This is a genomic window from Sphingomonas sp. (genome assembly GCF_019749955.1).
Taxonomy (GTDB): Bacteria; Pseudomonadota; Alphaproteobacteria; order Sphingomonadales; family Sphingomonadaceae; genus Sphingomonas.
Window position 1 is genome coordinate 1 of the sequence record NZ_JAIEPC010000020.1, and the last position, 54,568, is coordinate 54,568.

The window sequence follows — 54,568 nt, forward strand, 5'->3', positions numbered from 1 at the left end:
CCCCGCCCGCGCGCGCGCCCACGATCCCGAGCGCTGCCAGAAACACGATCGAGCCCGCCGCTATCCCGATTTCGAGCATCGGACGCGGCAGCACGAATATCAGCAACAACGGCAAGATCGCCCCGACCGCGAAGCTGCCAGCCGAGGCGAGCGCCGCTTGCACCGGGCGCGCCTCCAGATGCACGCTCAAGCCGAGCTCGTCGCGCAGATGCGCTTTCAGGGCGTCCTTTGCGGTCAGGCGGTCAGCGACTTGCGCCGCCAGCGCGCGATCAAGGCCACGCGCCATATAGATGCGGGTCAGCTCCTCCAGCTCGGACGCCGGATCGTCGACCAGTTCCTGCGCTTCCTTGGCGCGATCGGCGGCTTCGGTATCGGCCTGCGAGCTGACCGAGACATATTCCCCTGCCGCCATCGACATGGCGCCCGCCACAAGGCCCGCGACGCCCGTTACCAGAATCGCCGACTGGCTCTGCGCGGCTGCGGCAACGCCGATCATCAGGCTGGCGGTCGAAACGATGCCGTCATTGGCGCCGAGCACCGCCGCGCGCAGCCAACCGATCCGTGCGACGAGGTGACGTTCACGATGCATTTGAATTCGTCCTCCAATTGGCCGTCAGTAACGCTTCCACTCTAGTCATCGCCACCCTCACCTTCGCCACCTTCGCCGCCCTCGGCATCTGGACGACGGTGGCAGCGCACGCAATTTTCGATGTTGCCGATGCCTTCCTCGGCGTGCCGCGCGCGCAAGCTCGCCGGTTGGTGCGCATGGCAGCCATAGCAGCTATAGGTCGAGTAGTCGGTACGCGGATGACAGGTCGCGCAGGCCACTGCGTGGTTGCGATCGAGCTGGAAATAGCGCGAATGATCGAAGCTGGCCGGCGCCCACGCGCGGTCACTATGGCAGGTCGAACAATTTGCGCGGTTCGATCGGTGAAGCGGCGTGTCAGGCGGCGTATGACAACTTGAACATTGCGCGCGGGTTTCAGCTTTCAGCAGGCTGTGGGCGAAGCGCTTGTCCGCGCGCCTCGTCAGTCGGGGTTCGGCGTGATCCGAATGGCAGGCCATGCAATTCGGCTCGACCAGCGATTGATGGAAAATCGGCGTCTTGGCGGCGTGCGCGATGCGGGCGCCGCGTGTCGTCAGCCTGCCGATGTCGGCAACCTTGTGGCACACGGTGCACCGCGTCGGCGATGCCCCCAGAAACGGTGTGTGGCACGCGAAGCAATCCTTGGCGATCGACGCATGCGCGGGCTTCACCGGGCCGGGCGCGATCATCGACTCAGGATGGATGATCGCAAAACCGGTGATGCCGACGACAAGGGCAGCGATGACGCGCAGCAGCCAGCGGTTCATCACCACCACCGCCAAAACAGGCAAATCGACACAACATGCGCCAGCGCGAGAACGGCAAAGGCCAGCGTGATCGGCAAGTGGATGACTCGCCACTGCTGAATAACGCCGAGCGTGATCGTGTCCCAATAGGTCCGCTCGTGCAGCTCGTCGGGCGACAGGCCCTGAGCAACCAGCGCCGCCTTGGTGGCCAGCAAGCTCTTGCGGGCGTGTTGCAACAGATACTTGCCCGTCAGACCGCTCCCGATGTTGATCGCCATTGCCCCAATCGCGAGCCAGCCCAGCCACGCATTGAAGTGGATACCAGCGTGGACAAGGATCAGCAGCGAACCGGCCCAGGCGAGCCGCTCATGCTGGCGCAACAGCTTGGCGGGCTTGCCCCAGCTGATGAGTTTGCGTTTGCGCGCCGAATAAATCAGCGACGTCAGGATCAGCAGCACGCCCGGAATGCCGAGATACCGACCGATCCAGACCAGATCAAAGGCGTGCAGCAGCGCGTCGATCGCCAGCGTCGCCGCCGCCAACGCCAACAGCATTGACGCAAAGGGTAAGACGCTATGCGTCAGGAGGCGTGCCTTCGCCGTTGTCAGGGATCCAATCCGACCGGAGCCGACGGCGCGAAAGACGCGGAGTCGGTGTGTTAATCCACGCCATCATCCAAAGTTCCGAGCGACGCGGCATTGATCGCCGTCAATGACCGTGCGGGCGCCGGAGCCTATGCGCATCTCGGGCGTTGACCCCCAAGGCTAGCTGGAAGGAACAGGATGCGATCGCTCATCGTTTATGCCGACGGCGGACCAGCCAATGCGGCGCGGCTGGAGGCCGCCCTCGATATCGCCCGGTTGACCCGGGGGCATATCACGCTCCACGTCAACACGCCGCTCCAGCGCTTCGTCTCGATGGATCCGTTCGGCGGCAGCTATTTGCTGGCGGGCGCCTTGGCCGATGCCCAGCAGCGCGAAAGCGACCTGCTTGCCCGGCTGACCGAAAAGCTGAGCAAGGAAGAAGTCCCATGGGACAGCCAGACCAGCAACGGGTTGGCCGCTGACGGCCTCGTCCGAGCCGCGATGCTTGGCGACTTGATCATCCTGTCATTCGATCCGCTTGACGCAGAACCGCAGAGTGATGCGACGCGGCTGGTCGGCGATGTCGTGCTGTCGGCGCCCTGCCCCGTGCTCGCGCTGCCGACCGAGCCCAAGCCGCTGTTTATTGGCGGCACCGCGCTGATTGCGTGGTCGGGCGAACCCGAGTCTGCTGGCGCGTTGCGCGCGGCGCTGCCGCTACTGCCGCTGGCGAAGGCGGTGAAGATCGTGACCGTCGTCGATCATCCTACTTTCTTCCCCGCGATCGATGCGGCGCAATATCTGTCACGGCACGACATTCATGCCGAGCTGGTCGAATGGCCCCGCGAGCCCGCTAACGTAGGGATGGCGCTGGCCGCAGCGGCGGACGCGCTTGCTGCCGACTGGATCGTCATGGGCGCCTATGGCAAGGGCCGGTTTCGCGAAGCAGTGTTTGGCGGGGTGACGCAGAAGCTGCTGGACCTGGGCCGCTTCCCGCTGTTGCTGAGCCACTAGGCATCACATTCGGTGACCTGATCGTTCCGCCGTCGACGCGCTTGCCATCGGTATCGGACATTGGGTACCGGATCTTCATGTTCGGGATCGAAGCCATATTCCTCGGCGATGAAGCCCGCACGCTCATAAATGCTACGGGCCCGGACATTGGCTTGATACGTCCAAAGCTGGAGATCGTTGTGGTCGCGTTGGGCGATGGCAATTAGCGCGCGACCAATCCCTTTGCCCTGTCGGCCGGGATCGAAGTAGAGATGCTCGATCCAGCCCGGCTCCAGCGCCATGTGCCCAGCGAGCGTCGCGCTGTCGAACGCGCCCCAAATCGGCCCCTTGGCGAAAACTTCTCGGTAGAAGGCCGAGGTTTCGTCGAGGCTGCGCAAATTCGGATCGAAGCCCGGAATCAATGCGCCAGCGAGTCGGTGCTGTCGTGCCGCAGCATCCGTCTCATCTGGGCGCAAGAGCCGGTAGACCAGCATCAATTGGTCAACCGCAATCCAGCGCGCGCCCAGGGCATCGCGATGAGCTGGCCGGTGCCTGACAGCGTGATGTAGGCCGTCGTCATATCATCCCCGCCCCAGCAGATGTTGGTGGTGAAGGGGTCAGGCGTGGGCACAAACTCGACCAATTCGCCGGCCGGTGAAATCACCGAAATGCCGCTTTCGCCGATCGTCGCGACGCAGATGTTGCCGCACGCCTCGACCCCGAGCGAATCGAAGAACTTATAGCCTGCGGGCCGGAAAAGCGGGATGCCTGCGCCACCGAGTCCGCCTGCCCGATCGACCTTGCCGGGCTCGGTCACGCGGAACGCCATCAACCGGCAGGTATAGGTCTCCGCCGCGTAGAGCGTGGTGCCGTCGGGCGACAGGCCGATGCCATTGGGGTTTTCGCTCGGAAAAATTACTTCCTCCAGATGCGATCCGTCGGCGTGCGCGTAGAAAATGCCGGTGATGTCGCGCTCGCGCGGGCGGTTCTTGCCATGGTCGGTGAACCAGAAGCCGCCGTGCTGATCGAACACAATGTCGTTTGGCCCGCGCAGCACGCAGCCGAAATCGCCGTCCTTGTACAGCACCTCGACCGCGCCGGTGTCGATATCGATCCGCTCGATCCGCCCGCCCGAATAGTCATCGGCCTGACCGCTCGGGATCAACAGGCCGCTCGGGTGCTCATGATAATTGAAGCCGCCGTTGTTGCAGCAGTAAAGCTTGCCATCGGGGCCGAGCGCCAGGCCGTTGGGGCCGCCGCCGGGAGTCGCGACGGTTTCCTTGGTCCCGTCGGGGCGCACACGCGTGATCCGCCCGGCGGCAATCTCGACGAGGATCACGCTGCCATCCGGCATCGCGACCGGCCCTTCGGGAAAGCGCAGGCCGGTTGTGACAGTGGTGAAGTCGGGCATTTGCCTCTCCTATGGTATTTTCTATGAAACCGTTCGGGCTGAGCTTGTCGAAGCCCTGTCCTTCCTGCAACCGTTGAGAAGAAGAACAGCCCTTCGACAAGCTCAGGGCGAACGGTAAGGAGCGATGGATGCGCACGGGCGGGCGAATTTTGGTCGACAATCTGCTCGCGCAAGGGTGCGACCGCATCTTCCAGGTGCCGGGCGAGAGTTTCCTCGCGGTGCTCGACGCGCTCCACGACACGCCGCAGATCGATGTCGTGACCTGTCGGCAGGAGGGCGGCGCCGCGTTCATGGCCTGCGCCGACGGCACGCTCACCCAGCGGCCGGGCGTTTGCTTCGTCACGCGCGGGCCGGGCGCGACCAATGCGAGCATCGGCGTGCACGTAGCGTTTCAGGACTCGCTGCCGATGATCCTGTTCATCGGCGACGTCGATCGCGGGATGCGCGACCGCGAGGGTTTTCAGGAAATCGATCTGGTGGCGATGTTCACCCCGCTCGCGAAGCTCGCGCTGCGGATCGACGACGCACGCCGCATCCCGGAATACGTCGCGCGGGCTTACAATGTCGCGACTAGCGGGCGGCCGGGGCCGGTGGTGATCGCGCTACCCGAGGACATGCTGCGCGATGTTGTGGAGGCCGTCGATCGGCCGCGGCTGGTGCCCTACCCCCTCACGCCCTGTGCACCGGAGCATGATTTCCTGTTCGACCGATTGCGCGCGGCGCAACGGCCAGTCGCGATTGTTGGCGGTGCGGGGTGGGATCAGTCGACAGCAGGACATTTCGCTTGGTTCGCCGAGCATTGGGGTATTCCGGTCGCTGGCGCCTTTCGTCGACAGGATGCCATCGCCAACAGTTCGACCGTTTGGGCCGGAAATCTGGGATACGGCCCAAGTCCGAAACTTGTCGAGCGCATCAGATCAGCCGACTTGGTATTGGTGGTCGGCGCCCGATTGGGAGAGGCGACAACGGATGGGTACACGCTGATCACCCCAGAACACCCCGATCAATACCTGATCCACGTTCACCCCGACCCGAACGAACTGGACAAGGTCTATCGCGCGGACATGGCGATATGTGGAGGCGTCGATCAGTTTTCTGAACTGCTGGCGGCAAACTTCCCACCAGAAGTGCCGATCCAACTCGGGGCCATCGCCCATGCCGAATGGCTCGAATGGTCCACGCCCCGCCCCCGCGAAGGCGTCGCCCTCGACCTCGGCATGTGCGTCGCCGCGATGCGTGAGCGTCTCACGCCCGAAGCCACCATAATCTGCAACGGTGCGGGCAATTTCTCGGGCTGGTGGCATCGTTACTGGCATTATGGACCTCCCGGAACCCAACTCGCGCCCACCGCAGGTGCAATGGGCTACGGCATCCCCGCCGCCGTCGCGGGCGCGCTACGCCACCCCGACAAGACCGTCGTCGCTGTCGCGGGCGATGGCGACTTCCTGATGAACGGGCAGGAACTCGCCACCGCGATCCAGCACGGCGCGAACATACTCGTCATCGTCGTCGACAATGGCGGCTATGGCACGATCCGCATGCACCAGGAGCGCGAATATCCCGAGCGCCTCAGCGGCACCGCACTGCACAACCCCGATTTCGCACTCCTCGCCAAGGCTTACGGCGCGTGGTCCGAAACCGTCGAGACGACCGAACAATTCGGCCCGGCGCTCGACCGCGCCCTCGCGCAAGGCGGCGTCAAGCTGCTCCACCTCAAGACCGATATGGAAATCATCACCAACGGCACGACGATCGACGCCATCCGCCGCGCGCACCAATAAAAAGGCCGCCCCGATCAAGTCGGGGCGGCCCATCACTCAGCCGGGTAAGGCAAAAGGCTTAGATGTCGTCGCCGAGCGCGCCCTTGACCTTGCCGATGGTCTGCTGCGCCTTGCCCTTGGCTTCCTGCGCGGCACCGTCTGCCTTGGTCTTGGGATCGTCGCTCATCTGCTTGACCTTGCCGATCGCTTCGTTGACATTACCCTTGATCTTGTCGCCGAGTTCACCCATCGTCGCTCTCCTCATATCAGTGACTTGAGAAGAACTGCGGATCGCGCGCCCGGTTCCCTAAAATTTTAGCTGGTGGGTGCGACCTGTCGCAAAAACGCCTCGACCGCGCGCCAGTTCGCGTCATAGCCCGCCGGATCCTTGTCCTTGATCAGCGTCGATGATCCGTGCGTTCCACCCGCGTCGGGCACATATTGCACTTTGCGCGGCCCCGGCACCGCCGCAAGGATCGCTTTGGCAGCCTCGATTTCCTTCGGGTCCTTGGCCGATGTGACAAAGACCGGCACGTGCAGCCGCGCGGCGGCCTTGGTAACCGGATTGCCGTCGCCCAGATATTCGCCGGGCGAGAAGGCCATCACAGCATCGACGCTCGCAGGATTGTCCGCCGCGACCTCAAACACGAGCGCCGCCGAATAGCTGCTGCCCCAGAGAATCACCGGCAGACCTTGCGTGCGCGCCCAACCGAGCGCGGCTTCCAAATCCTGTCGCGCGCTGAGAAAGTCGGTCGACTTGCCAGTGCGGTGGACGGTCGAATTGTCGCCGAACAGATCGCCGCCCGAGCGTTGGTCGATCGCATAAGCGGTATAACCCATCGCCGCGAGGCGCGGGGCGATCGTGCCATATTCGTCCTTGCTCGATCCCGCCTGATGGAACAGCAGCACGACCGCCTTGGGCTTGGCGGCCTTGTAGAGCCAGCCGGCGATGCTCGTCCCGTCATAGGTTTTGAGCATATTGGGTTCGCGCGGCAGCGCGGGGCCGGTGTCCGCCTGCGCACCGGAAGGTCGGTCGCACGCCGCCAGCAAAAGGCCCAAGGTTAGCCCCAACAAGATGCGCATCTCAATTGCTCCACGCCAACATCGTCACCGCCGCACGGTGGCCCGAATGGAAAAGTGCCGGGACGTTTCCGCCCCGGCACCCCTTACGCACGCAAAAGCGCGATCAGCAATTGGGCATGCCGCAATCGATGCCCAGCGCCATGCACACGCCCATACAGGCCGCGCTGCACACCGCCGCGACCGCAGCAGGCGCTGCCGCATAAGCAACCGTTGAGGTGCCGACGAGGCCAAGGACGAGGAACTTTGCAAAACGAATCATCATGAATCTCCGACTAAATGGGTTTGCGGCACGATTGTCCGCAGTGAGGGTCAACGAGCCATTATGCGCGCGGCGGGCGCTGCGGCGGCGCGGTTGACCAACCCGGAGGAGCCACGATCGGCACAATATTGGGCCGACAAGCCGTATATTCGGGAGCGGCAGCGGCGACACGCGGTGCGGGCGCGACCACACAACAATTGGTGCAGCAATCATCAGCCATTTGTGAGTCGCACGCACCATCTACCGCATCTGCACGATGCATCAGGGCATGGCCCGTTTTGGAAGAGTGATCCTGCGGCATTGCCGTATTGGCCATCGCCGGTTTCACAGCGCCCACCTCATGGCACGCGCTGTTTGCTACTGACGGCAGCATCACCACTGACAGCATCAGCAGGGCAAACGCCGTCAAAAGGGGCTTAAACCGGTGCATTATGCCAAATCCATAGCAGGTTAGATCAGCCCCGCCAACGGGCTCGACGGATCGGCATAGCGGCGCTGGCCCATCCGTCCCGCCAGATACGCCATCCGCCCTGCCTCAACGGCGGATTTCATGGCAGCGGCCATCAGGATCGGGTCACGCGCTTCGGCAATCGCGGTGTTCATCAGCACGCCGTCGCAACCAAGCTCCATCGCGACTGACGCGTCCGACGCGGTGCCGACCCCGGCATCGACCAGCACGGGAACGCTCGCGCCCTCGACGATCAGCCGAATCGTCACGCGATTCTGGATGCCGAGCCCTGAGCCGATCGGCGCGCCCAAGGGCATGATCGCCACCGCACCCGCATTCTCCAGCCGCTTCGCCGCGATCGGATCGTCGACGCAGTACACCATCGGCAGGAAACCCTCTTTGGCGAGGATTTCGGTCGCGCGCAGCGTTTCGACCATGTCGGGGTAGAGCGTCTTGGCCTCGCCGAGCACCTCAAGCTTCACCAGATCCCAGCCGCCCGCCTCGCGCGCCAGCCGCAGCGTGCGGATTGCCTCATCGCCGGTAAAGCAGCCTGCCGTGTTGGGCAGGTAGGTAACCTTCTTCGGGTCGATGAAATCGGTGAGCATCGGCGCCTTGGGGTCGCTGATGTTCACGCGGCGCACCGCGACGGTGACGATCTCGGCGCCCGATGCGGCGACGGCAGCGGCGTTCTGCGCAAAATCCTTATATTTGCCGGTGCCGACGATCAGCCGCGAGTTGAAGGTACGCCCCGCAACCGTCCAGCTATCGGCGGGCAACGCGGGCGCATGATCGCCACCACCAACGAAATGGACGATTTCGAGTTCGTCGCCGTCTTCGATCCGCACCTGCGCCAGCGTCGAGCGCGGGACGATTTCGAGATTGCGCTCGACCGCGACCTTTTCGGGCGCCAGCCCCAGCTCGTTCGCCAGATCGGCGATCGTCATGTCGCCCCGGACCCGTCGATGCTCGCCGTTGATGTGAATTCCAATCGTTCCGTCTGCCGACATGATGTGCCTTTGCCTTCGCGTTGCAGCGCATATAGGTAGGGCGAAGGCGCAGCGGCAACCGAAAGAACGCGGCATGGCACAGCGGGCAGAATGACAGGCGCAGCCTTGATCGTCGGCGCAGGCGACGCAACCGGCGGCGCGATTGCCAAAGCCTTTGCCCGCGAAGGGCTGGTCGCCTGCGTCAATCGCCGCGCCACCAATGCCGACAAGCTCGAACAGCTTGCCCAGTCGATCAGGGACGAAGGGCTCTTGGCGCAGGCCTATCCCGCCGACGCCCGGGAAGAGGACCAGATGGTCGCGATGGTCGATGCGATCGAACTTGATGTGGGCGCAATCGAAGTCGCTGTTTTCAACATCGGCGCCAACGTCAATTTTCCGATCACTGAGATGACTGCGCGCGTTTACCGCAAGGTTTGGGAAATGGCATGTTTCAGCGGCTTCCTGATGGGCCGCGAGGTCGCGCGCCACATGCTGACGCGCGAGCGGGGTACGATCATATTCACCGGCGCGACGGCGTCGCTGCGTGGCGGCAGCGGTTTTTCGGCATTCTCAGGGGCCAAGTCGGCATTGCGGATGCTGGCCCAGAGCATGGCGCGCGAACTCGGGCCAAAGAATATCCACGTCGCCCATTCGATCATCGATGGGCCGATCGATACCGACTTCATTGCCCAGCGGATCGGCGACATCGGTGCTGCGCGCGCCGCCGACGCGGTCCTGTCGCCCGATGAGATCGCCAAAAACTATGTCATGCTTCACCGTCAGGCGCGCAGCGCGTGGACGCACGAACTCGACCTGAGACCTTGGACGGAGCGATTCTGACATGCCCGGCAGTATTGAATTCATCTTCGATTTCGCCAGTCCGAACGCCTATCTGGCGCACCGCGCGTTGCCCGGGGTGCTGACGCGAACCGGGGCCAGCGTGCGCTACACGCCCTGCCTGCTCGGCGGCATTTTTCGCGCGACCAACAACAAGGCGCCAATGGTGCAGTTCGCCGAAATTCCCGCCAAAATGGCCTATGAACGGTTGGAGATGACGCGCTTCATCGCCGCGCATGACTTGACCGACTTTCGAATGAATCCGCACTTCCCGGTCAACACCTTGACGCTGATGCGCATGGCGATCGTCGCCGAGGCGGAAGGCACGCTCGAACGGTTGATAGCGATCGGGCTATCGGCGATGTGGGAAGCGGGCGAGAACATGGCCGATCCCGAGGTCATCGTCCGCGTGGTGACGGCGGGCGGCTTGGAAGGCGCGGCGATGCTCGCGCGCACCCAAGACCAGGCCATCAAGGACAAGCTGGTCGCCAATACCGAAGCCGCTGTCGCGCGCGGCGTGTTCGGTATCCCCAGCTTCTTCGTCGGCGACGAACTATTCTTCGGCAAGGACCGGCTCGGTCAGGTCGAGGCAGCGCTGCGCTGATCGCAGTCCTTGGCGCGGCGGCGCCGGTCGCCTATACCAGTCACCTGCCGAAACGATCGAAGGGGCCTCATGCCCAACACCATTTTCGTCCTCAATGGCCCCAATCTCAACTTGCTGGGCCTGCGCGAACCCGAGATTTATGGCGCCGACACGCTCGACGACATTGCCGGGATGCTTGAGGATCGCGCGCGTGACCTGAGCCTCGAAATCGACATGCGCCAGTCGAACCATGAGGGTCATTTGATCGACTGGTTGCACGAAGCGCAGGCGACGGGCGCCAAGGCAGTGCTGCTCAACGCCGGTGCCTATACCCACACGTCGTTCGCGCTGTACGATGCGATGCGCGCGATCAAGACGCCCGTTATCGAAGTCCATCTGTCAAACCCTGCCGCGCGCGAAGAATATCGCCGCCACAGCTTCGTCGGCATGGCGGCCAAGGGCGTGATTTCGGGGTTTGGCGCCCAATCCTATCTGCTCGCGCTTGAAGCCGCGGCGCGCATCTGACAGAGAATGCGATCAAACAGGGAATTTGATATGACCGACTCCACCACCGCCGATGTGCCCGGCGACGACGGGGCAATGCGAATTGACGTCGCGCTGGTGCGCCAGCTCGCAGAGCTGCTCGACGAAACGCAGCTGACCGAAATCGAAGTGCAGGATGGCGAGCGCAAGGTGCGCGTCGCGCGCAGCGTTACCGTTGCGGCCGCGCCTGCCCCCGTGCCCGTCGCCGCTGCCGCCGCCCCGGCAGCGCCCGCAGCGGCGCCCGTCGCTGCTGCCGCAACGCCGCCCGATCACGCCAATGCGGTCAAATCGCCGATGGTCGGCACGGCCTATCTGTCGCCTGAACCCGGCGCCGCGCCGTTCATCTCGGTCGGTGACAAAGTGGCTGCGGGCGCGACGATCCTGATCATCGAAGCAATGAAGGTGATGAACCCGATCACCGCGCTAACCGGCGGCACCGTCATCGCGGTGCTGATCGACAGCGGCCAGCCGGTCGAGTTCGACCAGCCACTGGTCATCATCGCCTGACATGCCCGAGATCAAAAAACTGCTGATCGCCAATCGCGGCGAAATCGCGCTTCGCATCCACCGCGCCTGCCATGAAATGGGCATTCAGACGGTCGCGGTGCATTCGACGGCGGACAGCGACGCGATGCACGTCCGCCTCGCCGATCAGGCGATCTGCATCGGGCCACCGCCGGCAGCCGAGAGCTATCTCAACATCCCCGCGATTATTTCGGCCGCCGAAATCTCGGGCGCGGACGCGATCCATCCTGGCTATGGCTTCCTGAGCGAAAATGCGCGCTTTGCCGAAATCGTCGAAGCGCATGACATCATCTTCGTCGGCCCCAAGCCCGAGCACATCCGCACAATGGGCGACAAGGTCGAGGCCAAGCGCTCGGCAGGCGCGCTCGGGCTGCCGCTCGTCCCCGGCTCGGACGGCGCGATCAGCGACATTGCCGAGGCCAAGGCGATTGCCGAGCGCGTCGGCTATCCGGTGATCATCAAGGCCGCATCGGGCGGCGGCGGGCGCGGCATGAAGGTCGTCACCAACGCCGACGATCTCGAAAGCCAGATGCAACAGGCCGGGACCGAAGCCAAAGCGGCGTTCGGCGACGCGACCGTCTATCTCGAAAAATATCTCGGCAATCCGCGCCATATCGAATTCCAGATCTTCGGCGACGGCGAAGGCAATGCGATCCACTTGGGCGAGCGCGATTGTTCGCTCCAGCGCCGCCACCAGAAAGTGCTCGAGGAAGCCCCCTCCCCCGTGCTTGGCCATGCCGATCGCGAGCGGATGGGCGGCGTCTGCGCGCGGGCGATGGCCGACATGGGCTATCGCGGCGCGGGGACGATCGAGTTCCTGTGGGAAAATGGCGAATTCTATTTCATCGAGATGAATACCCGGCTGCAGGTTGAACATCCCGTCACCGAAGCGATCACCGGACTCGATCTGGTGCGCGAGCAAATCCGCATTGCCGAAGGGCACGGGTTGACCCTGCGCCAGCAGGACGTCGAATTCCGCGGCCACGCGATTGAATGCCGCATCAATGCCGAAGACCCGCGCACCTTTGCGCCGTCGCCGGGGACGGTAAAGACTTATCACGCGCCCGGCGGCATGAGCGTGCGCGTCGATAGCGGGCTCTACGCGGGCTATCGGGTGCCGCCCTATTATGATTCGATGATCGCCAAGCTGATCGTCTGGGGGCACAGCCGCGAGGGCGCTTTGCGCCGCCTGCGCCGCGCGCTCAAAGAATATGTGATCGAGGGGATGAAGACCACCATCCCGCTGCATCAGGCGCTGCTGGACGACCCCGACTTCCAGAAGGGGGAGTATACGATCAAATGGCTCGAGGAATGGCTGGCGCGCAACAACGACGCCTGACGCGCTTCCCCCGACCGCGCGCGCATGCAACAACGCGAGCGTCGATTCTGTGAGGGGAGTTTGCCAATGCGCCGCCTGATCGCCACCCTGTTGCTGGCCGCCGCCGCTGCACCGCTCGGGGCCGAAATCCCGACGCCCGCGCGGCCGGTCACCGATCCCAAAAGCGTCACCTCGCCCGCCAATCCCAAGGCCCGCGCCGTGCCGGTCGAAGACATCGGCACGTCGCGCAGCCTTGGCGGCGCGGCATGGAGCGTGGATGGCAAGCAGATCTTCGTCGCCACCAACCTAACTGGGCGCGTCAACATCTGGCGCACTGACGCAGCGGGCAGCTGGCCTGTCCAGCTAACCCAGTCGGACGACGCCCAATATGGGCTGGCCCCATCGAGCGATGGCAAATATCTGTATTTTGAACAAGATGTCGGCGGCAACGAATATGCCGATATCTACCGCGTTCCCGTCGACGGCGGCGCGGTCGAGCAAGTGACGCGCACGGAGGACCGGCGCGAAAGCGCGCTGCTGGCCGGCGCCGACGGCATGTTCGCGTTGACGACCAAACTGAAAAGCGAAGGCCAATCGAACCTGGCGGTGATGGACGCGCGCGGTACGGTGCGCGTCCTGACGAAGGAAGCTGACCCGCGCTTTGGCTGGACTGCGGTCGCGTGGATCGAGGGCGGCAAAGCGATCATCGCCAATCGCGACGAGGTAGGTTCGGCAATCAGCGAGGTTTGGCGCGTCGACGTCGCGACTGGCGCGGCGACCAAACTCATCGCCAAAGCCGATACCGTTTTTCAAGCGGCCGACGCGACGCCCGATGGTCGGCTGATCGCCGTTTCGACCGACGACGGCACCGGGCAGCTCCATGCCGGGGTGTATAATGTCGCGACTAAATCCTGGACCTGGCCGAAGTCCACGCCGTGGGAACAGCAAGCGTCGGTGTTCACGCGCGACGGCGCCGCGATGATCTTTGCGGCCAACGCCGATACGCGCACCACGCTCTACAAGCTCGATTTGGCGACCGGCGCCGAAACGGCGCTGTCGCTGGCGCCGGGCGTCAACCGCCTGACCGGTGCCGAGCCGCGTTCCCCCGATGGCCGGACGGTGTTCGTCAATCATTCGGGCGCCGATTCGCCCGCCAATCTCTATCTTTACACGCTGGCGACCGGCCAGAGCCGACCGGCAACGCAACTTGCCATCGCCAGCCTGTCGCCCGACGTGCTGCCCAAATCGGACGTCGTGACCTATAAGAGTTTCGACGGCACGCTGATCAGCGCGGTGGTGACGATGCCCGCCAATCTGGCGCGCGACGGATCGCATCCCGCCATCGTCCTGCCGCATGGCGGACCGACCGGACAGGCGCTTGACGGCTATAGCCGCTATGCGACGGCGTTTGCGAGCCGCGGCTATGTGGTGATTCAGCCAAATTTTCGTGGCTCGACGGGCTATGGCAAGGTGTTTCAGGCGGCCAATTTCAAGGATCTGGGCGGCGGTGACCTAAAAGACACCGTCGCGGCCAAGGCCTTTCTGGTCGCGACCGGCTTCGTCGATCCGAAGCGCGTCGGCATTTTCGGCGGCTCCTATGGCGGGTTCATGACGCTGATGGCGATTGGGCGCACCCCAGATGAGTTCGCCGCCGCCGTCCAATGGTTCGGGATCATCAACTGGCGGACCATGTACCGCGATCAGGACGAGCTGCTGAAGGCCTATCAGCGCGGGCTGCTCGGCACGCCCGACAGCGACCCCAAGGTCTATGACGCCGCGTCGCCCCTCACCTACATCAAGGCCGCCAAGGCGCCGCTGCTGACCATCCAGGGCGAAAACGACATTCGCGTGCCGCGCGGGCAGGCGCAGGAGGTCAACGATATCCTGAAAGCCAAGGGCAATATCGTCGAGACGATCTTCTACCCCGCTGAGGGCCATGGTTTCCAGAAGCGCGAGAACCAGCTCGATTCGCTCAAACGCACGGTCGAGTGGTTCGACAAATATCTGAAAGGCGCTCCGGCGAAGTGATGCTGCGCGCCAGCCTGACGGGGGAAGAATGCTGAAATTGCTGGGTTGGGCGGTCCTGATCATCATTGTGATCGTGGCCGGAACGTTGATCATTTTCCGTACACCCGACACCGATCCGGCTGAGATGCGCGCCAAATATGGCGGGTCGCCGTCGCAATATGTTGATCTTGGCGGCGGGCTGACGGTGCATCTGCGCGACACCGGCCCGCGCGACGCGCCGGTGCTGGTGCTGATCCACGGATCGAATGCGTCGCTCCACACCTGGGAGCCGTGGGCAGAACGGCTCGGCAATCGCTACCGCGTGATCCGATTCGACCTGCCCGGGCACGGCCTGACCGGGGCGAACCCGACGCACCGCTATGCCACCACCGATTTCGTCGATGTGGTCGAGCGCTTGCGGGCGAAGCTTGGCCTTACGCGCTTCGCGCTTGTCGGCAATTCGATGGGCGGCGGTTTCGCGTGGCATTATGCGCTCGCGCATCCCGGACGTGTCGCTGCGCTGATACTGGTCGATTCGGTCGGTCAGCCTGAACCGGGGAGCCAAACACCGCCGCTCGCCTTTCGCATCGCGCGGATGCCGGTCATCCGTAATCTCGCCACGGTGGTCACGCCGCGCAGCCTGATCGCCGATGGCCTGCCGCAGGCCTATGCCAATCCCAAGCTCGCCGACGACAAAGCGATCGACCTGTACTGGGAGCTGCTGCGCTACCCGGGCAATCGCGAGGCGACGATCGAACGCTTTGCGACGCCGTCGGACCCGGCGACGCCGGCGTTGCTCAAGCGGCTGAGAATGCCCGTTCTGATCTTATGGGGCGCGCAGGATCACCTAATTCCGGTGTCATCGGCGCAATGGCTCCACGCCAACATCCCCGGCAGCAAACTGATCGTCTATCCCAACACCGGCCACATCCCGATGGAAGAACGCGCCGACCAGAGCGCCGCCGATGTCCGCGCGTTTCTGCAAGGCGCCAATCCGGCCAACTGACCAGCCGCTTGCCATTTCGATATTTCTATAGTAGTCGAAATATCGAAATGAACGACTCGGGCCAAATCATCGCCGCGCTCGGCGCGCTTGCCCAATCGCACCGGTTGGCAGCGTTTCGCGCGCTCGTCGAAGCCGGACCGGCTGGCCTGCCCGCTGGCGACATCGCCACGCGGCTCGGCATTGCCGCTTCGTCGCTGTCGTTCCACCTCGCCCAGCTTGAGCGCGCCGGGCTGGTCCGCGCGGTGCGCGCCGGACGCTCGATCATTTACTCGGCCGACTTCGCCGCGATGACCGCGCTCGTCGGCTACCTCACCGAAAATTGCTGCGGCGGGGGCGTTTGCACCCCTGCCGATGCCGCCCTCCCCACTGAAAGGAACGCTGCATGAAGCGCCTGCATGTCCATGTCGCGGTCGATGATCTCGACCGTTCGGTCGGCTTTTACTCGACCCTGTTCGCGACCGAGCCGACCGTGATCAAGCCCGATTACGCCAAATGGATGCTCGACGATCCGCGCGTGAATTTCGCGATCTCGGCGCGCGGCGTGAAGGCAGGTGTCGAACATCTCGGCATCCAGGTCGAGGATGCGGGCGAGCTGGCCGAAGTCTATGCTCGGCTCGACCGCGCCGATGCGCCGGTGGTCGAGGAAGGCGCGACCACCTGCTGCTACGCCAAGTCCGAAAAGAGCTGGATTACCGATCCGCAAGGCGTGGTTTGGGAGACGTTCCTGACGCAGGGCGAATCGACCACCTATGGCACGTCGGCAACGATCGACGCGCTAACCGCTAAATCGGCATGCGGCTGCGCGTGATGCGGGCGACGATCTGGCATAATCCCGCGTGCGGCACGTCGCGCAGCACGCTGGCGATCCTTGAGGGAACGGCGGGGATCGAACTGACGGTGATCGAGTATCTCAACGACCCGCCGACTCGTGAAAAGCTGGTTCAGCTCCACCGCGACGCAGGCCTTACTCACCGTCAGGGCATGCGGACGACCAATTCCCCGGCGGCTGAACTGGTCGCCGAACTCAACCTGAAGGACGCCGACGAGGCGACGATCCTCGACGCGATGATGGCGCATCCGATTCTGATCCAGCGTCCGCTTGTCGAGACCGACAAGGGGGTGCGCCTCTGCCGCCCGCCCGAGACGGTGCACGAGATTTTGTGAACATGGCGAGCGCCCGCGCACTTGCGGCGGAATTCATCGGCTCGCTGATCCTGTTCGCGACCGTCGTCGGATCGGGCGTGATGGCCGAGCGGCTCGCGGGCGGCAATGTGGCGGTCGCGCTGATCGGCAATACAGCGGCCACCGGGGCCGTTCTCTACGTGCTGATCACGCTGCTCGGCCCGATATCGGGCGCGCATTTCAATCCGGCGGTGACGCTGACGCTGGGCGCGCGCAGGCTGTGGTTGCCATTCGTTGCGATGCAGCTGGCGGGCGGTGTTATCGGCGTGGTGGCGGCACACGCAATGTTCGACATGCCATTGATCGAGACGAGCACCCATATCCGCACCGGCGCAGGCCAATGGATCGGCGAATTCGTCGCGACCTTCGGCCTGTTGTTCACGATCGTTATCGGCAGCCGCCAGCGGCCCGAGGCCGTGCCCGCCCTCGTCGCGCTGTGGATCGTCGCTGGCTATTGGTTCACCTCGTCGACCAGCTTCGCCAACCCTGCGATCACGCTCGCCCGCGCACTGACCGACAGCTTTGCGGGGATTCGCCTGATCGATGTTCCCGGCTTCATCATCGCGCAGTTCGCTGGCGGCTGGATTGGCGCGCAGTTCGCAAATTGGCTGGTTCCTGCCGCGCACGCTCGCTAAAGCCAAGCCATGAGCCAGATCACGCCCGAAATCGTCGCCCAGCACGGGCTGTCCGAAGACGAATATGCCCGCGTCCTGAACGCGCTGGGCCGTGAACCCAACCTCACCGAGCTCGGCATTTTCTCGGTCATGTGGTCGGAGCATTGCAGCTACAAATCGAGCCGCATCCATCTGAAGAAGCTGCCGACGACTGGCCCGCAAGTCATCTGCGGCCCCGGCGAGAATGCCGGCGTGATCGACATCGGCGACGGCCAGGCCGCGATCTTCAAGATGGAGAGCCACAACCACCCGAGCTACATCGAACCCTATCAGGGTGCGGCGACCGGCGTCGGCGGCATCCTGCGCGACGTATTCACGATGGGCGCGCGCCCGGTCGCCAACATGAACGCGCTGCGCTTCGGTCGGCCCGATCATCCCAAGATGCGCCACCTGATCGCGGGCGTGGTCCACGGCATTGGCGGCTATGGCAATTGCGTCGGTGTGCCGACGGTCGGCGGCGAAGTGAATTTCCACGCCGCCTATGACGGCAATATCCTCGTCAACGCGATGACGGTTGGCGTCGCGGAGCAAGACAAGATCTTCTATTCGGCCGCGAGCGGTATCGGCAATTCGATCGTCTATGTCGGCTCAAAGACCGGCCGCGACGGCATCCACGGCGCGACCATGGCCTCGGCCGATTTCGGCGCGGACAGCGAGGAGAAGCGCCCGACGGTGCAGGTTGGCGATCCCTTCACCGAAAAGCTGCTGATTGAGGCCTGCCTCGAACTGATGGCGAGCGACGCAATCGTTGCCATTCAGGACATGGGCGCGGCGGGCCTGACCTCATCGAGCGTCGAAATGGCGTCGAAAGGCGGCGTTGGCATCCGGCTCGACATGGACAAGGTGCCGCAGCGCGAAACCGGCATGACGGCGTACGAGATGATGCTGTCCGAATCGCAGGAACGCATGCTGATGGTGCTGAAGCCAGGCCGCGAAGACTTTGCCGAGGCGATCTTCCGCAAATGGGAGCTCGATTTCGCGGTGATCGGCGAAGTGACCGACACGGGCCGGATGGTGCTCGTCCACCACGGCGCGACAGTGGCCGACATCCCGCTAGCCCCCCTCGCTGACGGTGCGCCGCTCTACGATCGTCCTTGGGTGCCGACGCCGCCCGCCAAGGCGCTCGTCAACGTGCCGACATCGACCGACGTCGCCGCCGATCTGCTCAAGCTGATGGCGTCGCCCGACCTCGCCAGCCGCCGCTGGATTTGGGAGCAATATGACCAGAAAGTCGGCGGCGATACGCTCCAGCCACCGGGCGGCGACGCAGCGGTGGTGCGCGTTCATGGGACGAACAAGGCGCTGGCCATCACCACCGATTGCACCCCGCGCTATTGCTTTGCCGATCCGGTGGAGGGCGGAAAGCAAGCAATCGCCGAAGCGTTTCGTAATCTCTGCGCCGTCGGTGCGAAGCCGCTCGCGACCACCGATTGCATGAATTTCGGCAACCCACAGCGGCCCGAAATCATGGGCCAGTTTGTCGGCTGTATCGAGGGCATGGCCGAAGCCTGCCGCGCGCTCGACTTCCCGATCGTGAGCGGCAATGTGTCGCTCTACAACGAAACCAAGAACGATGACGGCTCGGGCAGCGCAATCCTGCCCACACCGGCCATCGGCGGCGTTGGCCTCATCGACGACTGGACCAAGGCGGCGACAATTGCCTTCAAGGGTACCGGCGACGTCATCGTGCTGATCGGTGAGCCGCGCCACGATCTCGGCCAGTCGCTCTGGCTGCGCGAGTTGCACGGCCGTGAAGAAGGCTCACCGCCCCGCGTCGACCTTGCTGCCGAGCGCCGCAACGGCGACTCCGTCCGCGAGTGGATCGCGAAGGGTGCTCTCAGCGCCGTCCACGACGTGTCCGACGGCGGACTGCTGGTCGCGGTCGCCGAAATGGCGCTCGCCGGCAATATCGGCGCGATGCTGTCCGCCCCCCTGCCCTATGGCCTGGCCGAGACCTATTTTGCCGAGGACCAGGGGCTTTATGTCGCCACGGTGCGCGATGAACAGCTCAACGACTTCCTCCACGCTTCGATCGACGCAGGCGTGACGGTCGAGCGGATCGGCCGGACGATCACCAAGCGGATCATCGTCGAATGCCCGCGCACCGATCATGTCGTAACACTCGACGATCTGCGTACAGCGCATCAGGGATTCTTCCCCGCGCTGATGGGGGCGTCGAACACCTGATCGGGCAAACGCGGCACGGCGGCGACTTGCCCGTTCCGCGAACGTCGGGCATCGTCGCGTCATGCTCGATCACCCTGCCCAACCTTGGCCCGGCTTGCCCGCGCTCCCCGACGAAACGCGCATCGCCCAAGCGCAGGCGTTTCGCGACGACCTGCGCCAGCGGCGCACCTGTCGCTACTTTGCCGACACACCGGTACCCCGCGCGGTGATCGAAGCCGCGATCGAGGCAGCCGGAACCGCGCCATCGGGCGCGAACCACCAGCCGTGGCATTTCGCGGTGATCGGATCGCCCGACCTCAAGGCGCAGGTCCGTGCCGCCGCCGAGGACGAGGAGCACGCCTTCTACGCGGGCAAGGCCAGCGCCGAGTGGCTCGATGCGCTGGCACCGCTCGGCACAGATGCCGACAAATCCTATCTGGAGATCGCACCGTGGCTGATCGTCGTCTTCGCCCAGCGGCGCGGCGGGATCGAGCCGGGCGACGACAAGCAGAATTACTATGTCAACGAAAGCGTCGGCATCGCGACGGGGTTCCTTCTGGCTGCGCTGAATGCCGCCAATATCGCCACGCTTACCCACACCCCCAATCCGATGCGCTTCCTCAACCGCGTCTGCGCGCGACCCGATAGCGAAAAGCCGATGATGATTGTCGTCGCAGGGCACGCCGCGCCCGACGCCACCGTGCCGCTGCACGCGCTGCGCAAGAAGCCCTTGGGGCAAATCAGCAGTTGGCTCTGACAGCGGGCTATTCGGGCACGCCGCTGGCGAAGAAGCTCGGATACAAGGCGGGCATGCGCTTATGGTTCGACAATGCCATGCCGCAGAGCGTGCGGCTGGAGATCGATCCAGCTGCAATCGGCGTCGAGGAACTGCCCGAACCCGCATCGGGGCTGGAAGCCGCGCACATGTTCGTCACCCTCGAGTGGGAACTCCGCAGCGCGATCGGCGTGCTTCGCCCGCTGCTTGCGCCGACGGGTTTCATCTGGGTGTCCTGGCCCAAAAAGGCCTCGAAAGTCCCGAGCGAAATCACCGAAGACCTGATCCGCGAGATCATCCTGCCGACGGGGCTGGTCGACACCAAGGTGTGCGCGGTGGATGCGATCTGGTCGGGGCTCAAGCTGATGATCCGCCGCAGCGCGCGTTGACCCTCGCGCTGTATTAGAATAATAATACGGCACATTCGGGGGAATTCAATGACCATCACAGCGCCCGTTGGCGACCGCATTGCTACGCTCGACGTCGTTCGCGGCGTCGCGGTAATGGGCATTCTCATCATGAACATCGTCGCGTTCGGCATGCCCGAGGCGGCCTATATGAACCCGCGCGCCTATGGCGGCGACACCGGCATTGACCTCGGCGTCTATCTTTTCAATTTCATATTGTTCGACGGCAAGATGCGCGGGCTATTTTCGTTCCTGTTCGGCGCATCAGCGTTGCTGGTGATCGAGCGGGCGCAGGCACGCGGGGCGAGCGCGGCGCGCGTCCATTATGCCCGGATGGTGTGGCTGTTCCTGTTTGGCGTGCTGCACCTCTATCTGATTTGGTGGGGCGACATCCTCAATCATTATGCTCTGATCGGGTTGATCCTGTTCTTCTTCCGCAACTGGCGGCCGCGGTCGCTGGTGATTGCGGCTGTGGTGCTACTGACCTTGGAGGCGGCGCTGATCTCGAGCTTGCCGCTCTCGGTCGCGGCGGCCAACGCAGCCGCCAGCAAGCCCAACGCTACCGCGAAAGAGCTCAAGCGCCGCCAGAGTCAGGAGAACACGTTCGGCAAGCCTTCACCCAAGAAGATTGCCGAAGAACTGCGCGCCTATCGGGGCAACTATGCCGATACGGTCGCCAAGCGCGCCGAAAGCGGCGTCGGCGCCGTGGTCGGCACCTTCTTTGCGGTCGGGATGGAAACGCTGGCGTATATGCTGCTCGGCATGGCGATGTTCCGGACCGGCATGTTGCGGGGCGAATGGCCGGTCGAACGTTACCGGCGCTGGGTCGTGATCGGCTTCGGGATCGGGATTCCAGCCTATGCGGCGATCGGCTGGTATATGGTCCACGCGGGCTTCACGGCGTTTTCGGTGGCGCTCGGCGTGCTGGCGCTGTCGGTGCCGTTCCGCCCGCTGATGATCATGGGCTGGGCAAGCCTGATTGCGCTGCTGGCCCGCGCCGGCGGGCCGCTGATTGAGCGGATCGGGGCCGCAGGGCGCATGGCGTTCACCAACTATCTGATGACGTCGATCCTCTGCTCGACGATCTTCTATGGCTATGGCTTCGGGCTGTTCGGCTATCTTGGGCGCGCCCAACTCTATCTGGTCGTGTTCGGCATGTGGGCGCTGATGCTGCTGTGGTCGAAGCCTTGGCTCGATCGCTATCGTTATGGCCCGTTCGAATGGGTCTGGCGGAGTCTCGCGCGCGGGGCGTTCCAGCCGATGGCGCGATGATTGCGATCCGCTCGCAATAAGACCCTTGCGAATCACTCGCATTAGCGTAAGCTGTGGTCAGAGAGCGAGGGTCGATGGTCGTCTGCATCTGCAACAATATCCGCGAGACGCAATTGCGCGAAGCCGCCCGGCGCGAGGCCGCGGTCAGCGCCTGCGCCACCTACCGCGCGCTCGGCTGCCGCGCCAAATGCGGCCAGTGCATCCGGACCGCGCGCGCAATTCTGGCCGAAGAACGCGCCGCCGCTTGACGGCCAGCGCGCCAGACGGTCAAAGGGTCAAGGCATTTCCGGCAAGGAGCGCGCGGTGAAAGGCGACCCCAAAGTTCTCGAATTTCTGAACCTCGTCCTCAAAAACGAGCTGACGGCGGTCAACCAATATTGGCTGCACTACCGGATGCTCGACAATTGGGGCGTGCGCAAACTCGCCGCGCACGAACGCCACGAATCGATCGAGGAAATGCAACACGCCGACAAGCTGGCGGAGCGCATCCTCTTCCTCAACGGCTTGCCGAACTTCCAGCTGCTTGGCCGCCTGCGGATCGGCGAAAGTGTCGAGGAAGTGTTGAAGGCCGATCTCGCGCTCGAGCATGAAGCAATCGCCGTTTTGCGTGACGCGATCGAGCATTGCGAAAGCGTGCGCGATTATGTCAGCCGCGATTTGTTCGCGTCGATCCTCGGCAATGAGGAAGAGCATGTCGACATGATCGAAACGCAGTTCGAAATGATCGAGCGGATGGGACTTGGCAATTACATCCAGCTCAACAGCCAGGCGGTCGAGGACTAGGCCCGACCAAAGCCGGAGACGGCACGCTTGCCGAAGCCCTGGCGGCGCTCGACGAGCGGATTGGCTTCGCGCAACAACTGGATCAGCGTGTCGTTGAACAACTGGCGCAGCCCGACAACCGTTTGCAGCGCTTCGTCTGGCGAATCATGTGTTTCGACGCATTGGCGCGCGATAACTTCGATCGTCTCAGCCGCTTCGGCGAGCGGCTTTGCGCCGAACTGTCGGGCTTCGCCCTTCAGCGTATGCGCCGGGATCACGAGCGCGGCGGCATTTTTCGCGCGCATCGCGGATTCGATCGCGTCGACCGATTTGGTGCCGTCTTCCTGAAAATAGCCGAGAATGCGGACGAATCCCGCGCCAAGTTCGGCGCGTGCGACCGCAAAGGCGTCCCAGTCGACCAATTTGCTCTGCGTTACCGACACGCGTTCCACCCTTTGCCCGAAGCCGCCCGCCCACTGACTTCACCTTCGTTCTACTCGACGGGAGTAAACGAGTTGTTGACGGGAGTGCACCTTTCGATGCGAAACTTCGGGGCGATATCTTTGTCGATCAACGTCATATCGGCGCCCGCAGCGGCAGCAACTGCCGCCAGCTCGCCCGGCGCAGCAGGGTCGTCGGCGATGATCTCGACCGAATCGGCGCCGTCACGCAGCGCGCGGGCCAAGCGGATCGCCGGCCACGGGCAGCGCAGGCCGCGCGCATCAATCTGCGTCGTCAATTGCCGAAGGGGTTTTTCGGCGCGCGCAAGGTTAGCCGCACGGGCACCGCGCCAAAGCCAAGGTCACGCCGGATGCCGTTGACGAGATAGCGCTGATAGCTCTCAGGCAACTGGTCGACCCGCGTGCCGAACAACACGAAGCCGGGTGGGCGCGTCTTGGCTTGCGTCACATAGCGCAGCTTGATGCGTTTGCCGCCGGGCGCGGGTGGCGGGTTGGCCTCCAGCGCGCGTTCGAACCAGCGGTTGAGCTCGCCGGTCGACACACGGCGCGACCATGCCTCGCGCACTTCGAACGCGGCCCCCAGCAACTGGTCGATGCCCTTGCCGGTCACTGCCGAGACGGTCATCAGCGGCACGCCTTTCACCTGCGCCAGCCCCTCGTCGAGGGCTGCCCGCACGCCGTTGAACAGCTTCGACGCATCCTCGGCGACGTCCCATTTGTTCATCGCGATCACCAGCGCGCGGCCTTCCTGCAGCACACGGTCGGCGATCTTCAAATCCTGCACTTCGAGCCCGCGCGTCGCATCGAGCAGCAGCACGACGACTTCGGCGAAATCGATCGCGTGGAGCGCGTCGGCGACCGACAATTTCTCCAGCTTGTCCTGCACGTTCGCGCGCTTGCGCATGCCGGCAGTGTCGATCAGCCGCACTTTGCGCGGGCCGGACGTGGGATCATTCCACTCCCAATCGATCGCGATCGAATCGCGCGTGATCCCCGCTTCCGGCCCGGTGATCATCCGGTCTTCGCCGAGAATGCGATTGACCAGCGTCGACTTGCCCGCGTTCGGACGCCCGACAATCGCGAGCTTCAACGGCGCCGCAGGATCGTCGAGATCGATTTCCTCCTCCGGCTCAGCCTTGCCTTCCAGATGCGGGAACAGCGCTTCGAACAGGTCGCCCATCCCCTCGCCGTGCTCGGCCGAGAGCTGTACCGGATCGCCGAAGCCCAGCGTCAGCGAATCAAGCACCCCCGCCTCGCCCGCGCGCCCTTCGGCCTTGTTGGCGACCAGCACCACCGGCGTGGTCGATCCACGCAGCCAGCGCGCGATTTCCTCGTCGAGCGGCACCAGCCCCACGCGCGCATCGATCATGAACAGCGCGACATCGGCCATTTTGAGCGCTGCCTCGGTCTGCTGGCGCATGCGACCGGGTAGCGATTGCGTGTCCTCATCCTCGTAACCGGCGGTGTCGACGACGCGGAAATCGAGGCCGATCAGGTTCGCCTCGCCCTCGCGCCGGTCGCGCGTCACGCCGGGGCGATCGTCGACCAGCGCGAGCTTTTTGCCGACCAGCCGGTTGAACAGCGTCGATTTGCCGACATTGGGGCGGCCGATGATTGCGACGACGGGGAGATGTGCCATCGCCGCTCCCTAAGCCGAATGCCGCGATTCCGCCAGCGCCCTCAACGATAGGCGGTAATCTTGCCCTTGCTGTCGAGCACATAAAGGATGTTGTTGGCGACAACCGGCGGCAGCGAGAAGGGAATGCCGCCCTTGATCTTGCTGCCCAGTTCGCCGTTGGTGGCCTTCACCGACAGGATTTCGCCGCGCGAATTGACGACGATCAGCCGCCCGCTCGCGAGCACCGGTCCCGACCAATAAATGGGGTTGGTGCGCTTCTTCTTGTTCTTGAAGCCGCCGATATCGGTGATCCAGCGGATCTTGCCGTTGGCGCGCGACATGCAAATCATCCGGCCGTCGTCGGTCGACACGAACAGCCACTCGCCCGCGATCCAAGGCGTCGAGATGCCAGCGATGTTGAGTTCCCACAGGCGTTTGCCCGTCGTCAGCTCAAGCGCGACCATGCGCCCGCCTTCACCGATAGCGTAGACGCGGTCCTGGTCGATTACCGGCGACGCATCGATATCGGCGATGCTCGACACCGATGTCGTCACGCTGGTGCGCGACAACGTGTCAGCCCACAAGGTCCGCCCATTTTCATAGCGATAGGCATTGAGCTCGCCCGAGGAGAAGCCCGCGACCACGGTACCGCGCCCCGTTGCCGGCGCTGCGACGCCGAACACGCCCTGCGATTCGAGCGTGCCGGTCTGCGTCCATTGCACCGCGCCGTCGGTCTGCGACAGCGCGAAGAGCTGATTGTCCTGGCTCAGCACATAGACCGATCCGTTCGACACTGTCGGCGATCCGCGCAGCGGGCCGCCCGGCTTGACGCGCCACAACATTTTGCCGTCGGCGGCCGACAGCGCGATGACATCGCCCAAACCGTCGGTCGCGAATATCTTGCCGTCGTCAAAGCTCGCGCCGCCGCCGAAGCGGGCTTCGCGATTCTTCTTGTCGCCGAATATCTCCGTGCTCCACAGCTTGCGACCGGTGTCGGCGGCAAAAGCGGTCACGGTCGCGTTGACATCGACCACGAACAATTTGCCATCGGCAATCACCGGCGCCGCGCCCAGCCGCAGCTTGGGCGTGCCGCCGCGGATACGCGCGGACCACAGCCGCGTCGGACTCGCGCCCAGCGTGATATGGCCCATCGACTTCGACGCATCACCGCCGGGCTGCGCCCAATTGGCGTTGGTCTCGGCCGGGGGCAGCAGCACCTCGACCTCGGCGATGGTTTTGTCGGCCTCGGCGCCATTTTCTGACACCAGGATCGGCACGCGATCGCCCAAGGTTGGCGTCTTCTTGGGGCCTTTGAACGTCCCGCAAGCGCCCAGCGCCAGCAGCGCAGTGAGCGTCACGGTCAGCGTCAGTGTCTTCTTCATTGCGGCTTTATGTCCTTGCTATCCTTGACGGCGTCGACGCCAAGCGTGCCCGCCATTTGCACCGCGCGCGTGCGCAGCGTTTCGGGCAGTGTTTCGTCCTCGGCCATCGCGGCATAGAGCTTGCCGGCCTGGTCACGGCGGTTGGTCTGGAGATAGGCAATCGCCACCAGCTCGCCCGCGCTGCCGAACCAGGGATTGCCCTTGACCGCCAGCGGCTTCAGCCGCGCGATCACCGTTTCGGGCTTCAGCGTGTCGAACTCGGCATTGGTCTGGCGGATCAGCGCGAGGTTGCGAAAGGCTGGCGACAAGCCGGTGTCATTGGCGATGGCGCCGAAAATCCTGGCGGCGCCCTTCAGATCATTCTTCTGCAGCGCGATGTCGCCCTGGACGAAGCGCGCGCTGGCGGCATAGCCATCGCTCGACGACGCGGCGAGTTCGGCGAGCGGCTTTTCCGCTGCCTTGACGTCACCCTTGCCCAGCGTTTCGAAGACGCCCGTCAGCTTGGCGCCCTGCGCGCCCGCTGCCTGATCATTATAGTTCTGCCAGATCAGATAGCCGCCGAACGCCAGCAGCCCGGCGACGACCGCGCCGATCATCACCCGCCCATAGCGCTGCCAGAGCTGCGCCGCCTGATCGCGCCGCAATTCTTCGTCGACTTCGCGCAGGAATGCTTTGTCGGTTGTCGGCGTAACGGCCAAGGTGGACTCCCTTTGGGTGTGGAAAGGCGCGGACCTTAGCGGCGCGGCGCACGAAGCGAAAGTGTATCAATCCTTGGGCGCGTAGGTCTGTTCCGGTCCGGGAAAAGCACGCGACCGCACCTCGTCCGCATAGGTTTGAACCGCGGCGGAAATACGGCCAGCCAGGTCGTCAAAGCGCTTCACGAAGCGCGGCGTGCGATCGAACATGCCGAGCATATCGTCGATCACCAGCACTTGGCCGTCGCATTGCGCCGATGCGCCAATGCCGATCGTCGGGCAATCGATCGTCCGCGTGGCCTCGACCGCGATCGGCTCGACCACGCCTTCGATCACGATGCCGAACGCGCCCGCCTGATCGATCGCGCGCGCATCATCGAGGATCTTGGTGGCTTCGGCCTGGGTGCGCCCGCGCGCGCCATAGCCGCCGAGGATATTCACCGCCTGCGGCGTCAACCCGATATGGCCCATCACCGGAATGCCGCGCTCTACGAGGAAGCGCACCGTCGGCGCCATCGCCGCACCGCCTTCGAGCTTGACCGCCGCCGCGCCGGTTTCCTTGAGCAGATAGGCCGCGCTTTCGAACGCAACCTCGGGCGATGTTTCGTAACTGCCGAACGGCATGTCGATCACCACCACCGCGTGATAGCTGCCGCGCACCACCGCCGCGCCATGCGCCGCCATCATCTCCAGCGTCACCGGAATCGTCGACGGCAGGCCGTAGATCACTTGCCCCAGACTGTCGCCGACGAGCAGCAAGTCGCAATGCGGATCGAGCAGTTGCGCCATCCGCACGGTGTAGGCGGTCAACATCACCAGCGGCTCACGGCCTTTGCGCGCGCGGATCGCCGGGATCGTCAGCCGCTTCATCGGCGCCGGGGTCGGGGTCGCGCGGCTGGTTGCGGTATCGATGGTGTAGGTCGTGGACATGGGGTGCATCGCTAGCGGCAGATAGCTGCCGCCGCCAGTACAGACATGGCTTGCGTTACTCTCACTTGACTTCATGTTAAAACTATATAACATTGAGTCTCAATTGATCGACATTGGAGTGAACCCCATGACCTTTCGTGAAAAAATCCACTGGGTTGCCTTTGCCAGCCTCGCGGCGGCATTCGGGTGGTATTTTCTGACGTACCCCTGGTCGATCATCGACCGGCCCGTCGGCGTCGTCGCCGTTGCCGGCATGTTGGTTCCAGTCACAATCGTGATCATCGGGTCCATGTCGATCGCTGCTGCGGCATTAGCCATTCGCACGCCGCGTGAAGCAAATCTCAAGGAAGATGAGCGTGAGCAGTTCATTCACCTCAAGGGCACCCATGCGGCCTATTACCCGCTGGTGCTGGGGGTTTGGGGCAATTTGTTCGCGATTTTCTATCACATCAGCGCGGCGGGGCGGCTCAACCTGTTAATCGCCACGGTCGTGATCGCCGAGCTGGTCCGCGTTGGCGCACAGCTTTATTACTACCGGCGCGGTTATTGAGCCATGACCTTGCCCTTCACCAACAAAATCCGCACGCTGCGCTTCCTCGCCGGGGAGATGACCCAAGCCGAGCTGGGCGAGGCGATCGGCGTGACGCGCCAAACGATCGCGGCGATCGAAGCGGGAAAATATTCGCCGTCGCTGGAGGCTGCTTTCCGGATTGCGGCGGTGTTCGGCAAGCCGCTCGACGAAGTTTTCCAGTGGGGGGTACCGGATGTTTAACCCAGGGGTGCGTTGGAGGGGATCACCTCTGATCCGTGCATGCTGAGCTTGTCGAAGCACTGCCCTTGTTCTTCGATCGGCTCGCAAAGAAGAACGGCCCTTCGACAAGCTCAGGGCGAACGGAGGCGAAGGGCACCTCGGCCCAAAATCGCTCTAGCGCAACCACCCGCGCCCGGTAGCGAGACGCGCGAACCAGAGTTGCACCACCCCCATCACGATAATGAAGATCGGAAAACCCGCCGCGACGACAAAGCCCTTCACGGCGATCAGATCGGTCGCGCCGAGCGTATAGCCGAACTGCACGATGATGCTGACGAGCGACACGAGATAAACAAGCCGGGCAAGCGCCGATCGCGCCAACAGCAGCACCCCGCCGAGCGCCGCCGCGACCGTCGCGGTGCCATAAACCGCCTTCAGCCAGACCGGCATCGACGTGAGCATGTGGCGATCATAGGGGTCCAACGCCGCGATCGCGGCGGCATCGAACACCTGGCTGTAGAAGGCGAACAGGCCCACGCATGCCCAGAGCAGAAAAACCACGCTGACGATCCAGAACCATGTCGGCGGCTTGCCAAATGGTGCACGCATCGCCCGTCTCCCCCTAACCCGCGTTGAACCTGCGCCGAACCTGGCAGCAGCGCAAGATCAGTCGCGCAGCGCCGCCCGCGCGCGGCTGCGCAGCCACACCGCAAGCCCGTCGGACTCCGCCATCAGCGCGAGTTCCGCTTCGGTCGCCTGACCGAAATTGACGATTTCCACCATCCGCTCGAACGCCAGCTCTGGATGCGGGCGCTCGACGAGCGAGACCTCATCGCCGGCCTCCAGCACGCCTTCCTCGATCGTGCGGTAATACCAGCCCGACCGGCCCGAACGCACCATGGCCTTGGGCATCGTCGCGTCTTCGAACCGCAGCGCGAATTTGAAGCAGGGCTGGCGCGGCTGGCATATTTGCAGCCGCGCAGTGCCGATCGCGTGGATGTCGCCGATGCACAGATCGGCTTCGTTGATCCCGGCAATCGTCAGATTTTCGCCGAACACGCCGGGCGTCAGCCGCGCGGCATGCGCGGGGCGCTCGGCCGCCCATACCGGATAGAGATCGGCCGAATAGCCATAGACCGCCTTGTCCGGCCCACCATGGACGGTAAGGTCGGCCGTCTCGTCACCAACGAGCCGATGCCCGCGCAATTCGACCGGCCCCGCCACGGGATGTTTGACGATCCCGCTCGGCACGCCTTCAGGACCGATGGGTGCGATCTTGCCGAGTTGCAGCGACTGGAGTGTGGCAATCACGGTCATCTCGGCCCCCGGAAATTCGTCAGGCGACCTTAACGCCCTTCCAGAAGGCGAAATAGCCCTTGATGTTGTCGGCAGCCGACTTTGGAGCAGGATAATACCAAACAGCATCGGCGTTGCGCGCATCGCCGACGACGATCGTCTTATAGCTGGCGACGCCCTTCCACGGGCAGGTCGACTGGGTGCCGCTGTCGACCAGCAGGTCCATCTTCACTGAGTCGGGCGGGAAATAGTGATTGCCCTCGACGACGACCGTCTTGTCCGATTCGGCGATGATCGTGTCGTTCCAGGTGGCGGTGACCATGTGCGATGCTCCGTGGTTGAGCGAGGGATATGGGGCGCGGGCGCCGCGCCGCCAGAGGCTCAGGCTAGTTTCGCACCATATTCATCGGGTTTGAAGCCAAGCAGCAGCGCCTCGCCCGCCTCAAGCACGGGGCGCTTGATCAGTGTCGGGTTCGCCAGCATCAGCGCGATTGCCTTGGCTTCGGTCAAATCGGCCTTGTCGGAGTCAGCGAGCGACCGAAAACTCGGCCCGCTTTTGTTGAGCAATTTCTCCCAGCCGAGCGCGCTTGCCCAGCCGCGCAGCCTGGCGTCGTCGATGCCCTCGACGCGGTAATCATGGAAGCGGTGGGCGATGCCGTGCGCATCGAGCCATGCGCGCGCCTTGCGCACGGTGTCGCAGCTTTTGATGCCGTAGATGGTGGTCATGGCTTGAGCGTAGAACAACGCCGAACTGAATGGAATCACCCTTGATCCGTTCGTGCTGGTGATCAGGTCGTCAAGCCCCCCGGGCTTGACTGAAACGTCCGGGGGACGTTTCACCTGATCACTGTCGAAGCACTGTCCTTCTTCTTCGAGGGGCTGGCAGAAGAAGAACGGCCCTTCGACAAGCTCAGGGCGAACGGGAAGGGGAAACCCTCCTAAGCTTCGAGAGGCCTAGCCCGACAAAACGCCCGTGGGAATGACGAAGCGGCGTCCGTCGGGCAGCGTGCCGACATGCGCGCCGACGCCGTACGCCTGCGCGATCAATGCTTCGGTCAGCACCTCGTCGGGCGTCCCTTGCGCGATCAAGGCGCCGCCGCGCATCAGGATCACCTGATCGGCAACGCGCGCCGCGTGGTTCAGGTCATGGAGCACGACCACCACCCCTGCCCCCGCTGCCGCGACCCGGCGCAGGCAATCGAGGGTAGCCAGCTGGTGCGCCGGATCGAGATTGGCGAGCGGCTCGTCGGCCAGCAACCATTCGGGTGTCCCCGCCAGCACCCGCGCCAGCAGCACGCGCGCCCGCTCGCCACCCGAGAGGGTGTTGACGGCGCGCTTGGCAAAGCGGGTGACATCGGTCGCGGCCATCGCCTGCGCCACGGCTGCGCGATCGGTGTCAGTCTCGCCCCAGCGCCCGCGATGCGGGAAGCGGCCGAGCCCGACCAGGGTCGCGACATCGACATCCCAATGGACATCGGCGGTTTGCGGCAGAAAGCCGATCCGCCGTGCGAGATCGCGGCGGTGGATTGCCGCGCGGGGGACGCCGTCGAGCATCACCGCCCCGGTATCAGGCATGCGTAACCCGGCGAGGCAGGCCATCAAGCTCGATTTGCCCGCGCCATTCGGCCCCAACACCACCGTCACTTGCCCGCGTGCAAACGACGCGCTCACCGCATCGAGCACTTTCGCCCCGCCGAGCGTCAACGTCACGCCCTCGACCGCCAGCGCGCTCACGCCAACCCCCGCCGCATGCGGAACAGCAACAACAGGAAAAACGGCGCGCCGAGCATCGACATCGCAATCCCCAGCCGCAGCTCGCTCACCGTCGGCGCCGCACGCACGGCGCTATCGGCGAGCAGCACCAGCAGCGCCCCCGCCAGCGCTGAGGGCAACAGCACCGCCGACGGCTTGTGCCCCGCGAACGGCCTCACAAGATGCGGCACGATCAGCCCGACGAAGCCGATAACCCCCGCCGCCGCGACCGACCCACCGACGCACAAGCCCACGCCCGCCACCACCAGCCATTGCAGCCGAACCGGATCAACGCCCATCGTCCGCGCGGCATCCTCGCCCAAGGTGAGCGCATCGAGCGCGGGCCCCGTGAACGCGAGCACCGCCATCCCGGCGCTCAGCAAGGGCAGCGCCAGCCACACATCGTTCCAGCTGCGATCGGTCAGCGCGCCCATCAGCCAGGTCACGATCTGCGTCGTCACGAACGGCGACGGCGCCAGGCTGATCGCGAGCGCGGTCAGCGATCCGGCAATCGTCGACAGAATCACACCCGCCAGCGTGAAGACGATGATGCTCCCCGACCGCCCGACCAGCAGCGCGAGCAGCGCCATCGCGCCCCCCGCACCCATCAAGGCGAAGCTCGGCAACAGCCAGAAGGGCGCGCTGATCCCGAAGAACAGCGACAGCACCGCGCCCAGCGCTGCCCCGGCCGATACGCCGAACAGTCCCGGATCAGCCAGCGGATTGCGCAGATAGCCCTGCATCGCCGCCCCCGACATGCCGAGCGCCGCGCCCACCGCTGCCGCCAGCAGCGTGCGCGGCAGGCGCAACTCAGCGATGATCAGCCAGCGCGGATCGTCGCTGGCCCAGGCGCCGAGCGGCACCCAAACCTTGCCCGCGAACAGCGATACCAGCATCGCCAGCATGATGCCGACGACGAGCAGCCGATTGAGCCGCTTCATAGCGACTGCCGCACGGCGCGCAGCCGGGCGAGCGCGTCGATGATCGTCGGCCCGCCGCAGAACAACAGCCGCTCCGGGAAATCGCGCACCGCGATCCGCGTTCGGAGCCGTCGGACCACCGGGTGGCCGAGCGTCCGGTCGTCGCGCGCAGCCCCCGGCGGGGTCAGCAGCAGGCGCGGCGGGCGCGCGACCAAGCGTTCGAGCGGCAATTGATCCCAATTGCGCAGGCCATAGCTTGCCGCCTGATTGGCAAAGCCTGCCGTGCGCAGCATCTCGTCGGGCAAGGTCTCGGCGGCAGGGACGAGGCCCCCGCCCTGCCAGATCAGCGCGGGCACCGGCGCACCCGGCGCACGCGCAGCCGCCACTGCTGCTGCCATTTCGCCCGCCAGCGCGTCGCCGCGCGCCGGATGACCGACCGCACGCGCGATGTCGCGTACCTGCGCTTCGCTCTCGGCGATGCTCTGCGGCAGGCCGAGCTCGACCTTGCGGATGCCGAGCCGCGCCAGCGCCGCCGATGTCGCCGGGGTCAGCGATCCGCTCGCGAGCACCAGATCAGGGCGGAGTGCCACGATCGCCTCGGCGCTGCCGTCGATCGCCGCGAACCGCTTCGCTTGGGCGAGCGGAATCGAGGTCGCGCGCGGATCATGCGAATAGCTGCTGATCGCCACAATCTGCCCCGGATCGGCAACACGCATCAGCACCGCATCGATGCACGGATTGACCGACACGATCCGCAGCGGCTTGCCCTCGTGGCTAACAGGCGGGGGCGCGCTTGCCCCGCACCCACCCAGCGCCAGCAGCGCCGCCAAGGCCGCCTCTCGGATCAATAGCGCACCCGCACACCGATATAGGCCGCCCGCCCAAGCTGGCCATAAAGCGGCACGGTCTCATAACGTTCGTCGAGCAGATTTTCGATCCGGCCATAGGCTTCGATGTGGCGCGTCACCGGATAGGCCGCGCGTAGATCAGCGAGCACATAACCCGCCAGCCGCTGACTATTGCTGGCATTGACGAAACTGCCGCCGACATGCGTCACCGTTGCCCCGGTCGACAGCCCGAAAGCCCAGCGATAATCGACGCTGGCATTGATGCTCTGCCCCGGCCGCCGCACCAGCTTGCGCCCGAAATTGGCGCTCCCCACCGATCGGTTCGATGCGTCGAGATAGGTGTAGTTCGCCTGCACCGACAAGGCCTCGACAGGCTTCAGTTTCAGCGTCAGTTCAACGCCTTGCGACACCGCTCGGTTGACATTGTCATACACCCCAAACGGCCGGTTCGTGCAAATGCCGGTCTGCACCGGGCAATTGATGAAGTCGATCAGATCGGTCGAAGTCCGGCGGAAATAGGTGGCACTCGCTTCCACCGCCCCGCCAAGCGCGGTCTGGGTGACACCCGCATCCCAGCCCTTGGCGCGTTCGGGCCGCAGCCGCGTATTCCCGAAGTCGCTCAACAATTGGAACAGCGACGGCGCCTTGAAGCCTTCGCTGTAGCTCGCGCGGAAGGTGGTCGCACCGCCATTGGGCGAGTAAACACCGCTCCCGGCAAAGCTCGTCGCGCCGCCAAAGCGGTCATGCTCGTCATGCCGCACGCCGCCGGTGAGCGTCAGCCCCGGCAGCGGCGTCGCGACGATCTGGCCATAGACGCTGTCGATCCGCGCGCGGCCGATCGATTGCGGCCCGCCAAAGCTTACCGTCGTGAATCGCGAGGTCTCGCGCTCAAGCCCAAAGGTCGCGCTCACCCCCTTGGTGATGTCGAGATTGCCCTGATATTCAAAGCGTTCGTTGCGGCCATTGCCGTTGAAGGTTTCCAGCAAGAAGCCGTCGGGGTCGATCGAGCGGCGGCGGATCTCGGTATAGGCAAAGCCGATCCGGTTGCGGAAGCGCCCGCCGAACAGCGCCGCCTTGCCGCCGACATAACCGACCAATTCGCGCGTCCGTGCTTCCTCGCGGGTGTCGCCAAAGGCAAAGGTCGGCGGCGCGAAACCGTCGAACCCCGCGCGGGTGTCGGCGTAGTAACCGCGCGCCTCGATCGACACATCCTTGGCGAGCGCGAGGCTGAGTTTCACGTTCGCGCCGTAATTGCGATAGCCATCCCGCTCGCGCCCGCCGCGCGCTTCGCTGAAGGCGGAAATGCCGTCAGTGGTGAACCAGCCACCGCCCGCGCTGATCGAGAGCGGCCCGGCCTTGCCCGAGAGGTTGCCGACGAGCTGCCCGCTGTTGCGATAGCCATATTCGCCGCGCGCGTTGACCTGCAACGCCTTGGTCGGCTCGACGGTTATGAGGTTGACGACACCGCCAATCGCCTGGCTGCCCCACAACACCGACGACGGCCCGCGCAGCACCTCGACCCGCTCGATATTGCCGACGAGCAGATTGCCGAAGTTGAATCCCCCGCCTGGCGACGACGGATCGTTGAGCTTCACCCCGTCGATCAGCGCGACGGTCTGGTCGCTTTCGGCGCCGCGAACGAACACCGACGATGTGCCGCCGATGCCGCCGTTGCGAATGATCGACACCCCCGGCACGGTGCGGAGCAGCTCGGCGACGGTGGTCGTCTGGCGCTGCGCGAGTTGTTCGGCGTCGATCACCGTGACCGACTGGCCGATCCGCGAAACGGGCTCGGGGCTGCGGTTGGCAGTGACGACGACGGTGTCGGCTTGCGCGCGATCCGCTTCGCTTCCGACTCCATCCCCCCCCTCTCCCGCTCGCCCTGAGCTTGTCGAAGGGCTGCTCTTCTCTTCCCCCGGCGTAAGGAGAAAGGACGGGGCTTCGACAAGCTCAGCCCGAACGGGGATAGGTTGGGGGATCACCGGCAGGTGCGCGGCGAAAGCTGGTGTCGCGGTGACCAAAAGCGGCGGGACAGAAATAATGTAACGCAAAAGCATGTGCTTCCCTTCCTCAACAACAAGGGGAACACGACGCTGAGACACGGATTCCGGCCCTCCGCGCGCGCACCCCGACTGATGTCGTCACGCGAGGAAAGACCCTCGATCACGCTGAACACCCCGTCCGCGCAAAGGACCGACTGCGTCAGGCAGGTCTCCTGGCTCCCGGGTCAACACGCTCGCCCCGCCTTCCCGGCCGCACGCGACCAGTGGCAAAATTGGGCGACCGCTCTCCGGTCACAGTTGCGGGGACAGCCGCAGAGTACCGGCCCAAAGGCTGGCTTCTGCGTTCCCTATTATTCCCATCCCTGGGAACCTGACGCGATGGCGCTCTTAAGTCAGGCTTTTGCCCGAGGCAAGCGCGCTTGGCCGGTTCTGAGCCGATTCTCGTTGTCCGGATGGCGCGCGGGCACCTTCCCTAGCCCGCCATAATACGGACAATCAGGCGGGGCTTAAATCGGCCCCACTGGTCACCGCACCGTGCGACGCCGAGCCGACACTGCGCGCATATTTGGCGTAGACGCCGATCACATCGCGCCGCCGCTTGGCTTCGGGCAGGGGTCGCGACGCCAGATCGGCGGAGGTTTCGAACACCCGCGCCTCGACATCGATCCGCACGCGGTCGCCGCTCGCGAGCCGCGCGATCGGACCGCCGAGCGCGGCTTCGGGGCTGATATGACCGACCATGAAGCCATAGGTCGCGCCCGAAAAGCGCCCGTCGGTGACCAGCGCGACCGAATCGCCCAGCCCCCGCCCCTGGATCGCCGCCGTCACCGCGAGCATCTCGCGCATGCCGGGTCCGCCCACCGGCCCCTCGCCGCGAATCACCACGACATCGCCCGCGACGATTTCGCCCGCTTCGAGTGCGGCGAAAGTCGCTTCCTCGCCGTCATAGACTTTGGCCGGTCCCTCAAAGCTCAGCCGGTCATGCCCTGCGAGCTTCACCACACAGCCATCAGGCGCGAGATTGCCGTAGAGGATGCCATAGCCGCCGCGCGCCTTGATCGGCGCGCCCGCCGTGACGATCACTTGCTGCCCCAGCGTCTCAGGCGCATCGGTGAAAGTCTCGAACAGGCTCGCGCCCGTCACCGTCGGTGCATCGGTGATCAGCCCCGCTTCCATCAGCCGCCGCCCAAGCAGCGGCGTGCCTCCCGCCGCGCTCATGTCAGGTGCCATGAAACGCCCGCCGGGCTTGAGATCGGCAATGACGGGCGTGGTGCGCGAGAGCGAATCGAACAGGTCGAGTCCGAACTCATCGGCACCGATCCCGGCTTCACGCGCAATCGCCAGCAGGTGCAGGATCAAATTGGTCGACCCCGCCGTCGCGGTCCCGGCGATGGCGGCATTGCGGAGCGACGTCGGCGTGATGAACTGCCGCGCATTGCGCCCCTCACGCACCGCCGCCACCAGCACGCGGCCCGCTTCCGCCGCCGTCTCGCCCTTGTCGGGATGCGTAGCGGGGACGTCATTGAGCCCCATCGGCGACAGCCCGAGGAAACTCATCGCCAGCGCCATTGTGTTGGCGGTGAACTGGCCCCCACAGGCGCCCGCCCCCGGACAGGCGGCGACTTCGATCGCTTTCAGTCCGGCGTCGTCGAGCGTACCAGCGCCATGCGCGCCGACGGCTTCGAACACATCCTGAATCGTGATGGCCTTGTCGCCGATGTGCCCCGGCATGATCGATCCGCCGTAAAGGATCACGCAGGGCAGATCGAGCCGCGCCGCCGCGATGGCGGCTGCCGGAATCGTCTTGTCGCAACCGACCAGGAACACCACCCCGTCGAGCATGTGCCCGCGCACCGCGAGCTCCGCCGAATCGGCAATCGTCTCGCGGCTCATCAGGCTGGCGCGCATCCCCGGCGTACCCATCGAAATGCCATCGGTGACGACGATCGTGTTGAAATCGACGGCGGTGCCGCCCGCCTCCTCGATCCCGCGCCGGACGTGATCGGCGAGGCCGCGCAAATGCATGTTGCACGGCGTGACGGTGGACCAGCTGTTGACGATCGCGAGCATCGGCTTGGCCATCGCGGCATCGTCGAAGCCGGCGGCGCGCAGCATCGCGCGAGCAGGCGCGCGGGCGGCACCGGTGACCAGATCGCGTGATGGCAGAGGATTTTGTGGCATTCGGTCAACTTTCCCATCGATATCGGTACTGGCATTGGCGTCTAGCGTCACAGATTGCTTGACGATATAAAAAATCGCGTACAGGCGATATTTGGTTGCAATGTTACGCGCAAAGAGCGCCCGTACCCCGCCGGGATCGGGGGTTTTCCTTTGCAGAATTCAGGAAGACACATGAAGATCGTCCTACTCCCCGGCGATGGCATCGGCCCCGAGGTGACGCAACAGGCACGGCTGTGCCTCGAGCTGCTGTCGGATCGCTGCGGGCTCAATTTCGTGTTCGAGGAACGCTCGATCGGCGGCATCGCGATCGACCGGCACGGCAAACCGCTGCCGCAAGCGACGATCGGTGCCTGTGTCGAGGCCGATGCGATTCTGCTCGGCGCGGTCGGCGGCCCTGCTTGGGACAGCGCCAAGCTGCGCCCCGAAATGGGCTTGCTCGAATTGCGCGCGGTGCTCGGACTCTACGCCAATCTTCGCCCCGCACGCGTGATCAAGGGGCTGGAGCATCTCTCGCCGCTACGCCCCGAAATCGCCGAGGGCGCCGATGTGCTGGTGGTGCGCGAGCTTACCGGCGGCAGCTATTTCGGTGAGAAGAAGCTGAGCGATTGCGTCGCGAGCGATTTGTGCACCTACACCCGCGCCGAGGTCGAGCGCGTCGCGCACGTCGCGTTCAAGGCTGCGCGCGGGCGGAGCAAGCGCGTCACCTCGGTCGACAAGGCCAATGTGCTGGCCACCTCGAAGCTGTGGCGGCGCACCGTCGAGGATGTTGCGCGCGGCTACCCCGATGTCGCGCTCGACCACATGTATGTCGATTCAGCCGCAATGGCGCTGGTGATGCACCCGCGCCGCTTCGACGTGCTGCTGACCGAAAACATGTTCGGCGACATCTTGTCGGATGAAATGTCGGTGATTGCCGGATCGATCGGCTTGCTGGCGTCGGCCAGCATCGGTGACGGCGGCCCCGGCGTGTTCGAGCCGATCCATGGCTCGGCCCCCGATATCGCGGGCAAGGACCTCGCCAACCCATGCGGCGCGATTGCGAGCGCGGCGATGCTGCTGGAGGATGGGCTGGGCCTCACCGGCGAGGCCGCTATCTTACGCGCCGCGCTCGACGATGCGTTGCGCGGAACGGTGCTGACGGCTGATCTGGGCGGTGATGCTTCCTGCTCGGCGATGGGCGCCGAAATTCGCCGCCTGCTTGACGCGCGGCTCGCCGCGCGCGACGCGCATGTTGATCTGATGTCGAGCAATCGAGGCTTTTGACCATGACGCCGCGCACGCTGTACGAGAAAATCTGGGACACGCATGTCGTCGCGCGGCAGGGCGATGGCACCTGCCTGATTTATATCGACCGCCATCTGGTGCACGAAGTCACCTCGCCACAAGCGTTCGAAGGCCTGCGGGCTGCGGGAAGGCGTGTGCGGCGGCCCGACCTGACGCTGGCAGTGCCCGACCATAATGTGCCGACGACACGGCGCACCGACGCGGCGGGCAATCGCCTGCCCATCACCGATCCGGCGAGCGCAGCACAGCTTGCCGCACTCGATGCCAATGCGCGCGATTTCGGCGTGCGCTACATCCCCGACGGCGCGGCAGCCCAAGGCATCGTCCATGTCGTCGGCCCCGAACAGGGCTTCACCCTCCCCGGCACCACGGTGGTGTGCGGCGACAGCCATACCGCAGCGCACGGGGCGCTCGGCGCGCTCGCGTTCGGTATCGGCACCAGCGAAGTCGAGCATGTGCTCGCGACGCAGACGTTACGGCTAACACCCGCCAAGACGATGGAAGTCCGGGTCGACGGCGCGCTGGGCTTCGGCGTTTCGGCCAAGGACCTGATCCTCGCGATCATCGGCACGATTGGTGCTGCGGGCGGCAATGGCCATGTCATCGAATATCGTGGCGAAGCGATCCGCGCGCTCAGCATGGAAGGGCGACTGACGGTCGCCAACATGTCGATCGAGGCAGGCGCACGCTCGGGCCTGATCGCGCCCGACGAGACGACGTTCGCCTATCTGAAAGGGCGCCCGATGGCACCCACCGGCGCCGATTGGGACAAGATGGTCGCGTGGTGGCAAACGCTCGCCACCGACGAAGGCGCGTGCTTCGACAAGAGTGTGATGATCGACGCGTCGACCATTGCCCCCACCGTCACCTGGGGCACCAGCCCCGAGGATACCGCGCCGATCGACGGCGTGATCCCCGATCCCGACAGCTTCGACGATCCCGCCAAGCGCGTCGCTGCCGCGCAATCGCTCGCGTATATGGGGCTGAGCGCGGGGACGCGGATGGCCGATGTCGCGATCGAGCATGTGTTTATCGGTAGCTGCACCAACAGCCGGATCGAGGATCTGCGCGCCGCCGCTGCCGTGGTCGGCACCCGCCACATCCACGCCGGGATCAAGCAGGCACTGGTTGTCCCCGGCTCCGGCCTCGTCAAGCGCCAGGCCGAGGCCGAGGGGCTCGACCGCATCTTCATCGACGCGGGCTTCGAATGGCGCGAGCCGGGCTGTTCGATGTGCCTGTCGATGAACCCTGATCGCGTGCCGCCGGGCGAGCGCTGCGCCTCCACCTCCAACCGCAATTTCCAGGGTCGCCAGGGGCCGGGGGCGCGCACGCATCTGGTGTCGCCCGCAATGGCCGCCGCTGCTGCGGTGAGCGGGCGGCTGACTGATGTGCGCGAGCTAATGGCGTGAGCGGCGTCACGCGCATCACAGGGCGCGCCTGCCCGCTCGGCCTTGCCAATGTCGACACCGACATGATCATCGCTGCCGATCACCTGAAGACGACCGTGCGCACGGGCCTTGGCCAATATGCGTTCGAAGGGCTGCGCGCGGCGGGATCGGTGCTCGACGACCCGGCCTATGCCGGTGCGCCGATCCTGATCGCGGGCGCCAATTTCGGCTGCGGATCGAGCCGCGAACATGCGGTGTGGGCGATGATGGATCGCGGCTTCAGCGCCGTCATCGCACCGGGCTATTCGGATATTTTTGCCGGGAACGCCTTCAAGAATGGCCTCGTCGCGGTCGAATTGCCGCAAGCCGCGATCGATCAGTTGATGGTCGGCGCGCCCGACTCCGAAATCATGGTCGACCTCGACTCGATGACGGTCAAACGCGGCAATCTGTCGTTCGACTTCACGCTCGATCCGTTCCGGCGGCAATGCCTGATCGAAGGGCTCGACGAAATCGCGATTACGCTCCGCGACGATCCCGCCATCGCAGCTTACGAAGCCAAGGCGCCCGCGCTCGGCTGGTCGATGGGGTCCGCCTTCGCCGTCTGAGCGAGTTGCGCCTCGATCAACGCGCGCACGTCGACCCGCGCCTTGAGCCGGGTCGCCAGCAGATAGACGCCCGCGATCTTGCGTTGCAGGAACAGCGCATCGACCGGCGGGATATGCCAATTGGCGCGATCGGCCGCGATGTCGAGGCCCTCGTCGCGCATCGCATTGGCGGCGGCGACATTGCCGAAGTCGAAAATGCCTTCGCGGCGGAACAGCTCAAGCCCATGTTCGATGATCGCGTCGATCGACTTGCGGTGCCGCTCGACTGCGCGCGGCGAGAATAGGCCCAGCCCGACCAATGCATCGCGCGCACCCGCCGCGTCGTCTGCCAGCGCGGCTTCGAACAGCTTGCGGTAACCGGCGACGACTTCGGCCGGGAACGCCCGCGTCGCACCGAAATCGAGCAGCACCAATTGCCCCTTGGCGCGATCATAGCGGTAATTGGCGAAATTGGGGTCGGTCTGCATCAGCCGGAATTCGAACAACTCGCGCAAAGTGAGCGTGCTGAGCAACAGCATCACGCGGTCGCGCTCCTCCTGACTGGCGCGCGCGAGCGATTCGACCGGCATCCCTTCGACATAGCCCATCGCGAGGATTTCCGGCCCGCTCAGGTCGGGGTGGAACTTCGGCACGCGGTATTCGGGCGCATCGGCGAGCAGCTCGGCGAACTTCACCAGACACGCTCCCTCGCGCGCATAATCGGCCTCCTCGTGCAACTGGCGCTTGGCCTCGACCAGCAACGGCGCGATGTCGAGCGACTTGGGCAACAGGTTCGACATCCGCAGCAAGGTCGCGACATTATCGACATCGCTGTCGATGCTGCGCGCGACGCCGGGGTACTGGATCTTCACCGCCAGATCGCGCCCGTCGCGGGTGCGCGCGCGGTGGACCTGGCCGATTGAGGCGGCGGCAAAAGGGCGCGGCGAGAAGGACTGGAACTTCACCCGCCAGTCGCGGCCCCAGCGCTGCGTCAGCACCGTCTGCAACTGGCGATCGGGCATGTGCTGCGCGTCGGAGCGCAGCCGCGCAAGGATTTCGGCGAGTTCGGGCGGCAGCATCTCGCCCGCGTCCATCGACACGAGCTGGCCAAGCTTCATCGCCGCGCCGCGCAGCTGGGCAAGCTGGTGCGTCACCTTCAGCGCATTCGCAGGAGTCAGCAGCAAGTCGCTGACCGAAGGACGCTTGCCCGCCGCGAGTTGCCGCGCGCCATCGAGCACCATGCCGCCCGCGATGTTGGTGGCGAGGCCACCAAAGCGCGCGAGTCGCGAAAGCCGCCCGCTCGGCACGCGCAGACCCGGATTTTTGGTGCGATCGATGGCCAAACTGTTTTCCTTTTAAAGCGGCCTGGCGAATGTGGGGTGGCGACGACCCGCGACAATACGGGATTTCGGGCCGTGGGTCGTGACAAGCCCCGCGCGCTGCCCCCATAGCACGCCTATGACGCAGCTGACGGTCTGGTTCGATGGCGATTGCCCGCTGTGCACGCGCGAAATTGCGCTTATGCGGCGGCTCGACCGGCGCGGGCGAATCGAGTTTATCGATGTCACCGGCGACGGTTCGTGCCCGATCGACCGGGCGGCATTGCTGGCCCGCTTTCATGCGCGCGAGGATGGTGTGATGCTGTCGGGTGCAGGGGCTTTTGCGGCAATGTGGCGCGCGATCCCGCTGCTGCGCCTGCTGGGACGAGCGGCCCGCAACAATTGGGTGCTCGGCGCGCTTGAATGGCTTTACCGGCGTTTTCTGGTGGTGCGTCCCGCCCTGCAGCGGCTCGCGCGGTGAGCGTGCAGCGCGATCCCGTTGGCGTGGGCCAAGAAAGCGTGTGGGATTACCCCCGTCCGCCCCGCGCCGAACGCACGGGCCGACATTTGCTGATCCGCCACGGCGGGGTGACGCTCGCCGAAACGCGCCGCGCGATCCGCACGCTCGAGACCAGCCACCCGCCGACCTATTATTTCCCGCCCGACGACATCGACCAGCAATGGCTGCGCCCAGCCTCGGGGTCGAGTTTTTGCGAATGGAAGGGCCATGCCCGCTATGTCGATGTCATGATCGGCGATGATGTGCTCCCCGGCGTCGGCTGGCTCTATCCCAAACCGACGGCAGGTTTTGCGCTGTTGCGCGACCACATCGCCTTCTACGCTGCGCCCTTTGACGAGGTGCTCGTCGATGGCCAGCAGGTGACGCCGCAGCCCGGCGGCTTTTACGGCGGCTGGATCACGCCGAATCTGGCGGGACCGTTCAAGGGCGTGCCGGGGAGCCGCTTCTGGTAACCTGCGTCTATTCACCTCCGCTAACGCCGTTCGTGCTGAGCTTGTCGAAGCACCGTCTTTCTTTTTCGACGTCTTCCCAAAAGAAGAACGGCCCTTCGACAAGCTCAGGGCAAACGGTTTGAGGGCGCTTCCTTAACATCACGCATTCGGGTAACTTATCCAGCGCCGCGCGACTGGCGATTAGGTGGAGCACCACCGGGGAGCGCGGCCTCGATCCGCCGCATCGCCTGGGCATCCCACCGACCGATGGAGCCCCGCCATGACTGATCTCTCGCCGATCCGCGTCGCCTTTCTGCTGTTTCCCAATGTCACCCAGCTCGACCTGACCGGCCCCGCGCAAGTGCTGTCGCGGCTGGGCAATGTCCGCGTCGATCTGGTGGCGAAAACGCTTGAGCCGGTGCCGACCGATGCGGGCTTCTCGCTGCTGCCGACCGCGACCTTTGCCGATGCGGCGCAACCCGACATTTTGTGCGTGCCGGGTGGATTCGGCGTCAATGATGCGATCGACGATACCGATACGCTGGCCTGGGTGAAGCACGCGGCGGCGGAAGCGACCTGGGTGACGAGCGTGTGCACCGGCTCGCTCATCCTCGGTGCGGCGGGGTTGCTGCAGGGCTATCGCGCGACCTGCCATTGGGCGCAGCACCACCATCTCGCGAGCTTCGGCGCGATCCCGGAACATGCCCGCGTCGTGTTCGATCGCAACCGCGTGACCGGCGGCGGGGTGACGGCGGGGATCGACTTTGCGCTCGCGCTGACGGCGGCGATTCGCGGCGAAGCGCATGCGCGGCTGGTGCAGCTGAGCCTCGAATATGATCCCGCGCCGCCGTTCGACAGCGGCTCCCCCGAGCGCGCGGATGCGGACACGCTGGCGCGCTATCAGGCGCTGGCGGCCAAGGGCGCGCCGGGCCGGGATGCGCGAACGCAAGCGGCAGCGGCGCGGTTGGAATTGCCTTAACCCCCGTTCGTGTCGAGCGAAGTCGAGACACGGGGTCTGGGCGTGTCGCTTGTGGCCCGCCCCTCGACTTCGCTCGGGACGAACGGTTGGGAATTGGGAAGTCTTGACGCGCGAGACCTAAGCCCGCTTCTTCCCCCGCAGCCGGTGCCAGACGAACCACACCACGCCCGCCACCAGCACCACCCCGATCAGTGCATCCGCCGAGTGGAACGCCGCTTTCACACGCGGGTCGCTGTCCCATTTCTCGCCCAGCACCATCCCGAGCCACGCCAGCCCGAAGCACCACGGCCATGATCCCACAAAAGTGTAGATGTGGAACGGCACCAGCGGCATCCGCGCGACGCCCGCCGGGAAGGCGATGAACGATCGGATCGCGGGCAGCAGCCGCCCGGTCAGCACCGCCATATTGCCGAAGCGCGCGAAAAAGCGGTCGGCGGCGTCGATCTCGCCTTCGCCGATCAGCACCCATTTGCCATAGCGCAGCAGCAGCGGCCGTCCGCCGCGCTTGCCGACTTCATAGGCGATGATGGAGCCCAGATTGCACCCGATCGCGCCCGCCGTTGCGGCGAGGAACAGGTTCATCTGGCCCTTGTAGACGAGGTAACCCGCGAACGGCATGATGATCTCGGACGGGAGCGGGATGCACGCGCTCTCGATCGCCATCAGCACCGCGATGCCGATGTAGCCCCCCGAACTGATCACCCAGATGGTGAAGCCCGCCAATACCGCCAAAATTTTCTCGACCATGGTCGCGGCGCATGGGCGATTGCGGTTGCAAAGTGAAGCTCAAACTCGCGCGTCGACCAATCGTGCGCGCCTTGCGTTGACCAGCGCCGCCGCCAGCACGCCTGCAAGCAGCAGATACGCCGCCATCCCGGCCCAATGCGACCACCCCCAGAACTCGCCCGGCACATCGCGGAACAGGCCGCGCGGCCAATCCTCAGCGAGGATCGGGCGCCACAGCGGAAAGCGGTAGCTTTCGGGCGCGACGATCTCGGTCGCGGCAATCGCCAGGTTGATCGCGATCGAGAGCGCCAGCAGCACTGCCCCTGCGATCCGGGCGCGCGCGCGCTCAAGCCCTGCCCAGAGCGGCGCGAGCGCGAGCGCCAGCATCGGGATCGCGGGCACCGAATGGCGCGGGCCGGTCGAAAAGCCGCCGTCCCAATAGAAATAGCTCGCATTCACCAGCAGCACGACGGCGATCACGGCCGTCAGCATCAGCGCCATCGTCCGATCGATCCGCGCGAGCCGCAGCAGGCCAATCGGCGCCAGCACCAATACCGGCGCGACCCAGAACAGCCCGCGCCGCAGCCCGAACAGGATTTCCATCAGCACTCCGAACTTGGGCGTCGTCAGCCCGAACAGCCCCTGTTGCATCCCGTCAAACCCGACCACGCCTTGATAGCCGAGCCGGAAGAGTGTCCCGAAAGCGAGGAGGTTGTAGCCGATCAGTGCCAGCCCCGCCGTCGCGCCACCCGCAACCGCCCAAGCAGCCGCGCGCCATGCCCCGGTCTGCCCGCGCAGGCGCCATAACGCCCATAGGCCGATCACGCTGCCACCGAGCACGGCCTGATATTCGATCGCGACCGCCCAGCCGAGCGCCGCGCCCGCGATCAACGCATGGCGCGAGGAACCCCGGCCCGGGGTGCCGCGCCACACTGCCCAGATCGCGATCATCCAGAGCGCGGCGACGGGCGCATGGCCGAACAGGGTGGTCGACCATCCCCACACCGGCGTCCCGAGCCCATAGGCAAGCGCGGCGAACAGCGCGGCATCATCGCTTCCCGTCAATCCGCGCGCCAACGACCACAGCGCGACCGCCGCCAGCGCCGTCAGCAACCCGGTAATGAACACCGTCGCGAGCCTTAGCCGCAGCCGCAGATAGCGCGTCAGATCGGGCGCCTCGATCCGCTTTTCGAGCCGCCGCGCACCCTCCCCCGTCGCGACAAACGCGCCCGCGACAATCGGCGTCGCGAGCAGCGTCATCCCCGGCGCTTTGTCGAGATAGGTGTGTCGGCCGAATTGCGCCTTGTCGATCGTCAGATGAGCGAATTCATCGATCGTTGCATCGCCCTGTTCAGCCAGCGAAATTGCCGCGAACAGCCGGGTCGAGTTATTGGGGTTGAACTCCCATGATCCGAACCAGCCGCACGACAGCCACACCAACGCAAACAGCAGCGTCGGCACCGTGCGGCGATCGGCCAGCCACCCCATGGCTCAGCCGAACAACCACTGGCCCAGCAGGCGATTGAACGGGAATGTGAAGAATCCGGCGATCAGCAGCGCGCCAAACACCATGCCGCGCACCGCGCTGCGATGCTGGCGGATATTGTGGCTGCGCGCCGACCACCAAATCAGCGGCACCTGAATCAGCACCCACAGCGACAGGAGATGGATGATGCTGAAACCGCCGTGATTGACGAGGCGAAGCAGCAAGGTGTCGAGTGCGGTCAGCAGCATCGCCGCGACCCAAATCGTGCCGAGTAGGCGGTGGGGCCGGTCACCCCGACGCCGCAGCAACATCACCGGCGTCAACGCGAGGGCGGTGATCATCGTCGCGAGATGGATCCACAGCGTAAGCGGCACGCGCGGCCACGATGGCTGCCCGCGCAGGATTGCAGCGACCACGAAGCCGAGCATGATGATCGCGCCGATTGCCAGCGCCCGCTCAAACCTGTCGGCGCCAAGCGGTTTGGGTCGCGCCGCGCCCGTCGTTCCCGCCAGTGCTGCCTTGCCCCCCAAGCTCAACCCTTATTGTGGCGTATTGGCTGCGTCGGCTTCCTTGCGCGCCTTGTTATCAGCGCGCGCGCGCCTGAACTGCTGGACGATGCAGCCGCTATTGCTGATGCCAACGGGTGCGCAGCTACCGATTCCCGTTCCGCCGGTCTCCAGGATGCCGTCGGAGCGGTTGGCCCAGCTCTGATATTCGGGCTTGATTGATTCGGGGCGAATCTCTTTGGGGATGCGGAATTGTTCGCCGGCCGGACGGCGCACGCAGACGACGATTTCATTGCCGTTCGCATCGGTCGGGCATTTCGCCCGCTCACCATAGAGGAACAACACGCCGTTGACGGGTGCCTCACGCGATTCCGGCATCGCGGCGGTCGGCTCGGGCCGGGGCGTGGGCGCCGTGGGGCCTTTCGGCGTGAAGATCGTGGGGGGCGGCAGAGTCGACGGGGTCGGCTGGGTCTGTGCCGCAGCAAGGCCTGGCAGTGCCATCGCCGTGGCGATTGCGAACAGTGTCATCGGCTTCAGCATCGCATCTCTCCTGCGCCTCGGTCGGAACATCAATGCTATAGTCGCTTGGCAGTTGCAATTGCCACCCGACATCCGAGGCGAATCATCCCGCTCAACAGCGGATAGGCCGGGGCATTTTCGGCACCAGCCGCAAAGGCCGCGTCGCGGTGCTCGAGCTCATCGGCCTGGAAATCGGCGATCGCGTGCGATAACTCGGGATCGCTGTCGCCCAGCGCCTCAAGCTGTTCGCTATAATGCCGGTCGATTTCGGTTTCGACAGCGGCGGTGCAGGCCATCGCAGCCTCAGGACCGAGCGCCGCCGTGACCGCGCCGAGCGCAAAGCCCGCAACATTCCAGATCGGCTGGAGCAGGGTCGGCCGCACGCCGCGCGTCGCCATCATCTTGTCGAAAAAGGCGCGGTGACGCTCTTCCTGATTGGCCATGCCGGCCACCGCCCGCGCGGTCTCGCCTTGATCGCCGAGGACAGCGAGCTGCCCGGCATAGATGCGCGTCGCGCCAAATTCGCCCGCCTGATCGACGCGGATCATCGCGTGGGTCCGCCGTCTGGCGTCGCCGGGCTTCCACCTGCTCATGCTCTGCTCCTTCGTGCCAGCAGCGCCAAGATGGTGGCGCCGCCCAGCAGCGAGAAGAGCGCGTTAAATCCGGCGAGCGAAATACCGAACAAGGTCCATTGCGGCGCGTCGCAGCGCACGATCGGCGCCTTCATGATCCGCGCGAGAATTTCCTCAGGCGTGCCGCCCGTCCCCTGCATCGTCGAACTGCACGGCGTAATACCCTGCCACCAATGATATTCGACGCCTGCATGAAAGACACCAATCGCGCCGCTGGTCAGGATGGCGAGCGCCGCCAGCGCGACGAGCGTCTTGGCCGTGCCGCGATTGGGGACCACGAACGCCAGCAGCGCGATCACGATTGCGGTATAATGCGGCCAGCGCTGCCAATGGCACATCTCGCACGGATACAGCCCGCCCAGATATTGCGACCCCAGCGCCCCGGCCATCAGCGCGCCGGGCACAAGCAGCGCCAGCCCGCGCGCAGCCGAAAAATTGCGATCGGTCATCGTTATTTCTGGGGCGCAGGCGGCGTGGGCTCGTTAAGCTTCGGCAGCGGTGTGCCGAGCCGCGCAATCGTCGCGACCTGTGTCGGGCCACCCAGCCGCGCAATCGTCTGCAGCGCGTAATAGAGCTGGTAATCGTCGATATTCTTGGCCTTCAGCGCGTCGGGCGTGGCGGTCAGGCGCGGATCAGGCTTGGTATCTTCCTCAAGCACCTTGTTGTCGACTTTCGCCTCGTTGATCAGATGGCGCCGCAGATCATCCTCACGGAACACGGGTCGCGTCTTGTAATCAGGATCGCTCAGGTTGGGGACGACGACATCGGGATCAATCCCGCCTTCCTGCACCGACCGGCCCGAGGGCGTGAAATAGCGTGCGGTCGTCAGCCGGACTTCGCTGGCCGGCCCGAGCTTGAGCAGCGACTGGACCGATCCCTTGCCGAAGCTGCGCTCGCCGATGATCAGGCCGCGGTGCTGATCCTGCAGCGCACCTGCGACGATTTCCGATGCCGAAGCGGTACCGGCATTGACCAGCACCACCACCGGCAGCCCCTTGGTATCATCGCCCGCACGCGCATAATAACGCTGGATGTCGGTCTTCTCGCGGCCGCGCTGCGAGACGATTTCGCCGTGATCGAGGAAAGCGTCCGACACCGAAATCGCCTCGTTCAACAAGCCACCGCCATTGTCGCGCAGATCGACGACATAGCCGATCGGGTCATGCCCCAGCTTCTTGCGGATCTGCGCAATCGCATCGCGCGTATAGTCGCCGGTGCGTTCGGAGAAGGTGTTGATGTTGATGATGCCGATGTCGCCCTTGACGTCCCATTTGACGGGCTTCTGGATGATCAGTTCGCGCGTCAGCGTCACTTCGATCGGCTTTTCGGCGCCGCGTCGGACCAGCCGCAAGCTGATCCTGGTGCCGGGCTTGCCGCGCATCTGGCTGATCGCTTCGTCGAGCGTCAGGCCATAGAGCAGCTTGCCGTCGATATGCGTGATATAATCGCCCGACTTGATGCCGGCGCGCCAGGCGGGCGTGTCTTCCTGCGGCGTGATCACTTTGACCGCGCCGTCTTCCGACGTCACCGACAGGCCGAGCCCACCATAATTGCCCTCGGTCTGGATGCGCAAATTTTCGTAATCGGCGCCGTCTTCATAGGAGCTGTGCGGATCGAGTGCTGACAGCATTCCCTGAATCGCGCCCTTTACCAGCACCTTGTTGTCGACCTTGTCGACATAGTTCGCCTTGACGAGGTTGTAGACGTCCATGAACTGGTCGAGTTCGCGGTAGGTGTCGGTATCGACCTGCGCCATCGCCGCCGTGGTGACGGGAACGAGCGCGAGCGCGGCAACGATCGCGGTGGCCTGAAGCAATTGGCGGGGCATCGAACGAGTCATGGAAACGCGGCACTTTCATCGGGGGAAGCTGGCGCCAGTGTAGCGCCTAATCGCGCGCATTCAACGATGCTTCAGCCCAGCAGCCGGGTCAGGTCGATCGCACGGTCGCGGCGGCGGAGCTCTACGGTGACGCGCGCGGAGTCGCCCGCCGCCGCATGGCCAATCGGCGCCCCCTGTGCGACGCTGTCGCCGACGCGCAGCCCGGTGTCGGCGAGTTGGGCAATCAGCGATGTCCAGCCGCCGCCATGGTCGAGAATGACCACTACGCCATAGCCGCGAAACCGCCGTGCATAGCGCACGCGGCCCGCCGCGGGAGCGACCACTTGCGCGCCCGCCGCTGCTTCGATCGTCAACCCGCGCGATCGGACCCCGGCGTCGGACAATTCGCCCAGCCCGGCGACGACCTTGCCCGCAACCGGCAGCTTGTAGGGCGGCACTGCTGTCGCCAAGCCTGCCTGCACATCGGCGGGCGGTGTCGCTTCGCCGGGCTTGAGCGGGCGCGGGAGCGGCGCGGGCAGCCCTTCGAGATCAGCGCGCGTGCTGGCGCCGTCGCTCGCCTGGCTCATCTGGTCGACCAGATCGCGCGCGCGTTCGCCGAGCGCAATCGCGCGATCCGATTCGAACAGCGCATTACGGCCGAGCGCGCGCGACTTGAGCCGGTGGTCGGCTTCGAGCCGCGCGAGCGCCAGCCGCTGCGCCTCGAGCGCGGTGCGGCTGTCGGCAAGGTTCTTCACCGCCAGTCGCTGCCCTTCCTCCAACCGCCGCGTGCGTTCGAGCTGGCCGCGCAGCGTTGCTGTCCGTGCGCGCACCACCGGGCTGACCGTGGCCAGTACCGCGCGGGTATGGACCAGATCACTGACCGACCCCGGCTGGACAAGACTGACGACCACGGGTCGCCGCGCGAGCGACTGGAGCGCCGCGAGCAGCCTGGCGATCGGCTGCTGCTGTCCCGCCAGTGTCGTGCGCTGATTATCGAGCTGGGCGCGGATCAGCGCGATGCGCGCCTGCGCCGCCGCGATATCCGCCTCGGCGCGTTGGACGCGCGCGGCGACAGCCGCTTCCTGTGCCTGCGCCTGCCGCGCTTCGTCGCGTTCGGCAGCGGCAGCAGCCTCGAGCTTGTCGGCACGTGCTTGGGCGGCGGCCGACTGCGCCTTGGCGGCAGCAAGGCGGCCGCGCTCATCGGCAGCGACAAGCGGCTGGAGCGCGGCCAATCCCGCCACTGCTGCCAAAGCCCCAATGATCACGCGCCGCATGACCTAACCTTCGCGGTGATAGGGGTGATTGGCAAGGATGCTCGTCGCCCGGTAGAGTTGCTCGGCGAGCATCGCGCGCGCGAGCAGATGCGGCCAGGTCGCGCGCCCGAACGACAGCAGCAGATCGGCCTTTCCGCGCTCGGCATCGTCAAAGCCGTCCGCTGCGCCAATCATGAACCGCGCCTCGCGCACGCCGTCATCGCGCCAGCGGCCGAGCCGCTCGGCAAAGGCCATCGACGGCATGATCTCGCCCGTTTCATCGAGCAGCACCAGCTTGGTCTGCCCCTCGATCGGCGGCAATTTGCCGCCGGTATCGGGCAATTCGGTGAGTTTCACCGGCCAGCTCAGCCTCTTCACATAACGGTCGACAAGCTCAGCCTCGGGCGAGCGCCCGATCCGCCCCCGCGCGACAATGTGCAGCAGCAAGGATCAGTGCGCGCTGGCGTCAGGCACGGCGACCGGCGCGTCGCCAAACGCCCACATCCGCTCAAGATTGTAGAAGCTGCGGACTTCGGGGCGGAACAGATGGACGATCACATCGCCCGCATCGATCAGCACCCAATCGGCCGTCGGCAGGCCTTCGACGCGCACCGAACGCCCGAGATCGCTCTTGATCTTTTCGGTGAGCTTCGACGCCATCGACGCGACCTGACGCGTCGAGCGGCCGCTGGCGATCACCATGTGATCGGCAATGCTCGATTTGCCCGCCAGCGGGATCGAGACGGCATCAACCGCCTGGTCATCGTCGAGCGAGGCAAGGACGAGCTGATGCAGCGCCTCGACGCTGTCGGCGTCGGGCGAACGATAAGCTTGCGGGGATGATGCCAAGGGAACTCCTAGGGTGAAGGCGGGTCGACATGCCCGCTGTGACTGTCGGGGGTTAGAAAACGGGTTTGCCAGGCGGGATCGGCCCAACCCGGATTAAGGGCGCGCAGCCGGGTCGCCGAAGTCTTATCGGGGCGAAAGCGCAGCAGCACGAGGGCCGGCAAACTCCACCTCGTCCAGTCTTGTGCCTGATATGCGGGGTGGACGAACCGCCGCAACCAACCCATCGCGGGGGCCGCGCGGGCAGCAGCATCATAGCCCGGACGCGCGATCACCGCAATCGGAACCTTGTGCGCAATCCGCCGCCAGCCGCGCCAGTGGTGGAACTGGGCGAGATTATCGGCCCCCATCAGCCAGATGAACTGCTTTCGCGTGTACAGTTGCGTCAGCTTGTCGATCGTATCGACCGTGTAGCGCGTGCCGAGCCGACACTCGATATCGGTCACGCGAATGGGTGCATGCCGCGCCATCCGCCGCGCCGACGCCATCCGCACATTGAGCGGTGCCATATCGGGCACGCCTTCCTTCAGTGGATTACCGGGCGACACCAGCCACCACACTTCGTCAAGATCGAGCGCGACAAACGCCGCCATGCTGATCGAGCGATGCCCCTTGTGCGCAGGGTTGAACGACCCGCCGAGAATGCCGATGCGGGTCATTCGGGAAAGCGGCGAACGACCGAGATTGTCCCGACAATTGCCTCGTTGAATGCTGCCAAATCCTCGGCTGGAATCCAATATTCCTGATGGGCGCGACCGCCTGCATCCTCCAAGCGATACTGGTCGATAAAACTTCGCTCGACTTCAAAGCGCGTAACAAAGCCCGATCCGCTGGCGGGGACATTCCAATCGCGCGCGATTTTCACGGCATATTCTTCGGTCGTCACCGGGTAGAATACCGGCTGGTCCGGTAATCGCGGCGGAAACGCCGTCATACCAGACTCTTCGATGAGTGCGAGTTCTGCGGGGCCGACGGGACGCCAGAGCGTCAAAGTCGCGATCAAGCCTGTATCTGCCGCGCTCACTTCAGGCTGAACATCGCGCCTGATGCTTCGCGATTATTGCATCGAGTTCGGCCATGACGTCCTCATGCGAAACCGTGCGCCCGGCGTCGAGATCGTCAATCCCTTCCTGCACGAAAGCGAAAAAGGTCGCTTCGCGCTGGGCCGCTTTGGCGATGGCCCCGTCAATTAAGTGCGACGGGCCATGTCCACCAATAGACGCGACGCAATTCACAGTTTTGCGACCCAAACTAGCGGTGACGATGACGTTTTTCATGTCGCAAACCTATACAGGCGGCGTATTCGGTCAACCCCGCACCTGCCCTGCCCCGCGCCCGATCCACTTGTACGTCGTCAGCCCCTCCAGCGCGACCGGGCCGCGCGCGTGCAGGCGACCGGTGGCGATACCGATCTCCGCGCCCAGGCCGAACTCGCCGCCATCGGCGTATTGCGTCGAGGCGTTCCACAGCACGATCGCGCTGTCGACTTCGCTCAGGAAGCGTTCGGCGACGGCCGCATCGTCGGCGACGATCGCGTCGGTGTGGTGCGATCCGTGCGCCGCGATGTGCGCCATTGCGCCATCTACGCCGTCGACCAGCGCGACCGAGGCGATCGCGTCGAGATACTCGGTGTCCCAATCCTCAGCCGACGCCGCGCCGATCGCCGGGACAAGCTCTAGTGCCGCCGCATCACCGCGTACTTCGCACCCGGTTGCTGCCAGCGCCTCGATCAGCGGCGCGGCATGCGGCCACGCGCGATCGATCAGCAGCGTTTCCATCGACCCGCAAATCCCCGTGCGGCGCATCTTGGCGTTGACGGTGATCGCCTGCGCCATCGCCGGATCGGCAGAGGCATGGACATAGACATGATTGATCCCGTCCAAATGCGCTAGCACGGGCACGCGCGCATCAGCCTGCACGCGCGCAACAAGGCTCTTGCCGCCGCGCGGGACGATCATGTCGATTTCGCCCGCCGCCGTCAGCATCGCCCCGACCAGCGCGCGATCGGTCGCCGCGACGCGCTGGACTGCCCCCGACGGCAACCCCGCTTCGGCCAGTCCGCGCACGAAAGCCGCGTGAATCGCGGCATTGCTCGCCGCCGCTTCGGAACCGCCGCGCAGGATAACGGCGTTGCCGGACATGACGCAGAGCGCTGCGGCATCAGCCGTCACATTGGGGCGGCTTTCGTAAATGATGCCGATCACGCCGATCGGCACGCGCACGCGGCTCAATTCGATGCCACTGGGCGCGATCCGGGTGTCGATCATCGCGCCAACTGGATCATCGAGCGCCGCGACCGCCTCGACGCCCTCCGCCATTGCCGCCACCCGTGCGGGATCGAGCCGCAGCCGATCGAGCATCGCGCCCGAGAGTCCCCGTGCCGCGCCGCCCGCCATATCCTGCGCATTCGCCGCGAGGATCGTCGCTTCCGCCGCGCGGATCGCCGCTGCCGCTGCGCGTAGCCCCGCCGCCTTGGTGGCGCTCGGCAAGCGCGCCAGCGCATTGCTGGCGCCGCGCGCCGCCGCC

Annotated in this window: 67 protein-coding genes and 2 riboswitches (1 of these 69 cut by a window edge); of the genes, 27 read left to right on the forward strand and 40 right to left on the reverse strand. The window is 65.0% G+C overall.

What is annotated here, in order from left to right:
• From K2W81_RS06510 to K2W81_RS06520, 3 genes are all read right to left on the reverse strand, one after another.
• A partial coding sequence (locus K2W81_RS06510; RefSeq protein WP_294102409.1) for a VIT family protein occupies positions 1-589 on the reverse strand: 589 nt, incomplete at its 3' end.
• A 41-nt stretch (positions 590-630) separates the two neighbouring features.
• Complete coding sequence (locus K2W81_RS06515) at positions 631-1,377, reverse strand: hypothetical protein (RefSeq protein WP_294102410.1); 747 nt, start codon at positions 1,375-1,377, stop codon at positions 631-633.
• Positions 1,353-1,886 (reverse strand): hypothetical protein, encoded by a 534-nt coding sequence (locus K2W81_RS06520; protein WP_294102411.1) that lies wholly within the window; start codon positions 1,884-1,886, stop codon positions 1,353-1,355. Before K2W81_RS06520 ends, K2W81_RS06515 begins: the two co-directional genes overlap by 25 nt.
• 228 nt (positions 1,887-2,114) lie before the next feature.
• On the opposite strand from K2W81_RS06520, the gene K2W81_RS06525 reads away from it, so the two are divergent.
• Complete coding sequence (locus tag K2W81_RS06525; protein WP_294102413.1) at positions 2,115-2,927, forward strand: universal stress protein; 813 nt, start codon at positions 2,115-2,117, stop codon at positions 2,925-2,927.
• Here the strand turns inward: K2W81_RS06525 and K2W81_RS06530 are convergent.
• Positions 2,924-3,400 (reverse strand): GNAT family N-acetyltransferase, encoded by a 477-nt coding sequence (locus tag K2W81_RS06530; RefSeq protein WP_294102414.1) that lies wholly within the window; start codon positions 3,398-3,400, stop codon positions 2,924-2,926. The two genes, K2W81_RS06525 and K2W81_RS06530, sit on opposite strands and share 4 nt — an antisense overlap.
• On the reverse strand, positions 3,400-4,317 hold the full coding sequence (locus K2W81_RS06535) for an SMP-30/gluconolactonase/LRE family protein (RefSeq protein ID WP_294102415.1): 918 nt from the start codon (positions 4,315-4,317) through the stop codon (positions 3,400-3,402). Before K2W81_RS06535 ends, K2W81_RS06530 begins: the two co-directional genes overlap by 1 nt.
• 128 nt (positions 4,318-4,445) lie before the next feature.
• Between K2W81_RS06535 and K2W81_RS06540 the strand changes: the two genes are divergently transcribed.
• A complete protein-coding gene (locus tag K2W81_RS06540) occupies positions 4,446-6,098 on the forward strand; it encodes a thiamine pyrophosphate-binding protein (protein ID WP_294102417.1) in 1,653 nt (550 codons plus the stop codon).
• Between the two features lie 58 nt (positions 6,099-6,156).
• Here the strand turns inward: K2W81_RS06540 and K2W81_RS06545 are convergent, their stop codons facing one another.
• The 5 genes from K2W81_RS06545 to thiS all read right to left on the reverse strand — a co-directional run bounded on the left by K2W81_RS06545 (position 6,157) and on the right by thiS (position 8,874).
• Positions 6,157-6,327, reverse strand: a complete 171-nt coding sequence (locus K2W81_RS06545; RefSeq protein ID WP_294102419.1) for a CsbD family protein — start codon at positions 6,325-6,327, stop codon at positions 6,157-6,159.
• Between the two features lie 65 nt (positions 6,328-6,392).
• Positions 6,393-7,160 carry an alpha/beta hydrolase gene (locus K2W81_RS06550; protein ID WP_294102421.1) on the reverse strand — a complete coding sequence of 256 codons (768 nt, stop codon included), beginning with the start codon at positions 7,158-7,160 and terminating at the stop codon, positions 6,393-6,395.
• 103 nt (positions 7,161-7,263) lie between these two features.
• Positions 7,264-7,419 carry a hypothetical protein gene (locus K2W81_RS06555; protein WP_294102423.1) on the reverse strand — a complete coding sequence of 52 codons (156 nt, stop codon included), beginning with the start codon at positions 7,417-7,419 and terminating at the stop codon, positions 7,264-7,266.
• 61 nt (positions 7,420-7,480) lie between these two features.
• Entirely contained in the window at positions 7,481-7,849 is a 369-nt protein-coding gene (locus K2W81_RS06560) for a hypothetical protein (RefSeq protein ID WP_294102424.1), read from the reverse strand.
• A 20-nt stretch (positions 7,850-7,869) separates the two neighbouring features.
• A complete protein-coding gene (gene thiS / locus K2W81_RS06565; protein WP_294102425.1) occupies positions 7,870-8,874 on the reverse strand; it encodes a sulfur carrier protein ThiS in 1,005 nt (334 codons plus the stop codon).
• A gap of 90 nt (positions 8,875-8,964) precedes the next feature.
• Here thiS and K2W81_RS06570 point away from each other — a divergent pair, with 90 nt between their 5' ends.
• The 17 genes from K2W81_RS06570 (at position 8,965) to bfr (ending at position 22,931) form a co-directional block, all read left to right on the forward strand.
• Positions 8,965-9,693, forward strand: coding sequence for an SDR family NAD(P)-dependent oxidoreductase (locus tag K2W81_RS06570; protein WP_294102426.1), 729 nt, complete (start codon positions 8,965-8,967; stop codon positions 9,691-9,693).
• A 1-nt stretch (position 9,694) separates the two neighbouring features.
• Complete coding sequence (locus K2W81_RS06575) at positions 9,695-10,294, forward strand: 2-hydroxychromene-2-carboxylate isomerase (RefSeq protein WP_294102428.1); 600 nt, start codon at positions 9,695-9,697, stop codon at positions 10,292-10,294.
• Positions 10,295-10,363: 69 nt separating this feature from the next.
• Positions 10,364-10,798: a type II 3-dehydroquinate dehydratase gene (gene aroQ, locus K2W81_RS06580; RefSeq protein ID WP_294102430.1), complete on the forward strand. Its 435-nt coding sequence runs from the start codon at positions 10,364-10,366 to the stop codon at positions 10,796-10,798.
• Positions 10,799-10,828: 30 nt separating this feature from the next.
• The gene (gene accB, locus K2W81_RS06585) at positions 10,829-11,323 is read left to right on the forward strand and encodes an acetyl-CoA carboxylase biotin carboxyl carrier protein (RefSeq protein WP_294102432.1); all 495 of its coding nucleotides are present in this window, start codon (positions 10,829-10,831) and stop codon (positions 11,321-11,323) included.
• A 1-nt stretch (position 11,324) separates the two neighbouring features.
• The gene (gene accC / locus K2W81_RS06590; protein ID WP_294102433.1) at positions 11,325-12,680 is read left to right on the forward strand and encodes an acetyl-CoA carboxylase biotin carboxylase subunit; all 1,356 of its coding nucleotides are present in this window, start codon (positions 11,325-11,327) and stop codon (positions 12,678-12,680) included.
• A 66-nt stretch (positions 12,681-12,746) separates the two neighbouring features.
• Positions 12,747-14,687 carry a S9 family peptidase gene (locus K2W81_RS06595; protein ID WP_294102434.1) on the forward strand — a complete coding sequence of 647 codons (1,941 nt, stop codon included), beginning with the start codon at positions 12,747-12,749 and terminating at the stop codon, positions 14,685-14,687.
• 28 nt (positions 14,688-14,715) lie between these two features.
• The gene (locus tag K2W81_RS06600) at positions 14,716-15,672 is read left to right on the forward strand and encodes an alpha/beta hydrolase (RefSeq protein ID WP_294102435.1); all 957 of its coding nucleotides are present in this window, start codon (positions 14,716-14,718) and stop codon (positions 15,670-15,672) included.
• Between the two features lie 47 nt (positions 15,673-15,719).
• Positions 15,720-16,058: a metalloregulator ArsR/SmtB family transcription factor gene (locus K2W81_RS06605; protein WP_294102436.1), complete on the forward strand. Its 339-nt coding sequence runs from the start codon at positions 15,720-15,722 to the stop codon at positions 16,056-16,058.
• The gene (locus tag K2W81_RS06610) at positions 16,055-16,480 is read left to right on the forward strand and encodes an ArsI/CadI family heavy metal resistance metalloenzyme (protein WP_294102438.1); all 426 of its coding nucleotides are present in this window, start codon (positions 16,055-16,057) and stop codon (positions 16,478-16,480) included. The genes K2W81_RS06605 and K2W81_RS06610 overlap by 4 nt, the downstream gene beginning before the upstream one ends.
• Positions 16,480-16,836 carry an arsenate reductase (glutaredoxin) gene (arsC, locus tag K2W81_RS06615; protein ID WP_294102532.1) on the forward strand — a complete coding sequence of 119 codons (357 nt, stop codon included), beginning with the start codon at positions 16,480-16,482 and terminating at the stop codon, positions 16,834-16,836. Before K2W81_RS06610 ends, arsC begins: the two co-directional genes overlap by 1 nt.
• A 2-nt stretch (positions 16,837-16,838) precedes the next feature.
• Positions 16,839-17,489, forward strand: coding sequence for an MIP/aquaporin family protein (locus K2W81_RS06620; RefSeq protein ID WP_294102440.1), 651 nt, complete (start codon positions 16,839-16,841; stop codon positions 17,487-17,489).
• A 9-nt stretch (positions 17,490-17,498) separates the two neighbouring features.
• Positions 17,499-19,715, forward strand: coding sequence for a phosphoribosylformylglycinamidine synthase subunit PurL (gene purL / locus K2W81_RS06625; protein ID WP_294102442.1), 2,217 nt, complete (start codon positions 17,499-17,501; stop codon positions 19,713-19,715).
• A gap of 61 nt (positions 19,716-19,776) precedes the next feature.
• Positions 19,777-20,451, forward strand: coding sequence for a nitroreductase family protein (locus K2W81_RS06630; RefSeq protein ID WP_294102444.1), 675 nt, complete (start codon positions 19,777-19,779; stop codon positions 20,449-20,451).
• A complete protein-coding gene (locus K2W81_RS06635) occupies positions 20,442-20,858 on the forward strand; it encodes a hypothetical protein (protein WP_366932217.1) in 417 nt (138 codons plus the stop codon). Before K2W81_RS06630 ends, K2W81_RS06635 begins: the two co-directional genes overlap by 10 nt.
• Before the next feature lie 48 nt (positions 20,859-20,906).
• The gene (locus tag K2W81_RS06640; protein ID WP_294102446.1) at positions 20,907-22,148 is read left to right on the forward strand and encodes a DUF418 domain-containing protein; all 1,242 of its coding nucleotides are present in this window, start codon (positions 20,907-20,909) and stop codon (positions 22,146-22,148) included.
• 74 nt (positions 22,149-22,222) lie between these two features.
• Complete coding sequence (locus tag K2W81_RS06645; protein WP_294102447.1) at positions 22,223-22,396, forward strand: (2Fe-2S)-binding protein; 174 nt, start codon at positions 22,223-22,225, stop codon at positions 22,394-22,396.
• A gap of 55 nt (positions 22,397-22,451) precedes the next feature.
• Entirely contained in the window at positions 22,452-22,931 is a 480-nt protein-coding gene (gene bfr / locus K2W81_RS06650; protein ID WP_294102449.1) for a bacterioferritin, read from the forward strand.
• On the opposite strand, the gene K2W81_RS06655 is transcribed toward bfr, so the two are convergent.
• The 6 genes from K2W81_RS06655 to panB form a co-directional block, all read right to left on the reverse strand.
• The gene (locus K2W81_RS06655; protein WP_294102451.1) at positions 22,928-23,353 is read right to left on the reverse strand and encodes an Hpt domain-containing protein; all 426 of its coding nucleotides are present in this window, start codon (positions 23,351-23,353) and stop codon (positions 22,928-22,930) included. The two genes, bfr and K2W81_RS06655, sit on opposite strands and share 4 nt — an antisense overlap.
• A gap of 50 nt (positions 23,354-23,403) precedes the next feature.
• Entirely contained in the window at positions 23,404-23,649 is a 246-nt protein-coding gene (locus K2W81_RS06660; RefSeq protein WP_294102453.1) for a sulfurtransferase TusA family protein, read from the reverse strand.
• Entirely contained in the window at positions 23,646-25,010 is a 1,365-nt protein-coding gene (gene der, locus K2W81_RS06665) for a ribosome biogenesis GTPase Der (RefSeq protein WP_294102455.1), read from the reverse strand. Before der ends, K2W81_RS06660 begins: the two co-directional genes overlap by 4 nt.
• A gap of 41 nt (positions 25,011-25,051) precedes the next feature.
• Entirely contained in the window at positions 25,052-26,371 is a 1,320-nt protein-coding gene (locus K2W81_RS06670) for a PQQ-like beta-propeller repeat protein (RefSeq protein WP_294102457.1), read from the reverse strand.
• Positions 26,368-27,069: a tetratricopeptide repeat protein gene (locus K2W81_RS06675; protein WP_294102460.1), complete on the reverse strand. Its 702-nt coding sequence runs from the start codon at positions 27,067-27,069 to the stop codon at positions 26,368-26,370. Before K2W81_RS06675 ends, K2W81_RS06670 begins: the two co-directional genes overlap by 4 nt.
• Before the next feature lie 66 nt (positions 27,070-27,135).
• Positions 27,136-27,996: a 3-methyl-2-oxobutanoate hydroxymethyltransferase gene (gene panB / locus K2W81_RS06680; protein WP_294102536.1), complete on the reverse strand. Its 861-nt coding sequence runs from the start codon at positions 27,994-27,996 to the stop codon at positions 27,136-27,138.
• Between the two features lie 127 nt (positions 27,997-28,123).
• On the opposite strand from panB, the gene K2W81_RS06685 reads away from it, so the two are divergent.
• Together K2W81_RS06685 and K2W81_RS06690 are read left to right on the forward strand one after the other, a co-directional pair.
• On the forward strand, positions 28,124-28,546 hold the full coding sequence (locus tag K2W81_RS06685; protein WP_294102462.1) for a hypothetical protein: 423 nt from the start codon (positions 28,124-28,126) through the stop codon (positions 28,544-28,546).
• Between the two features lie 3 nt (positions 28,547-28,549).
• Entirely contained in the window at positions 28,550-28,768 is a 219-nt protein-coding gene (locus K2W81_RS06690; RefSeq protein WP_294102463.1) for a helix-turn-helix transcriptional regulator, read from the forward strand.
• A 153-nt stretch (positions 28,769-28,921) separates the two neighbouring features.
• Here the strand turns inward: K2W81_RS06690 and K2W81_RS06695 are convergent, their stop codons facing one another.
• The 9 genes from K2W81_RS06695 to K2W81_RS06735 form a co-directional block, all read right to left on the reverse strand.
• The gene (locus K2W81_RS06695; RefSeq protein WP_294102465.1) at positions 28,922-29,356 is read right to left on the reverse strand and encodes a hypothetical protein; all 435 of its coding nucleotides are present in this window, start codon (positions 29,354-29,356) and stop codon (positions 28,922-28,924) included.
• A gap of 57 nt (positions 29,357-29,413) precedes the next feature.
• Positions 29,414-30,064, reverse strand: a complete 651-nt coding sequence (locus tag K2W81_RS06700) for an MOSC domain-containing protein (RefSeq protein ID WP_294102467.1) — start codon at positions 30,062-30,064, stop codon at positions 29,414-29,416.
• A 19-nt stretch (positions 30,065-30,083) separates the two neighbouring features.
• Positions 30,084-30,365: a DUF427 domain-containing protein gene (locus K2W81_RS06705; RefSeq protein ID WP_294102469.1), complete on the reverse strand. Its 282-nt coding sequence runs from the start codon at positions 30,363-30,365 to the stop codon at positions 30,084-30,086.
• A gap of 59 nt (positions 30,366-30,424) precedes the next feature.
• The gene (locus tag K2W81_RS06710) at positions 30,425-30,769 is read right to left on the reverse strand and encodes an ArsC family reductase (RefSeq protein ID WP_294102470.1); all 345 of its coding nucleotides are present in this window, start codon (positions 30,767-30,769) and stop codon (positions 30,425-30,427) included.
• 228 nt (positions 30,770-30,997) lie between these two features.
• A complete protein-coding gene (locus tag K2W81_RS06715; protein ID WP_294102471.1) occupies positions 30,998-31,777 on the reverse strand; it encodes an ABC transporter ATP-binding protein in 780 nt (259 codons plus the stop codon).
• Entirely contained in the window at positions 31,774-32,736 is a 963-nt protein-coding gene (locus K2W81_RS06720; protein ID WP_294102473.1) for an iron ABC transporter permease, read from the reverse strand. Before K2W81_RS06720 ends, K2W81_RS06715 begins: the two co-directional genes overlap by 4 nt.
• On the reverse strand, positions 32,733-33,545 hold the full coding sequence (locus tag K2W81_RS06725; protein WP_294102475.1) for an ABC transporter substrate-binding protein: 813 nt from the start codon (positions 33,543-33,545) through the stop codon (positions 32,733-32,735). The genes K2W81_RS06720 and K2W81_RS06725 overlap by 4 nt, the downstream gene beginning before the upstream one ends.
• 14 nt (positions 33,546-33,559) lie before the next feature.
• Positions 33,560-35,620, reverse strand: a complete 2,061-nt coding sequence (locus K2W81_RS06730) for a TonB-dependent siderophore receptor (protein ID WP_294102477.1) — start codon at positions 35,618-35,620, stop codon at positions 33,560-33,562.
• 130 nt (positions 35,621-35,750) lie between these two features.
• Positions 35,751-35,955, reverse strand: a riboswitch (cobalamin riboswitch).
• 106 nt (positions 35,956-36,061) lie between these two features.
• Complete coding sequence (locus K2W81_RS06735) at positions 36,062-37,747, reverse strand: dihydroxy-acid dehydratase (protein WP_294102479.1); 1,686 nt, start codon at positions 37,745-37,747, stop codon at positions 36,062-36,064.
• 171 nt (positions 37,748-37,918) lie between these two features.
• Between K2W81_RS06735 and leuB the strand changes: the two genes are divergently transcribed.
• Genes leuB through leuD form a run of 3 tightly spaced genes read left to right on the forward strand, consistent with a single transcriptional unit; the run spans position 37,919 to position 41,027 of the window.
• Entirely contained in the window at positions 37,919-39,010 is a 1,092-nt protein-coding gene (gene leuB / locus K2W81_RS06740) for a 3-isopropylmalate dehydrogenase (protein WP_294102481.1), read from the forward strand.
• Positions 39,011-39,012: 2 nt separating this feature from the next.
• Positions 39,013-40,440 (forward strand): 3-isopropylmalate dehydratase large subunit, encoded by a 1,428-nt coding sequence (leuC, locus tag K2W81_RS06745; protein ID WP_294102482.1) that lies wholly within the window; start codon positions 39,013-39,015, stop codon positions 40,438-40,440.
• Positions 40,437-41,027 carry a 3-isopropylmalate dehydratase small subunit gene (gene leuD, locus K2W81_RS06750; RefSeq protein ID WP_294102484.1) on the forward strand — a complete coding sequence of 197 codons (591 nt, stop codon included), beginning with the start codon at positions 40,437-40,439 and terminating at the stop codon, positions 41,025-41,027. The genes leuC and leuD overlap by 4 nt, the downstream gene beginning before the upstream one ends.
• Here leuD and K2W81_RS06755 read toward each other — a convergent pair.
• Positions 40,970-42,349 carry an AarF/ABC1/UbiB kinase family protein gene (locus K2W81_RS06755; RefSeq protein ID WP_294102486.1) on the reverse strand — a complete coding sequence of 460 codons (1,380 nt, stop codon included), beginning with the start codon at positions 42,347-42,349 and terminating at the stop codon, positions 40,970-40,972. The two genes, leuD and K2W81_RS06755, sit on opposite strands and share 58 nt — an antisense overlap.
• A gap of 115 nt (positions 42,350-42,464) precedes the next feature.
• Between K2W81_RS06755 and K2W81_RS06760 the strand changes: the two genes are divergently transcribed.
• The 3 genes from K2W81_RS06760 (at position 42,465) to K2W81_RS06770 (ending at position 44,255) form a co-directional block, all read left to right on the forward strand.
• The gene (locus tag K2W81_RS06760; RefSeq protein ID WP_294102488.1) at positions 42,465-42,806 is read left to right on the forward strand and encodes a thiol-disulfide oxidoreductase DCC family protein; all 342 of its coding nucleotides are present in this window, start codon (positions 42,465-42,467) and stop codon (positions 42,804-42,806) included.
• A gap of 38 nt (positions 42,807-42,844) precedes the next feature.
• Positions 42,845-43,297 (forward strand): DUF427 domain-containing protein, encoded by a 453-nt coding sequence (locus tag K2W81_RS06765; RefSeq protein WP_294102490.1) that lies wholly within the window; start codon positions 42,845-42,847, stop codon positions 43,295-43,297.
• A gap of 159 nt (positions 43,298-43,456) precedes the next feature.
• Positions 43,457-43,537, forward strand: a riboswitch (ZMP/ZTP riboswitch).
• 19 nt (positions 43,538-43,556) lie between these two features.
• Positions 43,557-44,255: a DJ-1/PfpI family protein gene (locus tag K2W81_RS06770; protein WP_294102491.1), complete on the forward strand. Its 699-nt coding sequence runs from the start codon at positions 43,557-43,559 to the stop codon at positions 44,253-44,255.
• Between the two features lie 117 nt (positions 44,256-44,372).
• On the opposite strand, the gene K2W81_RS06775 is transcribed toward K2W81_RS06770, so the two are convergent.
• The 14 genes from K2W81_RS06775 to K2W81_RS06840 form a co-directional block, all read right to left on the reverse strand.
• The gene (locus K2W81_RS06775) at positions 44,373-45,002 is read right to left on the reverse strand and encodes a DedA family protein (RefSeq protein ID WP_294102492.1); all 630 of its coding nucleotides are present in this window, start codon (positions 45,000-45,002) and stop codon (positions 44,373-44,375) included.
• Between the two features lie 39 nt (positions 45,003-45,041).
• Positions 45,042-46,469 (reverse strand): hypothetical protein, encoded by a 1,428-nt coding sequence (locus tag K2W81_RS06780; protein WP_294102495.1) that lies wholly within the window; start codon positions 46,467-46,469, stop codon positions 45,042-45,044.
• Between the two features lie 3 nt (positions 46,470-46,472).
• Entirely contained in the window at positions 46,473-46,997 is a 525-nt protein-coding gene (locus K2W81_RS06785; protein WP_294102497.1) for a DUF2306 domain-containing protein, read from the reverse strand.
• 9 nt (positions 46,998-47,006) lie between these two features.
• Positions 47,007-47,513 (reverse strand): hypothetical protein, encoded by a 507-nt coding sequence (locus tag K2W81_RS06790; RefSeq protein ID WP_294102499.1) that lies wholly within the window; start codon positions 47,511-47,513, stop codon positions 47,007-47,009.
• Between the two features lie 35 nt (positions 47,514-47,548).
• Positions 47,549-48,085 carry a demethoxyubiquinone hydroxylase family protein gene (locus K2W81_RS06795; RefSeq protein WP_294102501.1) on the reverse strand — a complete coding sequence of 179 codons (537 nt, stop codon included), beginning with the start codon at positions 48,083-48,085 and terminating at the stop codon, positions 47,549-47,551.
• The gene (locus K2W81_RS06800) at positions 48,082-48,573 is read right to left on the reverse strand and encodes a disulfide bond formation protein B (protein ID WP_294102502.1); all 492 of its coding nucleotides are present in this window, start codon (positions 48,571-48,573) and stop codon (positions 48,082-48,084) included. The genes K2W81_RS06795 and K2W81_RS06800 overlap by 4 nt, the downstream gene beginning before the upstream one ends.
• Positions 48,574-48,575: 2 nt before the next feature.
• On the reverse strand, positions 48,576-49,952 hold the full coding sequence (locus K2W81_RS06805) for a S41 family peptidase (RefSeq protein WP_294102503.1): 1,377 nt from the start codon (positions 49,950-49,952) through the stop codon (positions 48,576-48,578).
• An 83-nt stretch (positions 49,953-50,035) separates the two neighbouring features.
• Positions 50,036-51,217: a peptidoglycan DD-metalloendopeptidase family protein gene (locus K2W81_RS06810; RefSeq protein WP_294102504.1), complete on the reverse strand. Its 1,182-nt coding sequence runs from the start codon at positions 51,215-51,217 to the stop codon at positions 50,036-50,038.
• Positions 51,218-51,220: 3 nt separating this feature from the next.
• Complete coding sequence (locus K2W81_RS06815) at positions 51,221-51,643, reverse strand: 23S rRNA (pseudouridine(1915)-N(3))-methyltransferase RlmH (RefSeq protein ID WP_294102505.1); 423 nt, start codon at positions 51,641-51,643, stop codon at positions 51,221-51,223.
• 3 nt (positions 51,644-51,646) lie between these two features.
• Positions 51,647-52,045: a ribosome silencing factor gene (gene rsfS / locus K2W81_RS06820; RefSeq protein ID WP_294102506.1), complete on the reverse strand. Its 399-nt coding sequence runs from the start codon at positions 52,043-52,045 to the stop codon at positions 51,647-51,649.
• Between the two features lie 8 nt (positions 52,046-52,053).
• Complete coding sequence (locus tag K2W81_RS06825; protein WP_294102507.1) at positions 52,054-52,701, reverse strand: nicotinate-nucleotide adenylyltransferase; 648 nt, start codon at positions 52,699-52,701, stop codon at positions 52,054-52,056.
• Positions 52,698-52,976 (reverse strand): hypothetical protein, encoded by a 279-nt coding sequence (locus K2W81_RS06830; protein WP_294102509.1) that lies wholly within the window; start codon positions 52,974-52,976, stop codon positions 52,698-52,700. The genes K2W81_RS06825 and K2W81_RS06830 overlap by 4 nt, the downstream gene beginning before the upstream one ends.
• 91 nt (positions 52,977-53,067) lie before the next feature.
• Positions 53,068-53,319, reverse strand: a complete 252-nt coding sequence (locus K2W81_RS06835) for a hypothetical protein (protein ID WP_294102510.1) — start codon at positions 53,317-53,319, stop codon at positions 53,068-53,070.
• Positions 53,320-53,349: 30 nt separating this feature from the next.
• Positions 53,350-54,568 carry the 3' portion of a glutamate-5-semialdehyde dehydrogenase gene (locus tag K2W81_RS06840; protein WP_294102511.1) on the reverse strand. It continues 44 nt past the right edge of the window, so 1,219 of the gene's 1,263 nt are visible here — the last part of the coding sequence; its start codon lies beyond the right edge, outside the window; the stop codon is at positions 53,350-53,352.

Bases quoted from the DNA above. Each gene is read 5' to 3' on its own strand.
- K2W81_RS06705 (WP_294102469.1), bottom strand. From the start codon at position 30,365: ATGGTCACCGCCACCTGGAACGACACGATCATCGCCGAATCGGACAAG.
- K2W81_RS06670 (WP_294102457.1), bottom strand. From the start codon at position 26,371: ATGAAGAAGACACTGACGCTGACCGTGACGCTCACTGCGCTGCTGGCG.
- leuB (WP_294102481.1), top strand. From the start codon at position 37,919: ATGAAGATCGTCCTACTCCCCGGCGATGGCATCGGCCCCGAGGTGACG.
- purL (WP_294102442.1), top strand. From the start codon at position 17,499: ATGAGCCAGATCACGCCCGAAATCGTCGCCCAGCACGGGCTGTCCGAA.
- K2W81_RS06535 (WP_294102415.1), bottom strand. From the start codon at position 4,317: ATGCCCGACTTCACCACTGTCACAACCGGCCTGCGCTTTCCCGAAGGG.
- K2W81_RS06805 (WP_294102503.1), bottom strand. From the start codon at position 49,952: ATGCCCCGCCAATTGCTTCAGGCCACCGCGATCGTTGCCGCGCTCGCG.
- K2W81_RS06730 (WP_294102477.1), bottom strand. From the start codon at position 35,620: ATGCTTTTGCGTTACATTATTTCTGTCCCGCCGCTTTTGGTCACCGCG.
- K2W81_RS06605 (WP_294102436.1), top strand. From the start codon at position 15,720: ATGAACGACTCGGGCCAAATCATCGCCGCGCTCGGCGCGCTTGCCCAA.
- K2W81_RS06795 (WP_294102501.1), bottom strand. From the start codon at position 48,085: ATGAGCAGGTGGAAGCCCGGCGACGCCAGACGGCGGACCCACGCGATG.
- K2W81_RS06685 (WP_294102462.1), top strand. From the start codon at position 28,124: ATGACCTTTCGTGAAAAAATCCACTGGGTTGCCTTTGCCAGCCTCGCG.
- K2W81_RS06630 (WP_294102444.1), top strand. From the start codon at position 19,777: ATGCTCGATCACCCTGCCCAACCTTGGCCCGGCTTGCCCGCGCTCCCC.
- K2W81_RS06560 (WP_294102424.1), bottom strand. From the start codon at position 7,849: ATGCACCGGTTTAAGCCCCTTTTGACGGCGTTTGCCCTGCTGATGCTG.
- thiS (WP_294102425.1), bottom strand. From the start codon at position 8,874: ATGTCGGCAGACGGAACGATTGGAATTCACATCAACGGCGAGCATCGA.
- der (WP_294102455.1), bottom strand. From the start codon at position 25,010: ATGGCACATCTCCCCGTCGTCGCAATCATCGGCCGCCCCAATGTCGGC.
- K2W81_RS06735 (WP_294102479.1), bottom strand. From the start codon at position 37,747: ATGCCACAAAATCCTCTGCCATCACGCGATCTGGTCACCGGTGCCGCC.
- accB (WP_294102432.1), top strand. From the start codon at position 10,829: ATGACCGACTCCACCACCGCCGATGTGCCCGGCGACGACGGGGCAATG.
- K2W81_RS06770 (WP_294102491.1), top strand. From the start codon at position 43,557: ATGACTGATCTCTCGCCGATCCGCGTCGCCTTTCTGCTGTTTCCCAAT.
- K2W81_RS06640 (WP_294102446.1), top strand. From the start codon at position 20,907: ATGACCATCACAGCGCCCGTTGGCGACCGCATTGCTACGCTCGACGTC.
- arsC (WP_294102532.1), top strand. From the start codon at position 16,480: ATGCGGGCGACGATCTGGCATAATCCCGCGTGCGGCACGTCGCGCAGC.
- K2W81_RS06835 (WP_294102510.1), bottom strand. From the start codon at position 53,319: ATGAAAAACGTCATCGTCACCGCTAGTTTGGGTCGCAAAACTGTGAAT.
- K2W81_RS06525 (WP_294102413.1), top strand. From the start codon at position 2,115: ATGCGATCGCTCATCGTTTATGCCGACGGCGGACCAGCCAATGCGGCG.
- K2W81_RS06700 (WP_294102467.1), bottom strand. From the start codon at position 30,064: ATGACCGTGATTGCCACACTCCAGTCGCTGCAACTCGGCAAGATCGCA.
- panB (WP_294102536.1), bottom strand. From the start codon at position 27,996: ATGTCCACGACCTACACCATCGATACCGCAACCAGCCGCGCGACCCCG.
- K2W81_RS06825 (WP_294102507.1), bottom strand. From the start codon at position 52,701: ATGACCCGCATCGGCATTCTCGGCGGGTCGTTCAACCCTGCGCACAAG.
- K2W81_RS06570 (WP_294102426.1), top strand. From the start codon at position 8,965: ATGACAGGCGCAGCCTTGATCGTCGGCGCAGGCGACGCAACCGGCGGC.
- K2W81_RS06690 (WP_294102463.1), top strand. From the start codon at position 28,550: ATGACCTTGCCCTTCACCAACAAAATCCGCACGCTGCGCTTCCTCGCC.
- K2W81_RS06540 (WP_294102417.1), top strand. From the start codon at position 4,446: ATGCGCACGGGCGGGCGAATTTTGGTCGACAATCTGCTCGCGCAAGGG.
- K2W81_RS06790 (WP_294102499.1), bottom strand. From the start codon at position 47,513: ATGCTGAAGCCGATGACACTGTTCGCAATCGCCACGGCGATGGCACTG.
- K2W81_RS06555 (WP_294102423.1), bottom strand. From the start codon at position 7,419: ATGATTCGTTTTGCAAAGTTCCTCGTCCTTGGCCTCGTCGGCACCTCA.
- K2W81_RS06810 (WP_294102504.1), bottom strand. From the start codon at position 51,217: ATGCGGCGCGTGATCATTGGGGCTTTGGCAGCAGTGGCGGGATTGGCC.
- K2W81_RS06530 (WP_294102414.1), bottom strand. From the start codon at position 3,400: ATGCTGGTCTACCGGCTCTTGCGCCCAGATGAGACGGATGCTGCGGCA.
- K2W81_RS06600 (WP_294102435.1), top strand. From the start codon at position 14,716: ATGCTGAAATTGCTGGGTTGGGCGGTCCTGATCATCATTGTGATCGTG.
- K2W81_RS06695 (WP_294102465.1), bottom strand. From the start codon at position 29,356: ATGCGTGCACCATTTGGCAAGCCGCCGACATGGTTCTGGATCGTCAGC.
- K2W81_RS06610 (WP_294102438.1), top strand. From the start codon at position 16,055: ATGAAGCGCCTGCATGTCCATGTCGCGGTCGATGATCTCGACCGTTCG.
- K2W81_RS06575 (WP_294102428.1), top strand. From the start codon at position 9,695: ATGCCCGGCAGTATTGAATTCATCTTCGATTTCGCCAGTCCGAACGCC.
- K2W81_RS06720 (WP_294102473.1), bottom strand. From the start codon at position 32,736: ATGAAGCGGCTCAATCGGCTGCTCGTCGTCGGCATCATGCTGGCGATG.
- K2W81_RS06710 (WP_294102470.1), bottom strand. From the start codon at position 30,769: ATGACCACCATCTACGGCATCAAAAGCTGCGACACCGTGCGCAAGGCG.
- aroQ (WP_294102430.1), top strand. From the start codon at position 10,364: ATGCCCAACACCATTTTCGTCCTCAATGGCCCCAATCTCAACTTGCTG.
- K2W81_RS06545 (WP_294102419.1), bottom strand. From the start codon at position 6,327: ATGGGTGAACTCGGCGACAAGATCAAGGGTAATGTCAACGAAGCGATC.
- K2W81_RS06780 (WP_294102495.1), bottom strand. From the start codon at position 46,469: ATGGGGTGGCTGGCCGATCGCCGCACGGTGCCGACGCTGCTGTTTGCG.
- K2W81_RS06550 (WP_294102421.1), bottom strand. From the start codon at position 7,160: ATGCGCATCTTGTTGGGGCTAACCTTGGGCCTTTTGCTGGCGGCGTGC.
- K2W81_RS06620 (WP_294102440.1), top strand. From the start codon at position 16,839: ATGGCGAGCGCCCGCGCACTTGCGGCGGAATTCATCGGCTCGCTGATC.
- accC (WP_294102433.1), top strand. From the start codon at position 11,325: ATGCCCGAGATCAAAAAACTGCTGATCGCCAATCGCGGCGAAATCGCG.
- K2W81_RS06595 (WP_294102434.1), top strand. From the start codon at position 12,747: ATGCGCCGCCTGATCGCCACCCTGTTGCTGGCCGCCGCCGCTGCACCG.
- leuC (WP_294102482.1), top strand. From the start codon at position 39,013: ATGACGCCGCGCACGCTGTACGAGAAAATCTGGGACACGCATGTCGTC.
- K2W81_RS06760 (WP_294102488.1), top strand. From the start codon at position 42,465: ATGACGCAGCTGACGGTCTGGTTCGATGGCGATTGCCCGCTGTGCACG.
- K2W81_RS06830 (WP_294102509.1), bottom strand. From the start codon at position 52,976: ATGACGGCGTTTCCGCCGCGATTACCGGACCAGCCGGTATTCTACCCG.
- K2W81_RS06800 (WP_294102502.1), bottom strand. From the start codon at position 48,573: ATGACCGATCGCAATTTTTCGGCTGCGCGCGGGCTGGCGCTGCTTGTG.
- K2W81_RS06645 (WP_294102447.1), top strand. From the start codon at position 22,223: ATGGTCGTCTGCATCTGCAACAATATCCGCGAGACGCAATTGCGCGAA.
- K2W81_RS06520 (WP_294102411.1), bottom strand. From the start codon at position 1,886: ATGCTGTTGGCGTTGGCGGCGGCGACGCTGGCGATCGACGCGCTGCTG.
- K2W81_RS06775 (WP_294102492.1), bottom strand. From the start codon at position 45,002: ATGGTCGAGAAAATTTTGGCGGTATTGGCGGGCTTCACCATCTGGGTG.